The sequence below is a fragment of the Achromobacter sp. GD03932 genome (assembly GCF_029839485.1).
GTDB lineage: Bacteria > Pseudomonadota > Gammaproteobacteria > Burkholderiales > Burkholderiaceae_B > Achromobacter > Achromobacter bronchisepticus_A.
The window spans coordinates 1-57124 of sequence record NZ_JAOCAT010000008.1; the positions used below are offsets into that span (position 1 = coordinate 1).

A 57124-nucleotide genomic window follows, 5' to 3' on the forward strand; every position below is an offset into this window, starting at 1 on the left:
GGTGCATGGGTGGGCTCCGGCGGCGTCCGAAGACGTGTAATCGAGCTCCTATGCTGCTGCGGCAACGCCCATTTGTCGCTAGTACCGACGCCCTAGTCCTGGCCGAACGGTCGCCGTCCCAGGAGCAAACAGGGGCAGAACTAGGGCATGCGGTGGAATTTTCCCTGCCTACTTTCCAGTAGCCCATGGCGCTTACGCTAGAATATGACTTAATATTTCCTATAATTACTAAATAATTTCACCTGACAGAAACACCAGGCTGGAGAGGCAAGATGGACGCAGAAAACACGCTCCAGCTGACGCTGGACGCCACGACCAACGTCCTGACGGCGGTCTACACGCCGCCCGCACGTCCCGATGCAGCGGATTCCGCGCTGGCGTCCCCCTCGCCAGCAGAGACGGACGGGGCGGCCGCCCTCGAGGCCGAGGCCAGCGTCGCGGTCGCGGACGACGACGAACCAGGCCCCCAAGCCAATGCCGACCTGCCCAGCTGGGACACGCTGGCGACGGTGGCCGTCGCTCAGGGCTGGGGCGCCGAAGCGCTGGACAGCCAGGCCGTCCTGACCTTCATCGACCTGTGCCGCCACGCCAACGAACCCGTGCGGGCCCCGGTTGGCCAGGTCGTCGACGGTTCGCTGGAACTGGAACTGGACGCCGAGCGCATGTCCGCCCTGCTGACCCTGCTCCCGCCCAAGGGGGGCAAGCCCGTCACGCTGGAAGCCGTGCGCCAGGTGCTGGCCGAGCGCGGCATCGTCCACGGCATCCTCGAACAGGAGCTGATCGACACCGTCACGCAAGGCCGCCGCGAAACCACGCAGATCGCCCGCGGCACGCCGCCCACCCGCGGCACCCCGACGCGCTTCGAAAGCCTGCTGGACCGTCTCAAGCCCCGCGGCCAGGACATCGACGAACTGGCCCAGGTGGACTACCGCGACCTGGGCAGCCTGTTGCTGGTCACGCCCGGCATGCCGCTGATGCGGCGCACGCCGCCCCTGCCCGGCGTCGATGGCAGCACCGTGCTGGGCGAACCGATCCTGCCCGACGAGCTGCCTGACACGCCGTTCGCCAGCGACCTGTCCGGCGCCGTCGTCGACCCGGAAGATCCGCTGCTGCTGCGGGCCACCATCGCCGGCACGCCCACCCTGGTCAGCCACGGCGTGCAGGTCAATCCCCTGGTCGAGGTCGACGCCGTCAACCTGAGTACCGGCAATATCCATTTCGAAGGCTCGCTGCTGGTGCGCGGCGACATCGCCGCCACCATGGAAGTCCACGTGACGGGCGACGTGATGGTCAACGGCACCATGGAAGCCGCGCTGGTCGAGGCCGGCGGCAACGTGACGGTCAAGGGCGGCGTCATCGGCCTGGCCGAAGCCCTGCAAGACGCCACCGCCGCCGCACGCACCGCGCGCGTCGTCTGTGGCGGCGCGCTGCGCGCCAAGTTCATCGAGAACGCGGTCATCAGTGCAGGCAAGGACGTAGACGTGGAGCGCGAAGTCCGCCAGAGCAGCATCGCGGCCGGCGGCAGCGTCAACGTCGGCCCGCCCAACACCCAGCAAAGCGCCATCACCGGCGGCCAGACCCGCGCCATGCAGGCGGTGCGCGCCGGCACCATCGGCTCGCCCTCGGGTATCCCGACGCTGGTGCAGGCCGGCCTGGATCCGCACGCCGACATCAAGCGCTCGGCATTGGCGCGCAAGCGCCAGAAGATGCACGAGGAAAAATCCAAGCTGGAACAACTGCTGATGTTCCTGAAGGCCAATCCTCAGCGCGCCCCGGGCGACGTCGCCGACCGCGCCCGCAACACCCACGTCAAGCTCAGCCAGGACCTGCTGGCGCTGGACGCGGAGGAGGCCCAGCTGGTGCTGGACCTGCAGCCCCTGGCCAGCGCCACCATCCAGGCCGCGCGCCGCTTCTGCGGCGGCGCGACGATTCAGGTGGGCAACAAGGTGCAGGAATTCCTGGAAGATCAGATCGGCGGCAAGGCCGCCGTCGAAGAAGGGCAGATCGTCATCCGCTGACGCCGCCCGCTGGCGCCTTCAGGGCGCCAGCTCCTTGAACCAGGCGCGCGGCGAAATGCCGCGGTCCGGCCCCAGGATGGAAAAGCCGCCGTCCACGGGTATGTCCACCCCCGTCATCCACGAAGCCGCGTCGGAGCAAGCGAAGCACACGGCCGCGGCGATCTCCTCGCCCGAGCCGACCCGCCCCAGCGGATGGAAATGCGCTCCCACCGCGTCCGCCGCCGGACGCGAACCGCCCGACAACTGTTCCACCGACGGCGACCAGGTCCAGGCGGGCGACACCGCCAGCACGCGTACGCCAGCCGGCGCCAGTTCCACCGCGAAGTTCTTGGTGATCTGCAGCAGCGCCGCCTTGGACGCCGGATAAAGCGCGCGCCCTGCCGCGCCGAACTTGCCGCCCGTGCTGCCCATGTTCACCACCACGCCGCCGCGCGGCAGCAGCGGCGCAGCCATTTGCGTGAAGATGGCCGCCGACACCAGATTGGTGTCCAGCGTGCTGTGCCATTCCGCGCGCGACGAGACCAGGCCCCGGTCCGCGTACTGGCAGGCGTTGTTGACCAGGATATCCAACCGCCCGAAGCGCGCCACGGCGGCGTCGATGCAGCGCTGTATCTGGTCGTCCTGCCCGATGTCGGTTTCGCAGTACAGCGCGCGGCCGTCCAGCTCATTTTCGAGCTTGCGGCCGGCCTCGGCATTGCGCCCGACCAGCACCACGTTGACGCCGGCCGCGGCCAGGCCGCGCGCGATGTCCGCGCCCAATCCCTGGGTGCTGCCGGTGACGATGGCGGTCTTGCCGGCCAGCCCGGGAAAGCCTGTGAAGTCCATGATGAATCCTTGATCAATGAGGCGCGGCGGCCCAGCGCACAGCTTCCGCCACCGGCCCGGTTTGCGCAATCAGGCGCATGCTGGCCAGCGACGCGTCATGGACCGCCGGGTCGGCGGACGCGCAGGCGTCCTGCGCCACCATGACTTCGAAACCGATGTCGGCCGCATGGCGCACCGTGCCCTCCACCACCGAATGCGTGGCGACGCCCGCCACCACCAGCCGGCGCGCGCCCAAGAGCCGCAGCGTCTCTTCCAGCGGCGTGCCGTAGAAGGCGCTGATGCGGGTGTGCTTGACCACGAACTCGCGCGCGCTGCCCGCCAGCGGCTGCAGCCCCTCGTAAAAGGCGCTGCCCCACTGCCCCTCCGGCACCGCGCCGATGGCGGCCACGTTGCGGAAGATGGGGCAATTGGCCATCAGGTCGGCGTAGTCCGGCCGGAACGCGATGCGCACGTGCACGATGGGCAGGTCATGCGCCCGCGCGCCCGCCAGCAGGGCCGCCGCATTGTCCAGCAGGCGCTGGCGCGCCCCGCTGTCCGCATCCAGGCCGACACGGATCTTGCCCTCGGGGTGCAGCACGTCGTTCTGGAAGTGCAGCGCCAGCACCGCGGCATCGGTCGTGGTCACACGAACACCTCGAACACGTCGTGCACGTCGTCGCAATTGACCAGATCCACCCGCTTCATGCGGATGCGCCAGCTATCGCCCTCGGCGGCCAGCTTGTGGGTATAGCGGCCCGCCAGCTGACGCGGCTGGCGCTTGCGCCATTCGGTCATCTGGAAGGTGGAATGCACCACCAGGTTGCCGCCCGCGTCCACGCCCTCGATCTCCACCGCGCCCACCAGCCGCGCGCTGCGCGTGGGCGGCTGCTGCGACCAGTTGCGCGGATGCTCCAGCCGGCGGATGCGCACGTCGCGCAGCATGCGGTCTTCCCAGAACAGCGAGATGTGGTCATACGGACTTTGCTGGCCCGGCACGCGCGGCATCCAGTACATGCCGTCGGCGGTCCACAGCGCCTGCCAGTCGTCGTAGCGGCGCTCGTCCAGCAGACGAGCCTCGCGATACAGGAACTGCGCGATGCGGTGGTAGGCGTCGGCCGGCACCTCGGCCGGCGACAGGCCTTCCGTGCTCACGTCGAAATCAAGGTCTAGCAGCATGAGCGGTCTCCGGTGGCGGCGGCTTCCGTGGCAGCGGGGCCGGCTTCCATATAGGTCTTCCAGGCGTCGAACTGGTTGCGCATGGGCAGTTCGCTGGTGCCGTTGACCGACACCAGGCCTTCGCTATCGCTGCGGTCGCTGCCGTGGTAGCGGTGCATGCTGACCCATTCGCCGCCGCGTGTGGCATTGCCTTCCTGGCAGCGGTTGTAGAGTTCGATGTCGTCCGGCATGACGTTGGACGAAGGCGAGTTGATGACGTTGGCGTACAGCATGGCGCGCTTGAACACCCCGTCCGGCGCGCCCTTGCAGCGGAAGGTCTGGATCTCGATCATGGTGCGGTCCACGGCGATGGGGCGGATCACGCGGAACTGCTGGAACACCGTGTGGGGCGAGCCGCTGCCGTAGATCACCGTGTTGTGGCGGTTCATGCCCAGGATCTCGCGCGCGCGCGTCTCGCCGTAGGCGGCGGTCAGGGTTTCGAAATGCGCGCGCGACACCGGGTCGCGTTCGGCCGCGCCCGGATTGAAGATGCCTTCCATGTAGCCGTGGCCGTTGGGATAGGCGCGCAGCTCCAGCTTTTCCCAGAATTCGTAGGGTTCGCCGTTGCCGTCCATGATGTGCAGCTCCAGCGGCATCTCGCCCATTTCCTTGGCCTCGTCGCGGGCCGCGGCATATGACGATTCATGCGTGACGCGGGCATGCATGGTGTCGTGCAGATTCTCGTAGAACACCTTCCAGTTCGAACGCTGCATGACGCGGAAGATGCCGCCGGCCACTTCCACCTCGCCCACCGGCGAACGGTCGCAGAGGTTGTCGATCGACGAGCGCACGCCGCCCAGGAAGTCTTCCAGCGCCGGGCCGTCCTTGGCCTGGCTGGCGAACACGAAGCCGCGATAGCTTTCCACGCGCGCCACCCGGCGCATCGAGAAGGACGGATCGGCGGGATCGTAGGCCGTACCCTCCAGCCCCTGCTTCAACGGCACGCCCAGATGGCTGCCGTCCAGCTTGAAGGTCCAGGCGTGGTAAGGGCAGCGGAAGAACTTGCCGACACAGCCCTCGCCGTCGGCCACCACCTTGGCGCCCTTGTGCGGGCAGCGGTTGTACAGCACGTGCACGCGGCCGTCGGTGGCGCGCACCATCAACACGTCCTGGTCGCCCAGGCGCGTGGTGTGGTAATCGCCCGTCTTGGGCACCTGGCTTTCATGCCCCACGTAGATCCAGGCGCGGCCATAGATCCGCTGCATCTCCAGGTCGAAGATGGCGGGGTCGGTGTAGACGCCGCGGTGCACGCTGTCGCCGCGCACCATCGCGGCCAATTGCTCTTCGGTGTATGACATGTCCGGCTCCTACTTGTTCTCGCTTTCTTTCCAGCGCGCCATCAACGTGTTCGACGGCAGGGTCTCGTCCAGCAGCTTGGCGGCGGTCTCGCGGCCGGCCACGGGCAGGCCCTTGGGGTCCAGCAGGCCCACCTGCACCAGCACGCTGGCCTGGTCCCAATAGATGTGCTCGTGATAAAGCTTGTCGCCGCGGAACTTGACGATGGCGATCAGCGGAATCTCCACATACTTGCCAGTGGGCTTCACGCCCGGCAACAGCCAGTCGATCTCGGTGGTGTGCGTGAAGCAGAACAGCAGCTCGTCCACGATCTGCGTGGCGCCCACCGTGCGCGACAGCGGCACCAGGCGCGTGTCCGGCGGATTGCTGTTGACGAAGTGGTGCTGGTAGAAGCGGCTCAGTTCCTTGTGGCCCACGCCGCCGGTCATGGTGGGGATGTGGTTCACGTAGGGTTCGGCCACCATGGTGGCCATCGTGGCCGCCACGTCGCGCGTGCCGAATTCGTACTCGCAATGCTTGTCCCAAAGGTAGGAATAGTCGAATTCGGGCCCGATGGCGCGCTGCAAGGCCGCCATGCTGCGCTGGTGTGCCATCAGCGCCGACGGCTTGTCGTAATGGTCGCCGCCCGTGCGTGCGAACGCATGGTCCATGCCCGGATAGACGTAGATCTGCACCCCGGGCTTGTTGCCCAGCGCCTCCAGGATGCGCTGGCGCGCCTCGGGCGGACAGAAGCCGTCCTGCTCGGCGATGTGCAGCACCAGGCGGCCGCGCAGTTGCGACGCTTCGTCCAGGCTGTTCTCGATACCCACGCCGTAGTAGCCGATGGCCACATCCACGTCGGTGCGGCAGGCGGCCAGGTAGGCCAATTTTCCGCCCAGGCAATAGCCCAGCACGCCAACTCCGCCCTGCTGCTCGGACAGCCCGCGCAGCGCGGCGATGGTGGAAGCGATGTCCTTCAGGCCCAGCTCCACGTCGAATTTCTGGTAGAGCTCGAAGGCGCGCGGCATGTCGGCCGGGCCGTCGGTCAGCTGGATGCCCGGCTGCTGACGCCAGAACAGGTCCGGCACCAGCACCACATAACCTTCCTCGGCCAGCAGCTGCGCCGCGCGGCGCATGAAGTCGTTCACGCCGAAGATCTCCTGGCACAGCACCAGGCCCGGGCCGTGCCCGGACGCCGGCACGGCCAGATAGGCGCCGAAGGACTTGCCGTCATGCGAGGCCACCGTCACTTCGCGCGTCGTGATGTTCTGGGTCATACGTATCTCCTTGTTGCGGATGTCCGCCCTACTTCATCTGGCAGGCTGCGGCGAAAGGGTCCTGGTACTGGGTCAGCACCGTGCCCGACAGCTTATTGGACAACTTGCCCCCCGCCCCCGCCTCGACGATGCGCAGGTAATAGTTCTGCACCGGATACTGGTTGCGGTTGAATTTGAAATCGCCGCGCACCGACTTGAAATCCGCGCGCCTCAGCGCCGGACGCAGCGCATCCGCCTCCAGCTTGCCGCCGGTCTGGCGCACCGCGCTATCCAGCAGCATGGCCGCGTCATAGCCCTGCGAGGCATACAGCGTGGGGCTGCGGTTGTAGGTCTTCCGGAAATCCTCGACGAACTTGCGGTTGGCCGGGTTGTCCAGGTCCGATGCCCACTGCGAGGTATTGCGCATGCCCTCGATGGGCGCGCCCACCGCCGCGATGGTGTCCTCGTCGCCCGAAAAGCCCGGCGCCAGCAGCGCGATCTCCTTGGACAGGCCGGCGCCGTTGAACTGCTTGATGAAGTTCACGCCCATGCCGCCGGGCAGGAAGAAGAACACCGCGTCCGGCTTGCTGGCGCGCAGGCGCGTGATCTCCACGCCATAGTCCAGCTGCCCGAGCTGGGTGTAGATCTCTTCGGACAGGCCGCCCTTGTACAGGCGCTTGAAGCCGTTGAGCGATTCGCGCCCGCCCGGATAGTCCGGCGCGATCAGCGCCACGCTCTTGTAGCCCTGGTCGGTGGCGTATTTGCCCATCGCGGCCGGGATGTCCTCGTTCTGCCAAGCCACCGCGAAGAAATTCGGATTACAGCCCGCGCCCGCATAGTTCTCGGGGCCCGTATTGGTGCTGAGGTAGATGGTCCCCGATTGCAGGATGGCCGGCATCACCGGCAGCAGCACGTTCGAGAACACAATGCCCGTCATGACGTTCACGCGGTCGCGCTTCAACAGCCGCTCCACCGCCTGGCGGCCGGTGTCCGCCTTCTGCTGGTCGTCCGCCACCACCACTTCGGCCGGCAGTCCGCCCAGCTTGCCGCCGGTATGCTGCAGCGCCAGATTGAAGCCATCGCGGATCTCGTTGCCCAGCGCCGCGCCCGGCCCCGACAACGTGGTCAGCAAGCCGACCTTGACCTTGTCCGCCGCCACGGCGCTCGCCGCCGCCGTCATGCACACCAGCGCAGCCAGCGCGCGCCGGCTCCATAGCTTTTGATTCATGAGCCACCCCGTTTTTCCCGCCCGGCCTGGCCGGCGGAAAGTTGACAGAACCCGTCTGCCGTCGGTTAACGCATGCTGCCGAACAACGCCGCCAGCTTACGCGCCGCGGCGGCGCCCTCCAACCAACACGCGAAGGGCCTGCCGGCTAGATTAGGCTGCCCCAGAGAGCCGCTCTATCCGGATTCCGTCAGCCTTATCCGGGAATCACTTAATTCCAAGTCCTTGACGTTTAAAGTACCCTCGCCAATGACACGGGAGCGTTCCCGTCCCGGAGGCATCCATGCACGGCTGGTCCCGACTCACGCTTGCGCCCCTGTTCAAGCGGCGCGTCTTCAGCTCTACCCAGCAGGACGAGACGCGCACCCTCGTCTCCGAAGCCCTGAAAGAGCACCGTCTCACCTGGAAAGGCGGCCGCGTCGATGCCGAGCTGAACCGGGGCCGCTTCGGTTCGCTGACGGTCTGTACGTTGCGCTACGGCGCCGAAGTCCACATCGAACCCGACCGCCTGCAGGACTTCATGCTGGTCCAGGTCCCCCTGAGCGGCCGCGCCTGTATCGAATGCGGCAACGACCGCGTCGACGCCGACCCCGATTGCGCCGCCGTCATCGCCCCCAACCGCCCGCTGAAACTGCATTGGGAAGCCGGCTGCGAACAGCTGCTGCTCAAGATCCCTCGCGGCAAGCTCGAAGCCATCGGGCTGCGCGCCTTCGGCGAGGCCGCCACCCGGCCGCTGGACTTCAGCCCCGCCCTGCGCCTGGACAACCCGGTCGGCGCCGTCTGGCGCAGCATGGTCGAAAGCCTGATCCACCTGCTGCCCACCCTGGATGACGGCGCTCCCCGCCCGCCCGCGGCCTGGCTGGAGCACCTGGAAGACACGCTGGTGCTGCACCTGCTCTACAACCAGCCCAACAGCTGGCAGGCGCATGCCGGCATCGCCCCCGCCGTCCCGCGCCGCCTGAGCGCGGCGGAATCCTATATGCGCGACCACCTCGCCGTCCCGCTGACCCTGGCTGACATTGCCCGCCATGCCGGCGCCAGCGCCAGCGCGCTGACGCGCCTGTTCCAGGAACACCGCAACACCACGCCCATGAACGCGCTGCGGGCGCTGCGGCTGGACGAAGCCAGAAACCGGTTGCGCACGCAGGCAGGCGCCAGCGTCACGGAAGTGGCGCTGGGCGTGGGGTTCGGACATCTGGGGCGGTTCTCGGAGTATTACCGGGAACGTTTCGGGGAACTGCCGCGCGAGACGCGGCGGGTGATGGAGTGACGGGGATGGAATGACTCAGGCCACCCGCGCTCCTCCAATGGAAACCACCGTCGCACTGAAGTCCTTCAGCAACGCCTCCCTGCGCGCAGCCACGCTCTCCATCGCGGCCTCCTTCACGTGGCCATACCCCCGGATGTCCTCGGGCAAACTCGCCAGCGCCACTGCACGGTCCAGGTTCCCGCGATTCAGCTTCGACAGGATCGCCGTGATCGTCTCCCGGTACTCGCGGATCAGTTCGCGTTCGGCGCGGCGCTCGGCCGTGTAGCCAAACGGGTCCAGTCTCGTGCCGCGCAATCTGCGCATCCGCGCCAGCACCCGGAACACGCGCAACATCCCCGGGCCATAGCTGCGCTTGATCAGGTGGCCGTCCTTGTCGCGCCGCGCGAACAGCGGCGGCGCCAGGTGGAAACGCAGCTTCCAGTCGCCTTCGAACTGCGCTTGCACCCGCTTGAGGAACTCGCCGTCCGAATACAGCCGCGCGACTTCGTATTCGTCCTTGTAGGCCATCAGCTTGAAGTAGTAGCGCGCCACCGCCAGCGCCAGCCGGTTGGTGCCCGTGGCCTCGCGCTCGGCGCGCGCCACCTTGTCCACCAGTTCGGTGTATTGCAGGGCGTAAGCCTGGTTCTGGTAGTCGGTCAGGAACGCCTTGCGCACCGCCACCACCCGTTCCAGCTCGCCCGTCGGCTTCTTCAGTTCCAACACAGGCTTGTCGGCGCGCGGACGCTTGAGCTCGATGATGCCCTCCGGCCGCGACGGCGCGCCGCCGTTGGCGATCAGGCGCTTCACGTCCGCCAGGTCATGCGCGGCGCGGCGGCCCCAGGCGAAGGCGGCGAGGTTGTTCGGCACCTGCTGGCCGTTCAGTTCGATGGCGCGCAAGAGCGCCTGCTGCGACAGCGGGATCCAGCCCTTCTGGTAGGCGTAGCCCATCATCAGCGGATTGGAGTAGATCGCATCGCCCAGCAGGCCCAGGGCCAATGCGGCGGCATCGACAGTGGCCAGGTGCTCCTTGCCGCAGGCGGACGCCAGGTCGGCGGTCAGGTTGGCGCCCGGCAGCGTCCAGTCCGGATTGCTGACGAAGGACGCGGTCGGCGCGGTGTCGCTGTTGAGCAGCACGCGGGTGCGGTCGGGATTCACCCGCGCCATGGATTCGGCGCTGGTGGCCACCACCAGGTCGCCTGCCAGCAGCAGGTCGGCCTCGCCCATGGCGACCCGCGTATTCAGCAGGCGGTCCGGCGTCTGCGCCAGCACCACGTGCGAGTACACCGCGCCGCCCTTCTGCGCCAGGCCCGCCATGTCCAGCACCGAACAGCCCTTGCCTTCCAGGTGCGCGGCCATGCCCAGCAGCTGGCCTATGGTGACCACGCCGGTGCCGCCCACGCCGGCGATGAAGACGCCGTAGGGCTGATGCAGTTCGCGCGCTGCCGGCTGCGGCACGTCGTCATCGATGGCGCCGTCCTGCGCCAGCGCGCCCGGCTTCTTGAGCTTGCCGCCTTCCACCGTCACGAAGCTGGGGCAAAAGCCCTTCAGACAGGAGAAATCCTTGTTGCAGCTGGACTGGTTGATCGTGCGCTTGCGGCCGAACTCGGTGTCCAGGGGTTCCACCGACAGGCAGTGCGATTTCTGTGAACAATCGCCGCAACCTTCGCACACGCGTTCGTTGATGAGCACGCGGCGGGCCGGGTCCGGGTAGGCATTGCGCTTGCGGCGGCGCCGCTTCTCGGTGGCGCAGGTCTGGTCATAGATCAGCACCGATACCGCGGGATGCTCGCGCAATTCGCGCATGACCGCGTCGAGCTCGTCGCGGTGCCGTACCGGCACGCCGGGCGCCAACCCCTCGACATGCTTGTACTTGTCGGGATCGTCGGTGACGACGATGATTTTCTCGATGCCCTCGGCCGCCACCTGGCTGCTGATCATGGGCACGCTCAAGGGTCCGTCCACCGGTTGCCCGCCCGTCATCGCCACCGCGTCGTTGAACAGGATCTTGTAGGTGATGGGCACCTTGGCCGCCACCGCCGCGCGTATGGCCAGCAAGCCCGAATGGAAGTAGGTGCCGTCGCCCAGGTTGGCGAACACGTGTTTTTCCTCGGTGAACGGGGCCTGGCCCACCCAGGGCACGCCCTCGCCGCCCATCTGCGTAAAGACATCGGTGCTGCGGTCCATCCAGCGGACCATGTAGTGGCAGCCTATGCCTGCCATCCCGCGCGAGCCTTCCGGCAGGCGGGTCGAGGTGTTGTGCGGACAGCCCGAACAGAACCAGGGCTTGCGCTCTTCGACCACGCGCGGGCGCGCCAGCGCCTGTTCGCGGCCGCTGATGAAAGCCAGGCGCGCCTCGATGCCGGCGCGCACGTCCTCGGGCAGTTCGAAACGCAACAAGCGCGCGGCGATGGCGCGCGCAACCATGGCGGGCGAGAACTCATAATGCGCCGGCAGCAGCCAGTTGCCTTGCGGCACCGACCATTCGCCGCCGTCCTTGTCGTCGAACTTGCCGACCACGCGCGGAATCTTCTTGCCGCTGCCGATCCAGCTGAACAGTTCTTCCTTCAGCTGGTACTCCAGCACCTGGCGCTTTTCCTCGACCACCAGGATCTCGTCCAGGCCTTCGGCGAAATGCTGCATGCCGGTGGACTCCAGCGGCCAGACCATGCCGACCTTGAACAGCCGCAGGCCGATGCGCTGGCATACGGTCTCGGACAGCCCCAGGTCGGACAGCGCCTGGCGCGTGTCCAGATATGCCTTGCCCGAGGTCATGATGCCGAAGCGCGCATCGCGCTGCGGCACATGCCAGAGTTCGCGGTTGAGCTTGTTGGCGCGGGCATAGGCCAGCGCGGCATAGAGCTTGTAGTCCAGCAGGCGGGCCTCCTGCTGCAGCGGCGTGTCGGGCAGCCTGATGTTCAGGCCGTCGGCCGGCAGCAGGAAGTCCTGCGGCAGCAGTATCTCCACGCGATGGGGATCCACGTCCACGGAAGCCGAGACTTCGACGATATCGGTGATGCACTTCATGCCCACCCAGACGCCCGCGTAGCGGCTCATCGCCCAGCCATGCAGGCCGTAGTCCAGCACTTCCTGCACGCTGGACGGAAACAGCGCAGGGATCATGCAGGCCTTGAGGATGTGGTCGCTCTGGTGCGGCAGGGTCGAGGACTTGGCGGGGTGGTCGTCGCCCGCCACCACCAGCACGCCGCCATGGCGCGAGGTGCCGGCGGCGTTGGCGTGCTTGAAGACGTCGCCGCAGCGGTCCACGCCGGGCCCCTTGCCGTACCACATGCCGAACACGCCGTCGTACTTGGCGCCCGGGAACAGGTTGACCTGCTGCGAGCCCCACACCGCGGTGGCGGCCAGGTCTTCGTTGATGCCGGGCTGGAACTCGACGTGATGGGCCTTCAGGTACTTGGCCGCCTTCCACATGTTCTGGTCCACGCCGCCCAGCGGAGAACCGCGATAACCAGACACGAAGCCCGCCGTATTCAGGCCGGCGCGCGCATCACGCACGCGTTGCATCATGGGCAGGCGGACCAGGGCATGGATGCCGCTCATCCAGGCGCGCCCGGATTCCAGGGTGTACTTGTCGTCCAGCTGGACGGATTCAAGCGCGGCACGCAAGGCAGGCGAAGCAGGAGCGTTCATGTCGACTCCAAGGGATCCAGGAACCCCGGCCGGCGACGCGCGACACCCTCTTGAAGCGCACGCGGGCGAGCAAGGGACGTGAATTGCGGGCGCTGGCGCGCTTCTGTTTCCATTGTTTGTAACCGCTAGCCCCACCCCGGGCAATAGGGCGATGCGATAATTGCCTCCATGGACTTCGCCCCTCGTATCGTCGACTGGCAGCGCCGTCACGGCCGCCACGATCTCCCCTGGCAAAACACCCGGGATCCCTACCGCATCTGGCTTTCCGAGATCATGCTGCAGCAGACGCAGGTGGCGACGGTCATCCCCTATTACGAACGCTTCCTGCAGCGCTTTCCGGACGTGGCCGCGCTGGCGGCGGCCGCGCAGGAAGACGTAATGCCCTACTGGGCCGGACTGGGCTACTACGCCCGCGCCCGTAACCTGCACCGCTGTGCGCAAGAAATCGCGCGCGACTGGGGCGGACGTTTCCCGCCCACGGCGCAAGCCATCGCCACGCTGCCGGGTATCGGCCGCTCCACCGCCGCCGCCATCGCCGCGTTCGCCTACGGCGAGCGCTCGCCCATCCTGGACGGCAACGTCAAGCGCGTGTTCACGCGGCACTTCGGCATCGCCGGGGACCCGACCAAGCGTGAAATCGAACAGAAGCTGTGGGCGCTGGCAGATGCGCAGGTCGAAGCCGCGCCCGGCCTGGACATGGCCGCCTACACGCAGGGACTGATGGACCTGGGCGCCACGCTATGCACCCGCGGCAAGCCTGCCTGCGAGGCCTGCCCCGTGGCGGACAGCTGCGTGGCCAAACGCGAAGGCCGCCAGGCCGAACTGCCCACGCCCAAGGCGCGCAAGGCGATCCCCGAACGCGAGACCTGTATGCTGGTCCTGCGGCATCAAGGCGCCTTCCTGCTGCAGCAGCGGCCCGAGCCCGGCATCTGGGGCGGACTGTGGAGCCTGCCCGAATTCGACGTGTCGCAAGACCCCGACAGCGCTTCCCGCGCGCTGGGCCTGGAGCCCGAACAGCGCTTCGAGCTGGCGGCCTTCGCCCACACCTTCACGCACTACCGCCTGCACATCCGGCCCTGGCTGGTGCCGGTGCGCGCGACAGGGCTGCGCGAGTCCGCAAGGCCGGAACGCTGGGTGCCGGCGGACGAACTGCCGTCGATGGCGCTGCCGGCGCCGGTGAAGAAACTGCTGCAGGGGCTGGTCGACGCCGGGATGCAGGACAGCCTGTTCAAGGGCTGATCTTTCAGGGCTGCGCGCCCCCGCCCAACAACATCACCAGCTTCAGGTCCGGATGCGTCGCCAGCCGGAACGTGATCTGCTGGTAGGCCAGCTTGCCGCGGCCCGGATGCTGGAATTCGCGCAGGCCGCCTTCACGCTCGACCACCGCATGGCGCGTCCACCAGTGGGCGAACACCGGGCTTTGCCGGTTCAGGTTGTCCAGGAGCGCCAGCACGGCCGGCTCGTCCAGGTGCGCGCCGGCGTCGGCGCGGAATTCCGCCACCACGCGGCGGGCGCGCTGGTCCCAATCCACCACCAGTTCGCGCGCGGCGGGGTCCAGGAAGATGTAGCGCAGCAGATTCGGTTCGGCATCGCGCGCCGGCCAGTTGTCGAACAGGTCGCGCAGGGGCTCGTTGTAGGCCAGCACGTTCCAGGCCCGGTCCAGCACGTAGGCCGGGGCGTTGATCGCGTTCACGCATTCCTGCAAGGGACCTGGCGCGCCGGCGTCGTCGCGGCCGTGCTGCGGATCGGCGCAGTCGGCCAGGTCGAACAGATAGGCGCGTTCGGCGCGGGCCAGTTGCAGCACGCCCGCGATGCGCGACCAGACCGAAGGCGATACCGACACTTCCCGCCCCTGCTCGATCCAGGTGTACCAGGTGACGCTGATGCCGCAAAGCTGGGCCACTTCCTCGCGCCGCAATCCGGGGGTGCGGCGACGCATGCCTTCGGGCAGGCCGGCCATCTGGGGCGTGATGCGGGAGCGGGCGCTGCGCACGAATTCGCCCAGCGCCTGGCGGCGCAGGGGGGAGCCTTCGTGGCCGGCGGCGCCGGCCTGGGGGGAAGTAGTCATACCAGGATGAGCAATGGACTTGTACGTGTATGGACAGCCGCCTATCTTAGCGCCTGGGCCGCCGCTTCCACCTGCTTTCCACCCCCGTACCGGCCCCAGCCACCCAAGGATTCCCATGACCGCCAGTACCCATGACGCCGCCGTCGACCGCCAATTCAGCCCGCGCGCGACCGCCTATCTGACCAGCGCCGTACACGCCCAGGGCGAAGACCTGCTGCAGATGGCCGACATCGCCGCGCAGCATCCCGAAGCCCGGCTGCTGGACCTGGGCTGTGGCGGCGGCCACGTGAGCTTTCACGTGGCGCCGCAAGTCAAACACGTCACCGCCTACGACCTGTCGCAGCAGATGCTGGACGTGGTCGCCGGCGAGGCCGCCAAGCGCGGGCTGGCCAATCTGGCCACCCGCCAGGGCAAGGCGGAGTACCTGCCCTTCGGCGACGGCGAGTTCGACCTGGTGATGTCGCGCTATTCCACCCACCACTGGCAGGACGCCGGGCGCGGCCTGCGCGAAGCCTTCCGGGTGCTGAAGCCGGGCGGCATCGCCGTGTTCGCCGATGTGGTGTCGCCGGGCGAACCGCTGCTGGATACCTGGCTGCAGACCATCGAAGTGCTGCGAGACACCTCGCACGTGCGCGACTACTCGGTCGCCGAGTGGACCCGCATGCTGACCGAGGCCGGCTTCACCCTGCAGGGCCTGACGCCGCGCCGCCTGCCGCTGGAGTTCCAGTCCTGGGTCGTGCGCATGCGCACGCCGGACACGCTGGTGGCGGCCCTGCGCCATATGTTCGGCATCGCGCCGGACGTGGTGCGCGCGCACTTCGACGTGCAGGACGACGCTTCCTTCACCAGCGACACGGCGACCATCGTGGTGAGGAAGCCGGGCTGATTCCTGGCGCGGCGGCGGGACCTGCTCGACAGCGCCCGCTTCCCCCTGTATAGGTACGGGTTCGACAGAATCCCGCACAGGTAAGGAAGCGTCATGTCCGATACGTCCAAACAGCCATTGCCCGCCGCGTCCCCTGCGGACCTGACCGTCACCGAGGCCGCGGCCCTTATCCGGCAGGGCCGCCTCACCAGCGTTGCGCTGACCCAGGCCTGCCTGGACCGCATCGAGGCGCGCGCCGATCTCAACGCCTTCATCACCGTGGACCGCGCAGGCGCGCTGGCCCAGGCCCGCGCCCGGGATGCCGCCCGCGGCCAGGCGGACCAGGCCGCGCAGCCGCTGGCCGGCGTGCCCATCGCCATCAAGGACAACATCCACGTTGCCGGCCTGCCCAACACGGCCGGCACGCCGGCCTTGAAGCATTTCCGTCCGACCGAGGACGCGCCGGTGGTGCGCCGCCTGCGCGAGGCGGGCGCCGTCATCGTGGGCAAGACCAATATGCACGAACTGGCCTTTGGCGTGTCGGGCTACAACACCGCCTTTCCCGGCGCGCACGGCGAGGGCACCCGCAACGCCTATGACGCGCGCCTGATCGCCGGCGGCTCCTCCTCGGGCAGCGGCGCGGCGGTGGGTGCACGCCTGACGCCGGCCGCGCTGGGCACGGACACGGGCGCCTCGGTGCGCCTGCCTGCGGCGGTGAACGGCGCGGTGGGCTTTCGCCCGTCGGTGGGCCGCTACGACGGCGCCGGCATCACGCCGATCTCGCACACCCGCGACACGCCTGGACCCATCGCCAACAGCATGGACGACATCGTGCTGCTGGACGCGGTGCTGACGGACGACCGCCAGCCCTTGTCCGCCCTGCCGCCTGCCGGCATCCGCCTGGGCCTGTGCGACTACTTCTGGAAGGACCTGGACCCGCAGGTGCAGGCCGTCATGGATGCCGCGCTGGCCAAGCTGCGCGCGGCCGGCGTGCAACTGGTCGAACTGGACATGCCGGGCCTGGAAGCCAGCAACGCCGCAGTCGGCATGCCGGTCTGCCTGTACGAGCAGAAGGGCGACCTGACGGACTATCTCAGCCGCTACGGCACCGGCCTCAGCTTCGAACAGGTGGTGGCGCAGATCTCCAGCCCGGACGTCAAAGGAATTTTCGACGGCCTGATCGTGCCTGGCGTGCTGCCCCTGCCCACGGGCGAGGCGCTGCCGCTGCAGCCGCTTTATGAACGTGCCATGGCGACGCACCGCGACGAGCTCATCGGCGTGTACCGCCGCGCATTCCAGGACCATGCGCTGGACGGCCTGCTGTTTCCCACGGTGCCGATCCCGCCGCTTGCCGCCACGCCCGAAGCCAGCAGCTTCGAGAGCTTCGGCCGCCTGGCGCGCAATGTCGATCCGGGCAGCAACGCCGGCCTGCCGGGACTGAGCGTGCCCGCCGGCCTGTCAGCGGACGGACTGCCGGTGGGATTGGAAGTCGACGGGCTGCCAGGCGAGGACCGCAAGGTGCTGGCGGTCGGGCTGGCGCTGGAAAGCGTGCTGGGGCGCTTGCAGGGGCCGGGACGTTCCGGCGGCTGAGAGGCGCCTCATGCCAAAAAAAATCGCCAGCCCGTTTCAGGGGCTGGCGATTTTTCTTCGCGACTTGCCGTGTTGCGTCGGCGCTAGCCTTTCAGGCAGGTGCTCATGAAGGTCTTGCGCTTGTCGCCGGTCAGTTGCTGCGAGGTGGCCTTGGCGTTGCAGTCCTTCATCTTCTGCTGCTGCGGCGTGAGTTCCTTGGCGGGCGCGGCGGTTTCGCCCTTCAGGCAGCTGCTCATGTAGGCTTTGCGGTCATCGCCCTTCTTGCCTTCGGCGGACTTGTTGCAGTCGGCCATGCGCTGCTGCTGCGGCGTAGGCGTCTTGGCGGTGGCGGGAGCTGCGGGCGTCTGGGCAAGGGCTGCGCCGGCGAAACAAGCGGTCAACAGAAAGGCCGAGGCCAACTGGCTGGTACGGGAAAGCATGGATTCCTCCCTTGGCGCCCGCGCGCCTGGACTCAGTCGCAAAGGCGGGCCGCACGATCCGCCGGCCCAATCGCCGGCCCGGTCATGATCGAACAAACCCGAACCCTGCGCAAGAGTGCGGAAAGTCAAGAATCGCCAAGGCCTTACACGCCCCTGAAACCGCTGCAGGCTTCCCCCGTGGACATGCCCCCCACGCAGGCGAATTTGCGACCAATCCAAGCACCCTGTTACCCATTCATCCCTTTGCCCCGTTGTGTACATGGCGGGAAAGGTGTGAGATAAGCATGCCCCCAAGGTAGAGGAGGCATTGACCGCCCTGCGGACCCGAACGGCATCCGACTCCGCGGCTGCACAGGAGACCATGATGAAACTTGCCCTTGCCTGGTTCGCGCTGCTTGCCGGCCTGTCCGGCGCCGCCGGCGCGCAGAGCCTGGTCTACGGCGTCACGCTGGGCAACGTCCAGGCCGTGCGCGACGTCAACCAGAACGTGTCGGCCATCACCGGGCTGCTGTCCAACCAGTCGACGCGGCACATCAACAGCGCCATGCTGACCTTCGTGCTGTACGACGCGCAGGACCGCGAGATCGGCCGCGTGCGCGACGACGTCATCGGCCCGCTGGCGCCCGGCCAGATCAAGCAGATCCGGGCCGTCACGCCGCTGCAATTCACCCGCGTCACCGCGCTGGACGTCGACGCCCGCTAGGCGCCGGCTAGGCGCCCGTTACGGCCCGCCAGCCAAAAAAAACCCTGATTACTTCAGGGTCTAGACAGCGTGGCGCAAGGTCAAATATGGGAAAATTCGGTTTGTCGACTCAATAAAAGGGGCTTCCACACGAAGCCCCTTGTTGCGTGCGCCGACACGCCAGCACGCCTGGCTCCAGCTACGAGGAAGAAAAGATCATGTTTCCAAAAAGACTTACCGAAGGCTATCAATCTTTCCTGGGGGGCCGTTTCCCTTCGGAAAGCAGCCGATACCAGAAGCTGGCCGAATCGGGACAAAACCCGGAAATCCTGATCATCGGGTGCTGCGACTCCCGCGTGTCGCCCGAAGTCATCTTCGATGCCGGCCCCGGCGAGATGTTCGTCGTGCGCAACGTGGCGAACCTGGTCCCGCCCTGTGACCCTGACTCGGAATCCTCGTACCACGGCACCAGCGCCGCGATCGAATTCGCGGTCAACGGCCTGAACGTCAAGCACATCGTGGTGCTGGGCCATGCCTCCTGCGGCGGCATCCGCTCCTTCTTCGACGACGCCAAGCCGCTGACCAAGGGCGATTTCATCGGCAAGTGGATGTCGCAGATCGAGCCCGTAGCCGAACGCCTGGGCCCCGGCACCGGCGACCGCCAGGCCAACCTGAAGCGTCTGGAACTGGCCGTGGTCGAGCACAGCCTGAACAACCTGATGACCTTCCCGTCGATCCGCCGCCGCGTGGAAAAGGGCGAACTGGAGCTGCACGGCACCTACTTCGGCGTGGCCACCGGCCTGCTGTACCTGCGCGACCCCGCCACCGGCGAATTCAATCCCTGCCTCGAGGCGCCTGCGGCCGCGGCCTGAGGTTGGAGCGCGGGCGTGCCTTACACCCGGTACGCCTGCGCCAGCCTTTCGTAGTTGTTCTTCAGGATGATGCCCGCGTAGTACACGTGTTCGCGCATCAGATCCTCGGCCCGCGCACCGTCGCGGGCGATGATCGCATTGACGATGCGGTGATGGTCGTCATGCGACCGCAGGATGATGCCGTGGTCTTCCCACAGGATGATCCGGTCCGAGGCGTAGGGAATCGCCTGCGCCTGCGTCGCGAAGCGCCGCACCCAGGGGTTGCCCGCCGCTTCCAGGATGCCGTTGTGCAAGGTGATGTTCACCTGCTGGTACGGCAGATGGTCCTCGGCCAGCAACACGCCCTTGCCCAGTATCCGGTCGCCTTCGTCCAGGCAATTCTTCAGCACCGCCACGGCATCGTTCGATAGCCCGCGCAAGGCCGCCTGGCGGCAGGCCAGCCCTTCCAGCGCCGCCCGCACCTCATAGGCCGCCACGATTTCGCCGATGTCATAAGCGCGCACCGTGTAGCCGCGCTTGGGCAGATGCTCCAGCAAACCTTCATTGCCCAGCGTCGCCAGCGCCGCGCGCACCGGCGTGCGCGACACCCCCAGTTTTTCCGCCAGCGGGATTTCTTCCAGGCGGGCGCCGGGGCTGAACTTGCCGTGCAGCACCCAGTCCCGCAGCGTGTCGGTAACGTGTTGAGATAGCGTGTCCATAGCCGCATTGTATACATGAAGAATACATAGGGGCGCCAGGCACCGCATGGGTTTTCGGAGAATCTCCGTAAAACACGATGTATATCAAGCAACACCTCGGGTAATCACCTATACCTGACACCCACCCATGTATACATAATCGCAAAAAATTCAAACCAGCGGCTCGGTCGCGCCCCAGGCGGACAGCACGCCACCAGGAGACAAAATGTCCAATGTATCCACGCCGGCCGGCACGGGCCCGGCTCCCCGTCTTGCGCTCGTCACGGGCGGCGGCGGCGGCATAGGCGCCCGCATCTGCCAGGAACTGGCCAGCGCCGGCTTGCGCGTCGTGGTCTCGGACGTGGACGCCGGGCGCGCCCGCCGCGTGGCCGACGAACTGGGCGCGCCGCACGCGTCGCACGCCTTCGACGTCAGCGACGAGTCCTCGGTCGAGAACGCGTTCGAACAGATCGAAGCGCAGCATGGCCCCATCGCCGTGCTCGTCAGCGCCGCCGGCCTGCTGCTGTTCCAGGAAAACGGCGAACGTCCGCTCATCAAGGACACCTCGCTGGACATCTGGGAACGCAGCTTCGCCGTGAACGCCCGCGGCGTGTTCCTGTGCGGCCGCGCCTACCTGCGCCGGCGCGAGGCCGCGCCGCTGGCGCATGGCCGCATCGTCACGTTCACCTCGGTTGCGGCGCAATTGGGCGGCTACCGCTCCAGCGCCTCATACATCGCGGCCAAGTCCGCGGTGCTGGGCCTGACCAAGGCCATGGCGCGCGAATCCGCTCATCTGGGCGTCACGGTCAACGGCATCGCGCCGGGCCTCATCGACACCGACATGCTGCGCAGCACCGTCACCAGCAGCGGCGCGCTCGCTGCCGCCGCACAAGCCATTCCGCTGGGCCGCATCGGCACCGTGGACGACGTGGCCGCCGCCGTGCGCTTCCTGGCGTCGGAGGAAGCCGGCTACATCACCGGCAGCGTCATCGACGTCAACGGCGGCTACCGCATGCAGTAAGGCATTCCGGCGGCCAGGCCGGCAACGCAGCAAAGCGCCCCACCCAAACAAAGGCGCGCATCAAAAAAGAACGGGAGACAAAGATGAAGAAAAGCAGTCGCTACGCAGCCGCCGCCGCGCTATGCGCATGGGCGCTGAGCACGGGCGCGCAGGCCCAGCAGGAGCCGGGCATCACCGACAAGACCATCAAGATCGGTCTGTTCGCGCCCCTGTCCGGCAGCGGCATGGCCTACGGCTTTGACGTGCTGAACGCCGCCAAGATGTGGTACGCCAAGGTCAACAAGGAAGGCGGCGTGCACGGCCGCCAGATCGAACTGGTGATCGAGGACGACCGCTGCAACGCCAACGACCTGGTCGCCGCGGTGAAGAAGCTGAACGAGCAGGACAAGGTGTTCCTGCTGAACGGCGGTTCCTGCTCGGCCGCGGTGGTGGCCTCGCGCGAATACGTGGAGCGCGAGAAGGTGCCGCTGGTCATGCTCAACGCCTCGGGCGACGGCGCGCTGTATCCGCCGTCCAAGTACATCTATGGCGCCTTCTCCATTTCCCAGCATGCCGTGGGCGGCTCGATGGTGCAGTTCGCGGCCGAGCACCTGAAGGCCAAGAAGATCGGCTACATCAACCATGACGACGCCTACGGCGGCTGGAACCTGGAAGCCGCGCAGGCCCAGGTCAAGCAGCTGGGCGACCCATCGCTGCAAGTCCAGTCGGTGAACCCGAACATCACCGACGTGACCGCGCCCATGCTGAAGATCCGCGCCGCCAACGCCGACGTGCTGCTGCTGACGACCTACGCCCGCCCCGCCGCGCTCATCATCAAGAAGGCGCAGGAACTGGGCTGGAACAAGCCCATCGTCCTGGCGGTGAACGGCACCGCCGACCTGAAGCAGCTGGTCGAGAACGTGGGCAACAAGGACGCCTTCAAGAACGTCTACATCCAGGAAGTGCTGTCCGACGTGCCGGGCGGCGCCAAGCTGACCTGGGTGTATGACATGTACAAGCAGGCCTACCCCGACCTGGCCGCCAAGCCGGGCCACCCGCAGACCTACATGCCTTACGGCCTGCCGCCCGCGATGGCGGTGGTCAACGCGCTCAAGGCCGCCGGCCCCCAGCCCACCCGCGAGAAGGTGCTGCAGGCGCTGGAAACCATGAAGTTCGACTCCGGCGTCATGGCCGGTCCGATCGAATTCGGCCCGAACGACCGCGCGGCGCAGGAATCCGCCATCTACATCAAGTTCGACGGCACCAACATGTCGCTCGTGCCTGGCGCCTTCAAGAGCGTCTGGCAGTACCAGAAGTAAACCAGCGGCCCGCCATGGGCCTGGCCCGCGCGTTGGCGCAGCAGCGCGCGGGCTGCCGGAGAACATCATGAGCTTTGCCGATATCTGGCTGTTCCTGCAGCAGGGGGTGCTGTCGGGACTGGTGACGGGCAGCGTGTACGCGCTGCTGGCGGTCGCCGTAGTCATCATTTTCAAGACCACCGACGTGCCCAATTTCGCCCAGGGCGAGATCTTCATGGTCGGCGGCTACATCGCCCTGTTCCTCACCCTGGTGATGGGCTGGCCCTATCTCGTCGTCATTCCCATCACGCTCGCCGCCGTGGCCGTCCTGTCCGGCCTGTTCCAGCGCGTCGTGATGGAACGCGTCATCGCCTCCAAGGGCGTGGGCGTGCAGATGGTGATCGCCACGCTGGGCCTGGCCTATGCGCTCAAGGGGCTGGTGCGCCAGACCGGCCTGGGCGACACGCCGCGCTCGCTGCCGCCGCTGGCCTCGACCGACGCCATCATCATCGGCGACGCGGTGCTGACCCAGCTGGACCTGGTGATCTTCGCGGTCGCAGTGGCGGTGATGCTGCTGCTGTTCGGCATGTTCACCTATACCCGGGTCGGCCGCGCCATGCGCGCCGTGGGCATGAATCCCAAGGCCGCCCGCCTGGTGGGCGTGAACCTGACCCGCATCCGCATGCTGGTGTGGGCCCTGGCCGGCTTGATATCGGCGGTCGCGGCGCTGCTCATCACGCCCAAGATCCTGATCACGCCCGACATCGGCCACATCGCCATCCTGGCCTACGCCGCGGCCATCGTGGGCGGCATCACCAGCCTGCCTGGAGCGGTGGTGGGCGGCTTCGTGATCGGCGTGGCCGAGAACCTGGTCGGGCTGTTCATTTCTACCAATGCCATCGTGGTCGCGCCCTTCGTGGCCATCATGGTCGTGCTGCTGCTGCGTCCGCAAGGGCTCCTGGGCGGCAAACTGCAGGTGAAGAAAGTATGAGCAAGAAAATCGACCATGCGCTGCTGGCGCTGATGGCCATCGTGCTGGCGATCCTGCCTTTCGCGGCCAGCGGCTATGTCATCTATGTGGTGAACCTGCTGATGGTGTTCGTGGTGCTGGCGCTGGGCCTGCACCTGGTCATCGGCGAAACCGGGCAGTTCGCGCTCTCGCACGCGGCCTTCTACGGCGTGGGCATCTATACCGCCGGCCTCATCAACAACCTGTGGCATCCGCCCTTCTTCATTTCCATCATCGCGGGCGGGCTGCTGGCAGCCGCGCTGGGCTATGTGATCGGCGCGCTGGCGCTGCGCATGCGCGACATCTACCTGGCGCTGTCCACCTTCGCCTTCGGCGAGGCGATGCAGTGGGTGTTCCTGAACTGGCAATCGGTCACCAATGGCTCGAACGGCTTCCGGATCTCGCCGGCCACGCTGTTCGGCTATGAACTGGTGTCGGACGCGAAGGCCTATCCCTTCGTGGTGCTGATCGCCGCGCTGCTGCTGTGGGCCACCGTCGCCCTGTCCCGTTCGCAGCTGGGTTCGGCGTTTCGCGCCGTGCGCGAGAGCGACGTGGCGGCCCAGGCCATGGGCGTGAACGTCAACGCCATCAAGCGCACGGCCTTCACGCTTTCCGCGGCCTACGCCGGCATCGCGGGCGGCATGTACACGACCTTCGCTTCCTTCATCCACCCTGAGAGCCTGGGCTTCCAGACCACCATCCTGATCCTGACGATGGTGGTGGTCGGCGGCATCGGTTCGGTGCGCGGCGCCATCGCGGGCGCGCTGGCCTTCGGCCTGATCTCCGAGCTGCTGCGCCAGGCGTTGTCGTTCCAGGAAATCATCTACGGCGTCATCCTGATGGGCTTCATGATGTTTGCGCCCAAGGGCCTGTTCGCAGGCCGCGGCGCGCGCGGACGGGCTCCGGCGCCGGCCGCGCCCTTGCCTTCCGCCACGCGCCCGGCCGCGGCCAAACCGACCCAAAGGAGCGCCGCATGAGCAGCCATCCCTATCTGGACGTGCAAGGCCTGACCGTCAAGTTCGGCGGCCTCACCGCCATCAACGGCCTGTCCATGCAAGTGGAGCGCGGCCGCATCCATGCGCTGATCGGACCCAACGGCGCCGGCAAGTCCACCACCTTCAATTGCATCTCGCGCTACTACCGTCCCAGCAGCGGCAGCATCTTGTTCGACGGCGCCGACATCACCCGCAAGAAGCCGCACGAAATGGCGGCGCTGGGCGTGGCGCGCACCTTCCAGAACCTGGAGCTGTTCGGCGCGCTGAGCGTGCGCGAAAACGCGCTGCTGGGCACCTATGCGCATGGCGCCGACAACGCGGCCAAGCTGCTGCGCCCCGCGGCCGCGCAGACACGCGAGCGCGTCGAACACCTGCTGGAGCGCGTCGGGCTGGCCGACTTCCTGGACACGCCGGCGTGCAGCCTGGACTTCGGCCGCCAGAAGATGCTGGAGCTGGCGCGCGCCCTGGCCATATCGCCCAAGCTGCTGTTGCTGGACGAGCCCGCGGCCGGCCTGCGCAATCGCGAAATCGAAACGCTGGACCGCCTGCTGACGGAGCTGTGCGAACGCGACGGCATCACGGTGCTGCTGGTGGAACACGTCATGCAGCTGGTGATGTCGATCTCGCATCGCATCACCGTCATGTCCTTTGGCGAGAAGATCGCCGAAGGCACGCCCGCTCAGGTGCGCAGCAACCCGCGGGTCATTGAAGCCTATCTGGGCAAGGGAGCCGCCGGTGGCTGATCATCTGCTTGAAGTCGACGCGGTATCGGCCGCCTACGGCAATATCCGCGCCCTGCAGGACGTATCGCTGAAAGTGCCGCAGGGCGCCATCGTGGCGCTGCTGGGCGCCAACGGCGCGGGCAAGTCCACCACGCTGAACGTGATCTCGCGCCTGGTGGCGCCCACCGCGGGCAGCGTGCGCTTTGCGGGCGAACCCATACACCGCCTGGCAGCGGACGCCATCGTCGGGCGCGGCATCGTGCAGGTGCCGGAGGGCCGCGAGATCTTCCGCGACATGAGCGTGCGCGAGAACCTGGAGATGGGCGCCTACCTGCGCACCGACCGGGGCGCGGTGCGGCAGGACCTGGACATGGTGTGCGACACCTTCCCGCGCCTGCGCGAACGCTACGAACAAAAGGCCGCGACGCTGTCCGGCGGCGAACAGCAGATGCTGGCCACGGGCCGCGCCATGATGGCGCGCCCGCGCATGATCCTGCTGGACGAACCGTCCATGGGCCTGTCGCCACTGGTGGTCGAACAGATCTTCGACATCGTACTGCGGCTGAACCGCGAGCAAGGCATCACCATCCTGCTGGTGGAGCAGAACGTGAAGCTTGCGCTGTCGGTGTCCAGCTACGCGTACATCCTCGAAAACGGCGAGATCGCGCTGGAAGGCGAGTCCGCCGCGCTCGCCAGCGACGAAGGCGTGCAGCGCGCCTATCTGGGCGCCTGAGGCGCCGAAAGGACCGACCATGATATCGATGCAAGACAAGCGGGTGCTCGTCACGGGCGCGGGCCGCGGCCTGGGCGCGGCCATCGCGCAGGGCTTCGCCAGGCAAGGCGCGGCCGTGATCGTCGCCGACGTGGATGCCGCACTGGCCGCCGCCACCGTGCAGGCCATCCGCGCCGCGGGCGGCAAGGCCGCGGACGCGGTGCTGGACGTGACGGATGCCGCCGCCGTGCGCGACTTTGCGCAACGGTCCGCCACCGAACACGGCAATCTGGACATCCTGATCAACAACGCCGGGATATCGGCGCGCGCCCCGTTCGACGATCCCAAGACGCCCGAGATCTGGGAACGCCTGATGAGCGTGAACCTGCAGGGTACGTTCAACGTCACGCACGCCTTCGTCGAACAGTTGAAGGCCACGCGCGGCGCCATCGTCAACCTGTGCTCCATCGTGGCCTACGGCTGCAGCATCTCGACCGCGGGCTACGTGGTGTCCAAGGGCGGCGTGCGCTCGTTCACCGAGGTGCTGGCGCGCGACCTGGCGCCGCACGGCGTGCGCGTGAACGCCGTGGCGCCCGGCCTGATGGAAACCGAGATGACGGCGGGCCAGCGCGCGCAGGCGCAGGGCACGGATTGGTACATGCAGCGCGCCCCCATGGCGCGCGCGGGACGGGCCGACGAGATCGTGGGTCCGGTTCTTTTCCTGGCCTCGGACATGGCCAGCTACGTGAACGGCGTGGTGCTGCCCGTGGACGGCGGCTACCTGGCCGTGTGAGGAAACATCATGAATCAGGGCACGGCATTGGTCACGGGCGGCGCCAGCGGCATGGGTCTTGCCATCGTGGAACGGCTGGCGCGCGACGGTTTTCGCGTCGTGATGGCCGACCGCAACGCGGAACTGGCCGCGAAAGAGGCCGAATCGCTACGGGCGCAAGGGCTGGACGTGGAACACCGCGTGGTGGACCTGACGGACGAAGCCGCCACCCGCGCGTTGGCCCGGTCGCTCGCGCCGCTGGCCGCATTGGTCAATAACGCGGGGCTGTTCGACGAACGCAAGTTCTTTGAAGTGGGCAGCGCCGACTACCGCCGCGCCTTTGACGTCAACCTGCTGGCGGTGGCGACCTTGACGCAGGAGGCCGCGCGCGACATGGCGCCGGGCGCCAAGATCGTCAACATCGCCTCGCGCGCCTACCTGGGCGCAAAGAATCATCCGCACTACGTGGCCTCGAAAGCGGCCTTGGTCGGCTATACGCGGGCCTCGGCCATGGAACTGGCCCCGCGCGGCATCCTGGTCAATGCCATCGCCCCCGGGCTCATCGATACACCGCTCTTGCGCAACCTCACGCCCGAACGCCTTGCGGCCCAACTGGCCCTGCAGCCCACCGGCCGCGCCGGCCAGCCGCAAGACATCGCCTATGCCGTGTCCTTCCTGGCCGCGCCGCACATGGACTTCATCACCGGCCAGGTCATCTTCGTGGACGGCGGCAAATCGCTGGGCGGATCGGGAGCATAGGCAGCATGGAAGGCATTACTTGGGACAAGGAAGTCGACGCGCTGGTGGTCGGCTCGGGCGCGGGCGGCATGGCCGCGGCCCTGACGGCGCGCGAGGAAGGACTGGACGTGCTGCTGGTGGAAAAGACCGGCCGCATCGGCGGCTCAACCGCGATCTCCGGCGGCGCGCTGTGGATACCGCTGAACGCGCAGACGGACGCCGCCGGCCATCCGGACAGCTACGAGAAGGTCTGGACCTATCTGGAACAAACCGTGGGTACGGCGGCGCCCGACGACATGAAGCGCGCCTACCTCGAAGCCGGACCGCGCATGATGGATTACCTGGTGTCGCGCGGCATCCTGGACCTGGCCGCGCGCACCGCCTCGCCCGATTACTACCCCGACCTGCCCGGCGCCGCGATGGGCGGGCGCTCGCTCGACCCGCTGGAGTTCGACGGCCGCAAGCTCGGCCGCGACTTCCGCATGCTGCGCGATCCCCTGAAGGAATTCACGGTGCTGGGCGGCATGATGGTCAACATCACCGATGTGCGTCATCTGCTGCGCGCCACGCGTTCATTTGCGGCCTGGCGTCACAGCATGAAGCTGGTGCTGCGCTATGCCGCCGACCGTGCGCGCGGCTATCACCGCGGCACCCGGCTGCTGCTGGGCAATGCGCTGGCCGCGCAGCTGTTCCACGGCATGCTGGCGCGCAGGATCGAGTACTGGCTGGACACACCCGCGCTGGCGTTGCACCGCGACGCGGCGGGCCGCGTGCAGGGCGTCGCGGTCCGGCGTAACGGCAAGACGCTGAACATCCGCGCGCGCCGCGGCGTGGTGATGGCCACGGGCGGCTTTCCCTGGGATCCGGCGCGCCGCGCGCAGAGCTATCCCCAGCCCACCGGTCTGTGGTCCATGTCGCCGCGGGACAACGCGGGCGACGGCATCCGCCTGTCCGAAGCCGCCGGCGCCGCGCTCGGCTCGGGCCACGCCAGCCCCGCGTTCTGGGCGCCGGTCTCGCTGCTGGAATCCGCGGACGGCAAGCCCCTGCATTACCCGCACCTGGTGTGGGACCGGGCCAAGCCGGGCCTCATCGCGGTCAATGGCGCGGGCCAGCGCTTCGTGAACGAATCGGCCTCGTACCACGAGTTCGTGCAGGCCATGTATCGCAGCCATGGCACGACGCCCAGCATTCCCGCCTTCCTGATCTGCGACCAGCGCTTCATCGACACCTGGGGCCTGGGCCTGGCGCTGCCGGGGGGCCGGCCGCGCCAACATCTGATCGACGCCGGCTATCTGCTGCAAGCCGGCACGCTGGCGGCGCTGGCGGCCCGGCTGGGCGTGCCCGCCGATGCGCTGCAGGCCACGGTGGAACGCTACAACGCCCACGCGGCCCAAGGCCAGGATCCGGATTTCGGCAAGGGATCGACCGCCTACAACCGTTACCTGGGCGATCCGGAACACGCTCCCAATCCCTGCCTCGCGCCGCTGGCCGCGGGTCCCTACTACGCGGTCAAGGTCTATCCCGGCGACATCGGCACCGCTTGCGGCATCGCCGCCAATCCGCATGCCCAGGCCCTGGACGGCGCGGGCGCGCCCATTGCTGGCCTCTACGTGGCCGGCAACGACATGCAGTCGGTGATGGGCGGCGCCTATCCCGGCCCCGGCATCACACTCGGTCCCGCCCTGACCTTCGGCTGGATCGCTGGACAACATCTGGCCCATGCACAACACTGACGCCTCTCCACCGACAAGGATCCTCATGAAAATCTTCTACTCGCCCGCCTCGCCCTTCGTGCGCAAATGCATGGTCATCGCCCATGAGCTCGGCCTGGCCGACCGCATCGAGAAGCTGCCGAGCGCGGCTGGCCCCGTCGCCCGCGACCAGACCATCATCCCCAGCAACCCGCTGGGCCAGGTGCCCACCTTCATCACCGATGACGGCCAGACGCTGTACGACAGCCGCGTGGTCTGCGAATACCTGAACGAGCTGGGCGGCGGTTCGCTGTTCCCGGCCGGCAAGACGCGCTGGCAGGTGCTGACGGAACAATCCATGGCCGACGGCATGCTGGGCGCGGCGCTGCTGGCCCGCTACGAAACCGTGCTGCGTCCGGAAGCGCTGCGCTGGGACGGCTGGGTCGAGGGCCAACTGGGCAAGGTCCGCGACGGCCTCGCGCTGGTGGAAAAGAACGCCGCTGCGCTGGCTGGCCGCCTGGACATCGGCACCATCACCATCGGTTGCGCGCTGGGCTATCTGGACTTCCGCTTCCCCGACCTGGACTGGCGCGCCGGCCACCCCGCCACCGCCGCCTGGTACGAAACCTTCAGCCAGCGTCCGTCCATGCAGGCCACCAAGCCCTGACCCGGTTTGGGCAGGCGCAGGGCCGGGAGAACCCGCCGGGCTCCCTGGCCATCACCTGCCTTGGTACGGCGCGGCCCCGAGCAGCGTCGCTAGGCCCCTGACGCGTGCAGGGGCCTTTTTTTTCGCCCGCATCGCCCCCAGCTGTTACAGTGAAGTCGGCAGGCGGGCCGATCCGCCGGCCATCACCAGAAGAGGCCCAGCATGAACGTCGCTGCGATCTCCGCCATCCACCGGGCTGACGCGCCCTATCCCGCGCGCTCCGCCGCGTTGGACGCCGCCCGCGCATTTCCCGAAACCCAACGCGTGGCCCATGTCCACGCGGCCCGGGCTGCGGCCGCCGGCCACGCGGCGCAAGCCGGCCGCGAACGCGCCAGCCTGCCATTGCCGCTGACCTCCTTCGACGCCTCGAACGCGGACGCGCTGCGCGACCTGCACGCGGCATCGCGCATGCGCCGCGCCGTTGAGGACTTCACCGCGCAGCCCGACCCCGTGGCCCAGCGCGCCGGCTCCGCCAACGACCTGGGCACGATCGAAGGCCTGATGCCATTGCAGGCCTATCGCCTCGCCATGGGTAATCCGCAAGTCCAGGAACTGCAGACCGCCGTGGCCATGAAGGCGGCGGGCCTGGGCGTTCCCAAGGTCGCCAACATCGGCGCGACCGAGAACGTCACGGACAACGCGCGCTACCGGCCGGGTTTCGCGCCCTGACCAAAAAAAACCGCCTGACAAAAAGCATCAGGCGGTTCTTGATTCGGGAACGGGCCGCGATCAGTGGAAGAATTCCGCGATCATGGTCGCACCCAGGAAGGTGCCGGCGTTGGCGGCCAGGGACACCACCACGATCTTCCAGCCCAGCTTGCGGAACGCCGGCAGGTCCTTCAGGATCGACAGGCCGGCCATGGCCAGGATCACGGTCGTGAACGGCAGGAAATTCACCTTGCCGACCATCGCGATGATCTGGTCCGAGTACGGCAGCACGCCGGGGCAGCCCGCGGTCATGGCGATCAGCGACAGCACGAACACGGCCGGCAGCTTGGGCACCACGCGCAGCACCAGGTCGGTAATGACGACCAGCAGGATGATGATGCCCATGCCCGGCAAGGCGTCGGCGAACGGCACGTTGTAGCCCAGGCGGTTGCCCACCAGCGCGAACAGGCCGCAGATGACATAGGCGGTCAGGCGGTCGCCGAAGCCCATCTTGACGCCGTGCGCCGGCGCATCCTGCGTGACCTCGTCATCAGCGGCGGCGGTCTCGGCCTTGCCGCGCGAGAAGCGGCCCAGCACGGGCTCCAGCTTGCCATACAGGAAGATGGTGGTCGGCAGCGAGATGAAGAGCGTGAAGTACACGCCCACCACAGTGGTCAGCAGGTTGGCGGCGGCGGCCAGCGCGGCCACCTGGTGCGCGACTTCGGGCGTCTGCTGGGATGCGATCGCGCCCACGCCTGCGGCCATCATGCTGCCCGAGCCCACGCCGGCGCCCATGGCGAGCGAGCGCGGATCGAAGATGTTCAGGCTGGTGATGAAGCCGGCCATCAGGGCCACGAACAGCGCGCCGATCACGGTGCCGGTGATGTATTCGGCCATCACGCCGCGGCCTTCGGGCGAGTTCATGCCGTAGCGTTCGCCGATGATGGCCAGGCTGGGCTCGCGGCCCACCGAGAAAGTGGCGCCGATGGCCTCGCGCTTGATGCCCAGCAGCAGGGCCAGCGGCAAGCCGACGGCCATGGTGCCGAAGAAGTGGCCGAACTCCTGGAACACCAGGGCCCAGCCGGCTTCGCGCACCTGCGGCAAGGCGCCACCCACCATCAGGCCCAGCTTGGCCAGGAAGGGCAGCAGCGCGTATTGCAGATAGCCGCTGATGCGGGTCTGCATGGCGGTGTCAATGTTCAGGCCGGCCGGCATGCGCTGGCCGAAGGCGGCCACGATGGCGCCGATGAAAATCGCCCACAGCATCGGCTGCAGGATGATCTTGCCCGGCCCCACGTTGAAGGTGGCGCTGCCGATCGCTTCAGAAATGACGACCACCAGCAAAATGGCGGCGAGCATGCGGATGCGCCCGGATAGCGGCATGGAAGGCGCGGCCAGGCTTGCGCTGGCGTGAGACATCGGATTCCCCTGATGAACGTGAATAGTCGTCGTGGCTGCCCGCCGCAATCCCGGCCGGCCGGCGCCCGCAATGGGCGTCGCAGCGCGGCGGCGGCGACGGCGCGCGCAGCAGGGCCGATTTTCGCCGGCGGCCTTACGCGCAACCATGACAGGGCTGGCGCAGAAACGTTGCGTAAAATGCAACGGATAGGCTTTTCCAGGGAAAATTTTGCATGATCTCGCACCATGCAAGGGTAAACCCTAGATTGTATCTGTGGATCTGCCGCCGCACTCCCGCCACGGAGCCCTCGCCATGGACGAAAAACTCGACGCCCGCCGCACCCACTATTTCATGCAGGTCATGAGCCGCGGCTCGGTGCGCGGCGCCGCCGAAGTGCTGGACATGGACCCGTCCGCCGTCAGCCGCGCCATCGCCGCGCTGGAGCGCGATTGCGGCATCGCCCTGTTCGAGCGCCGCGGGCGCGGCGTGGTGCCGACCGACGCCGGCCATATCCTGGCGCGCTACATCAAGCGCCAGCAAGACATCCAGGAGAGCTTCTTCTCCGAGATCGACAGCCTGCGCAAGGCCGAACGGGGACACATAGACCTGGTGCTGGGCGAAGGCTTCGTGGAGCTGATGTTCGAGCGCGTGCTGCCCGGCTACTGGCGCAGCCACCCGGAGGTCACCCTGGACATCGACGTGGCGCGCACCTCCGAGATCGTGCAGCGCATCGTGGATGACCGCGCCTATATCGGACTGGTGTTCCAGCCCCCCAACGACGCCCGCCTGCGCACCCATTACTCACGGCCCGAGCCCATCCGCGCCATTGTCCGCGAGGACCACCCGCTGACCCTGCTGCGCCGTCCCCTGCTGCTGACCGATCTGGCCGACTATCCCGGCGCGTCCATGCAGGAGGGTTTCGGTGTGCGCCAGCACATCCAGGCCGCCGAAATCAGCGAACAGGTCAGGCTGCGCAACGTGCTGACCACCTCGTCCTTCAAGGCGCTGTGGCAGTTCGCCGCCGCCGGCATCGGCTACGCGCTTACGCCGCCCATCGCGGTCACGGCCGACCTGCGCGCCCAGCGCCTGGCCAGCTTGCCGCTGGCCAACCCCATCCTCAACCAGGGCAGCCTGCACGTGCTAAGCCGCGCCGGCCGCCATGTGTCCCCCGCCGCGCGCGAACTGCTGGACCACATCGTGCGCGGCATCGGCGCCCCCGCCGGTCCGGCGTCTGATACGGTCGGGTAAGGCGGATCTGCATCTGTCTCCGCGGACGGCGCCGGCCTACATTTGCAGCATCGCCACGACGCCAGGAGGTCTACATGCTCAGTTTCTTGCGCACGGTCAAATCCGTGCTGTGGGGATTCTTCGGCGTGCGCCGCGGGCGGGGCTACGATGCCGACATCGCCAACAACAAGCCGGCGCCATTGATATTGACCGGGCTGCTGATGGCGGCCTGTCTGGTGGTCATTCTGGTCGTGGTAGCGAAGTGGGCGGTGAACGCGGCGTTGTAGACGCGGCCCGTAGGATGGGTGAAGCGCGGCAAAATCGGAACAAGAACCCCGACAACAAACGCGCGCAACCCATCATGCAGCAATCAAATCACGCCTGCGGATCATGGAACGCAGGCGGCATGATCTTATTACCAGAATGACTTAGACGGTCGCCATAGCTGCCTGTTACGGTTATGAACCCCTTTCCCCTGCCGCATTGCGCCAGGCGAGCGCAAGGGCTCAGACCGAGAAGACTTCAAGGGCAGTAGAAATGTACGTGTATGACCCCGTCGACCAGCAGCTCGTCGAGCAACGCGTGGCGCAATTCTCCGACCAGACGCGCCGCTTCCTCGATGGCCAACTAACGGAAGATGAATTCCGCGTTTTGCGCCTGCAGAACGGCCTGTACATCCAGCGCCACGCGCCCATGCTGCGCGTCGCCATTCCCTACGGCATCCTGGCGTCGCGCCAATTGCGCACGCTGGCGCACATTGCCCGCAAATGGGACCGCGGCTACGGCCATTTCAGCACCCGCCAGAACATCCAGTTCAACTGGCCCAAGCTGGAAGACGTGCCGGCCATCCTGGCCGAACTCGCCACGGTGCAGATGCACGCCATCCAGACCAGCGGCAACTGCATCCGCAACACCACCACCGACCACTTCGCCGGCGTCGCGCCGGACGAGCTGGTGGATCCGCTGGTGTGGTGCGAGATCATCCGCCAGTGGTCCACGCTGCATCCCGAATTCGCCTTCCTGCCGCGCAAGTTCAAGATCGCGGTCAGCGGCGCGGTGCAGGACCGCGCGGCCGTGGGCGTGCACGACATCGGCCTGCAAGCCGTCGAACGCGACGGCAAGCTGGGCTTCCGGGTCTGGGTCGGCGGCGGTCTGGGCCGCACGCCCATCGTCGGCAAGCTGATCAACCCCTTCGTCGAATGGCAGGACCTGCTGACCTATCTGCAGGCCGCGCTGCGGGTCTACAACCTGCACGGCCGCCGCGACAACAAGTACAAGGCGCGCATCAAGATCCTCGTCAAGGACCTGACGCCGGAAGTCTACGCGCAACAGGTGGACGAACAGTGGCAGCTCATCAAGGGCGGCCCCGACACCATCACCCAGGAATTCGTCGACAGCATCAAGGCCCGCTTCGTCTGGCCGCAATACGACGCCACTGCCGCGCAGGACGTGGACAACACCGCCGCGCTGGCCGCCGCCGATCCGCGCTTTGCGCGCTGGCTGCGCACCAACGTGCATCCGCACAAGGTAGCCGGCTATGCCGCGGTCACCGTGTCGCTCAAGCCCACCGGCGTGCCGCCGGGCGATATCACCGCCGACCAGATGGACGCGGTGGCCGACCTGGCCGACGACTACGGCTTCGGCGAGCTGCGCGTCTCGCACGAGCAGAACCTGATCCTGGCCGACGTGCGCCGCGCGCGCCTGCATGAACTCTGGACCACGTTGCAGGCGCTGAACCTGGCCACGCCCAACATCGGGCTGCTGACCAACATCATCGCCTGTCCGGGCGGGGATTTCTGCGCGCTGGCCAATGCCGTCTCCATCCCCGTGGCCGAAGCCATCCAGCGCCAGTTCGACAACCTCGACTATCTCTTCGAGATCGGCGAGCTGGACCTGAACATCTCGGGCTGCATCAACTCCTGCGGCCACCATCACGTGGGCCATATCGGCATTCTTGGCGTCGATAAGGCCGGCGAGGAGTGGTATCAGGTCACCATAGGCGGCCGCCAGAACGGCGCCGCCAAGCCGCTGCCCGACATCGAATCCACGCGCGGCGGCGGCGCCGCCATCGGCCGCATCATCGGCCCCTCATTCGCGCGCGAGCAGGTCGCGGGCGTGGTGGACCGCCTGATCCGCACTTACCTGGGCCTGCGCGACAGCGAAGAGGAACGCTTCATCGACGTGGTAGACCGGGTCGGCATCGATCCCTTCAAGCAGGACGTCTACTCCGATCCCGCCTTCGCCAAACCCGCGCAGCAAGCCGAGGCCGCCCATGTCTGAAATCTATCCGCACGACGCCCCCGGCCCGCACCTGATTCGCAACGGCCGCCTGGAAGCGGACGCCTCGCGCGCCTTCACGCCTGAACCCGAGGTTCCCGCCGAGGGCCAGGTGCCTGGCGACGCGCCGGGCTGGATCGTGCCGCTTTCCGTCTGGAAGACCTCGCGCGCCACCTTGCGCCGCCACCAGCATCCCGTCGCGGTCCTGCTCGACCCCGACGCCGATCTGCGCGACCTGGCCGAAGCCGACGGCACCCTGGACCCCGCCGGCATTGCCTTCATCGCCGTGGATTTTCCGGTCTACACCGATGGCCGCGGCTATTCGCTGGCGCAGCTGCTGCGCACGCGCTACCAGTGGCAAGGCGAACTACGCGCGGTCGGCGACGTGATGATCGACACCATCCACTACCAGGCGCGCGTTGGCTTCGACAGCTTCCTGGTCAAGCCCGGCCACGATCCGCACAAGGCCCTGGAAGCCTTCAAGACTTTCACGGTGCATTACCAGAAGACGTACCGGGTGCCGACGCCGGCAGCCGCCTAGGCCGCCGGAAACCCCGGCAACGCCCAGCGCTGCGTCCTGACCTCGTCCTGCGCCAGCTGGGCGCGGATCAGGTCGGCGATATTGCGCTGGCGCGCCGCCTGCATGCGGCTGATCAGGCTGGACACGCTGACGGCCAGGCGCGGATATCCGCCTGCATCGCACAAGGCCACGCCCACGCCCAGCACGCCGGGCACCGCCGCGTTGCCCACCACCGACCAGCCGCGTCCGCGCGTGTTCTCCACCAGGCGCCGCATCTGCGCCACCGTCATGCCGCCGTAGGCGCGCAACGCCTGCTCGTTCTGCGCAATCACCTCTTCCGACTCGTCAGGCGGCAGCGCGGCCAATAGCGCCAGCCCGGCCGCCCCCACGCCCAGCGGCTGGCGGTGCCCCACCGTAACCGCCAGCACCTGCACGGGGTAGTTGCCCACTTCACGGTGCAGGCAGAGCGAATCGTTGCCGGCGCGGCAGATGAGAAAAGCGGAATCGCCGCTGACGTCGCTGATCTGCCGCAGCACCGGCCGCAGGCTGCGCACGGCCTGCGCATGCGGATCGCCCGCCATCATCACGCCCAGCTCGGCCACGCGCCAGCGCGGCGCTTCGGACTCGCGCAGGGCGTAGCCCTCCTGAACCAGCACGTCGAGATAGCGGTAGGCCGTGGTCCGCTGCATGCCCGCCGCGCGCGCGATGTCGACCACGTGCATGCCCGCCGCGCCCGCCTGCCGCAGCACGCCCAGCACGCGCAACCCGCGGCGCAATACGCGCGGCCCGGAGCCTTCGGATTCTGGCTTGTTCATTTTTTGGACAGCTTGCGTTGATGAGGCCCCTATCAAAGCCCAATATGAATCCGGGCAGACGCAGAGCTGTCCAAATATTAGACAAACAGGACGGAGACAACAATGAAGATGCAAAGCAAGCGGTGGGCCGCCGCGGCGGCCGCCCTGGGCGCGCTGCTCGCGGCCCCGGTCCTGGCGGCCAAGCCCTATCCCGAGCGTCCCGTGACGCTGGTCGTGGGCTACGCGGCTGGCGGCGCCACCGACATCGTGGCGCGCCTGATGGCGAAGTCCCTCGCGGAAGAGCTGGGCCAGACCATCGTGGTCGAGAACAAGACCGGCGCCAACAGCAACATCGGCGCGGAAATCGTCGCGCGCGCAGCGCCCGACGGCTACACGCTGTACGTGGGCTCCATCGCCAACACCATCAACCGCACGCTGTACAGCCAGCTCAACTATGACTTCGTGAAGGGCTTCGAGCCCGTGGGCCTGCTGGCGACCATTCCGAACATTCTGGTGGTCAATCCCAAGCTGCCGGTCAAGACCGTGCAGGAATACGTGGCTTACGCCAAGAAGAACCCGGGCAAGCTGACCTGCGCCTCGTCGGGCAGCGGCTCGTCCATCCATCTGTCGTGCGAACTGTTCAAGATGCAGACCGGCACCGACATCCTGCACGTGCCGTACCGCGGCAGCGGCCCGGCCGTGACCGATCTGCTGGGCGGCCAGGTGGATTCCATGTTCGACAACCTGCCCTCGTCGCTGCCGCACGTGCAGGCGGGCAAGCTGCGCGCCATCGGCGTCACCTCGCCGCAGCGTCTGCCGTCCGCCCCCGACACGCCCACCCTGGCCGAATCCGGCTTGGCCGGCTTCGACGTCGAATCCTGGTTCGGCGTGATGGCGCCTGCCGGCACCCCCAAACCCATCGTCGAGCGCCTGAACCAGGCCATCAACAAGGCGCTGGCCAGCCCGGCGCTGCAGGCGTCCTACCAGCAGTCCGGCTTCTACGCGCCGCAGCAGCCCAACACGCCCGACACCTACGCCAGGAAGATCGCCAGCGAGATCGACAAGTGGGGCAAGGTCGTCAAGAGCGCCAATCTCAAAGCCAACTAGGAACACCAGGATGTACCCGATAGATTTCTTCTTCCGCGCTGCCGAGCAGTATCCGGACCGCATCGCGCTGGACGGACCCGAAGACCAGGTCACGTACTCACGGCTGGCCGCCGACACGCGGGCGCTGGCCGCGGCCTTGCAGGAACTCGATCCTGCGCCGCAAACGCGGGTGGCGATCTGCGCCGGCAATTCCGCTCGGCACATCCTGGCGCTGCTGGCCGTGCTGGCCAGCGGCAAGGTGTGGGTACCGCTCAACTACCGCAGCACCGAGCGCGAGATCGGGCGCATCCTGGACGCGACCGAGCCGTCCATCGTGATCGTGGACGGCATGGGCGCGCCGCTGGCGCCCGAGGCCCAGGCGCCGCAAGGCCGCCGCCACATCCATCTGGAAGACGCGGCGGCGCCGCTGGCGCTGGACGCGCTGCTGGCCCGCTGCGCCGGACGCGAACCGCAACGCCATGCGCTGCCGCGCGACGCCACCCAGGCCATCAAGTTCACCGGCGGCACCACCGGCCTGCCCAAGGGCGTGATGCAGCCTTACCACGCGTGGAATGCGGGCATCATCAACCAGATCATGAGCTGGAGCCTGACCCACGAAGACCGCTACGTCGTGGCAGCCCCCATCACGCATGGCACCGGCACCTATCTCTTGCCGGTGCTGGCTTGCGGCGGCGCCCATCTGCTGCTGGATGGCGTCACGCCGGCCAGCATCACCGCCGCCTTCCGCGAACGCGGCGGCACGCTGAGCTTCATGCCGCCCACGCTGATCTACATGATCATGGCGCAACCCGGCGTCTCGCGCGCCGACTTCCCGCGCCTGCGCAACCTGATCTACGGCGGCGCGCCCATGCCCGTGGAAAAGATCGACCGGGCGCGCGACTTCTTCGGCCCGGTGCTGGGCACCACCTACGGCCAGACCGAGGCGCCGCAGATCATGACGGTGCTGCGGCCCGCCGATCTGGAAGCCCCGGAGAACCGCGCCTCGGTCGGACGCGTCACCTGGCTCAGCGACGTGGCCATCATGTCGCCCGACGGCGCGCTGCTGCCGCGCGGCGAGATCGGCGAGGTCGTGGTGCAGGGCGATCTGGTCATGTCCGGCTACTGGCGCCTGCCGGAGAAGACCGCCGAAACGGTCGTGGACGGCTGGCTGCATACCGGCGACACCGGCCTGATCGACACGCGCGGCTATCTGTTCCTGAAGGACCGGCTGCGCGATGTGATCATCACGGGCGGCTTCAACATCTACCCGGTGGACGTGGAGAACGCACTGTCCGCGCATCCCGCGGTGTATGAGTGCTCGGTGTTCGGCCTGCCCGACGACAAATGGGGCGAAGCCGTTCACGCCGCCGTGCAGTTCCATCCCGGTGCGCAGGCCAGCGCGGACGAGTTGAAGACCCACGTGCGCGCCCTGCTCGGCCCCGTGGCCACGCCCAAGCAATTCCACATCCATGACAGTCTGCCGCGCTCCAGCGTGGGCAAGGTGCTGAAAAACGCCGTGCGCGACGCGGCCCTGAAGGAGACCCCATGAAAACGCCCGAAACCCGCCTCTGCGCGCATCACCTCACCGGCATGTCCTACCGCGACGTGGATCTGGTCGAAGACCTGATCGGCAAGAAGACCTTCACCGAAGTCATGATCATGCAGATCCTGGGCCGCGAGGCGCGCCCGGTGGACCTGCGCATCGTCGACGCGGTGCTGGTCACGCTGATGGAGCATGGCCTGACGCCCAGCGCCATTGCCACGCGGCTGATCTACATGAGCGCGCCGGAAAACCTGCAGGGCGCGGTGGCGTCCGGGCTGATGGCGGTGGGCAGCCAGTTCGTCGGCACCATGGAAAACTGTTCGCGCCTGCTGGACCGCATCCACCAGGCCGACGATGGCCGCACGGAAGCCCTGGCGATCGCCCGCGAATTCCGCGAATCGCGCAGCGCGTTGCCCGGCTTCGGACACCATCTGCACAAGCCCGACGACCCGCGCTCGATCAAGCTGCTGGCGCTGGCCGAGGCCGAACCAGAGCTCAAGGGCGACTCGCTCAAGGCGCTGCGCCTGCTCGCGGCTGCGATCGACGAGACCTACGGCAAGCACATCACCATCAACGCCACCGGCGCGGTGGCGGCGCTGCTCAGCGAGATCGGCGTGCCGACCGAACTGATGCGCGGCTTCGCCGTCATCTCGCGCGCGGCCGGCCTGGTGTCGCACGTGGCCGAGGAACAGCAAAGCCCGTCCGGGCGCTACATCTGGGAAACCATCGACCACGCCATTCCCTATGTGGGCCGTGGCAAGACGCATCAGGACGCAGAGCAAGCGTAACGGCACAGCCGCATGGACGGGGGAATGGCCGGCGAGTACGCCTGGCCGCTCCCCCGGCAGCGCTCAACCCAGGTTCGGCGCCAGGGTGCGCTTCAGGTCTTCGATGCTGCGGCCGCTGCGGGCCGCATAGTCCTGCAGCTGGTCTTCGCCGATCACACCCACATTGAAGTACTGCGACTGCGGGTGGCTGAAGTAGAAGCCGGACACGCTGGAAGCCGGGTACATGGCGTAGCTGTCGGTCAGCATCATGCCGATGTCGGCGCCGTCCAGTACGCGGAACATGTCGGTCTTGATGACGTGTTCCGGGCAGGCCGGATAGCCGGGCGCGGGGCGGATGCCCACGTATTTCTCGGCGATCATGTCCTCGTTGGACAGGGCTTCGTCGGGCGCGTAGCCCCACAGGTCCTGGCGCACGCGGGCATGCAGGCATTCGGCGAAGCCTTCGGCCAGGCGGTCGGCCAGCGACTTGAGCATGATGCTGGAGTAATCGTCCAGCGCCTTTTCGAATTCCGCTTCCTTCTTTTCGATGCCCAGGCCCGCCGTGACGGCGAACATGCCGATGTAGTCCAGCTTGCCGCTGGACTTGGGCGCGATGAAGTCGGACAGCGACTTGTTGCTGACGCCTTCGCGCTTGGCGCCCTGCTGGCGCAGGTTGCGATAGGTGAACAGCACCTCGCTGCGGGTCTCGTCCTTGTAGACCTCGATGTCTTCGTCGTTGATGCTGTTGGCCGGATAGAAGCCCACCACGCCGTTGGCGGTGAGCCAGCGGCCTTCGATGATGCGCTTCATCATGGCCTGGCCGTCGGCGTAGACCTTGCGCGCCTGCTCGCCCACGACCTTGTCGTCCAGGATGGCCGGGAACGGGCCGAACAGGCTCCAGGTCTGGAAGAACGGGCCCCAGTCCACGTACTTGGCGATCTCGGCCAGGTCGTAGCTCTTGAACGTGCGGCGGCCGATGAACTTGGGGCGCGGCGGCGTGTAGTTGTCCCAGTCGATCGCGGGGCGCGAGGCGCGCGCTTCGGCCAGCGGCAGGATGGGCGTGGCCTTGCGGTTGGCGTGGCGGCGGCGCACCTCTTCGTATTCCTGGGCCAGATCGGCCAGGTAGGCTTCCGACTGATCCGACATCAGGCTGGTGGCCACGCCCACTGAACGGCTGGCGTCCGGCACGTAGATCACCGGGCCTTCGTAGTTGGGCGCGATCTTCACGGCGGTATGCACGCGGCTGGTGGTGGCCCCGCCTATCATCAGCGGCAGCTTGCGGCTGCGGAAGTATTCGTCGCGCTGCATTTCGCTGGCGACGTAGGCCATTTCTTCCAGGCTGGGCGTGATCAGGCCGGACAGGCCGACGATGTCGGCGTTCTCTTCCTTGGCCTTTTCCAGGATCTGGGCGCAGGGCACCATCACGCCCATGTTCACGACTTCGAAGTTATTGCACTGCAGGACCACCGACACGATGTTCTTGCCGATGTCGTGCACGTCGCCCTTGACCGTGGCGATGACGATCTTGCCCTTGGCGCGCACGTCGCCGCCGGCGGCCGCGATCTGGCGCTTTTCTTCCTCGATGAAGGGAACCAGGTGGGCCACGGCCTGCTTCATGACGCGGGCCGACTTCACCACCTGCGGCAGGAACATCTTGCCCTCGCCGAACAGGTCGCCCACCACGTTCATGCCGTCCATCAGCGGGCCTTCGATCACTTCGATCGGACGGCCACCGCGCGCGGCGATCTTCTGGCGCACTTCCTCGGTGTCCTCGACGATGAAGGCGGTGATGCCGTGCACCAGCGCGTGCGACAGGCGGGCCTCGACCTCAGCGTTGCGCCAGGTCAGGTCTTCTTCCTTCTTGGCGCCCGAGCCCTTCACGCTGTCGGCGAACTGCACCAGGCGTTCGGTCGGCGTGCGCTCGTCGTCGGCGTCCGTCTTGCCCACGGGCTCGGCGCGGTCCAGCACCACGTCCTCGACCAGGTCGCGCAGCTTGGGATCCAGGTCGGCGTACACGCCCAGCTGGCCGGCGTTGACGATGCCCATCGTCATGCCTTCCTTCACGGCGTAGTAGAGGAACACCGTGTGGATCGCCTCGCGCATCGGCTCATTGCCGCGGAACGAGAAGCTGACGTTGGACACGCCGCCCGAAATGCGGGCGTAGGGCAGGTTTTCGCGGATCCAGCGCGTGCCTTCGATGAAGTCCACGGCGTAGTGGTTGTGCTCGTCGATGCCGGTCGCGACCGCGAAGACGTTGGGGTCGAAGATGATGTCTTCCGGCGGGAAGCCTTCTTCCTCGACCAGGATCTTGTAGGCGCGGCCGCAGATTTCCTTGCGGCGCTCCAGCGTGTCGGCCTGGCCCAGTTCGTCGAACGCCATCACCACCACGGCCGCGCCGTAGCGGCGGCACAGGCGCGCATGGTGGCGGAAGGGCTCCAGCCCTTCCTTCATGGAGATCGAGTTCACCACGGGCTTGCCCTGCACGCACTTCAGGCCTTCCTCGATGACTTCCCACTTGGAGCTGTCGATCATGATCGGCACGCGCGCGATGTCGGGCTCGGACGCGATCAGGTTGAGAAAGCGCCGCATGCAGGCCACCGAATCCAGCATGGCCTCGTCCATGTTGATGTCGATGATCTGCGCGCCGTTCTCGACCTGCTGGCGGGCCACGGCCAGCGCCTCGTCGTATTTCTCTTCGCGGATCAGGCGGGCAAACATCTTGCTGCCCGTCACGTTGGTGCGTTCGCCCACGTTGACGTAGAGCGTGTCTTCGTCGATGTTCAGCGGTTCCAGGCCCGACAGGCGGGTCTTCACCGGAATGTCCGGCACGGCGCGCGGGGTCAGCGACATGACCTTGGCCGCGATCTCGCGGATGTGGTCCGGCGTGGTGCCGCAACAGCCGCCCGACATGTTCACCAGGCCGGCACGCGCGAACTCCTCCAGCAGCGCGGAGGTGTCGGCCGGGGTTTCGTCGAAGCCGGTTTCGGCCATCGGGTTGGGCAGGCCGGCGTTCGGATAGACGCAGACGTAGGTGTCGCAGATGCGGGCCAGCTCGGCCACGTAGGGGCGCATCAGCGCCGCGCCCAGCGCGCAGTTCAGGCCGATGGTGATGGGGCGCGCATGGCGCACCGAGTTCCAGAAGGCTTCCACGGTCTGGCCGGAAAGGATGCGGCCGGACGCGTCGGTCACCGTGCCCGAGATCATCACGGGCAGGCGCACGCCGCGCGCCTCGAACACTTCCTCGGTGGCGAAGATGGCCGCCTTGGCGTTGAGGGTGTCGAAGATGGTTTCGATCAGGACGATGTCGATGCCGCCGTCCAGCAGGCCGTTGAGCTGCTCCACATAGGCGACGCGCAGTTCCTCGAAGGTGACGTTGCGCGCGCCCGGATCGTTCACGTCCGGCGAGATCGAGGCCGTCTTGGGCTGCGGGCCCAGCGCGCCGGCCACGAAACGCGGCCGCTCGGGCGTGCTGTAGGCGTCACAGGCCTCGCGCGCCAGGCGGGCGGACACCAGGTTCAGTTCGTAGGCCAGTTCCGGCAGCTCGTAGTCGCCCTGCGCGATGGTCGTCGCGCCGAAGGTGTTGGTCTCGATGACGTCGGCGCCCGCTTCCAGGTATTGCCGGTGGATCTCGGAGATCACGTCCGGGCGCACCAGCGACAGCAGCTCGTTGTTGCCCTTGACGTCCTTGCCGTGGCCGGCGAAGCGCTCGCCGCGGAAGTCCGCCTCGCCCAGCTTGTAGCGCTGGATCATGGTGCCCATGGCGCCATCCAGAATCAGGATGCGCTTGCCCAGCAGGCGGGCGAATTCACCGCCATGGGTATAGGCTTCGGGCGGGTAAGGCAGGCGGGGATACGACACGGGCAGGTCCGGATGGAGTTGGCGATGGCGGCGCAATGTGGCGAAAAAGCGAAAAACGCCGCAAAAACAAGCCCTGATCGTAACAAAATGGGCCTATCCGCGCCTCCCGGTGATACAGTTTCGGCCCCGAACCGGTGCTTTCGGCGCACAGGGCAGGCAAGAACGCAACACTTGCCGCACCGCGCGCGAAAGGTAAACGGGAAACAGGAAGAACCTCCCAGGGCTGCCGCCCCACAAGGCGCCGGCAACCCCTGGCTCCAGCCTGTGCTGCCCCCGCAACGGTCCCCATGCGCGCAATGCGCCCATGGCAGCCCGATACCGGCCTGTTCGATCGTCAGGAAGTCCATGCATTGCCGCCAGGCCTACACCGGCCCGCCGCGGCTTGGGCATCCTCCCCATCGTGAATGGCCTGCGGGGTCGCGGGTCGCATCGAGGTTACGTAGATGAAAACCCGCTCCATCCGGCGCTATGCCGGCGCCCTGCTCTGCTCCGCCCCGGCCATCGCCGCCGCCCAGCAAGCCGCCTCCTCCACTCCCCAGCTCGACGCCATCACGGTCACCGCCCAGCGCGTGCCGACCGACGGCCGCACGCTGCCGGTGTCGATCTCGGTCATCACCGCCGAAGACATCGCCGCGTCCAGCGCCCGCACCATGCAGGACGTGCTGTCGACCCAGGCCGGCATCCACCTGATCAACACCAGCAGCTCGAGCGACAACTCCATCGTCGACCTGCGCGGCTTCGGCATCACCGGCGCCAGCAACACGCTGATCCTGATCGATGGCGTCAAGCAGAACACCAACGACCTGTCGGCGCCCAGCCTCGGCGTAGTGCCGCTGGACCAGGTCGAGCGCATTGAAATCGTGCGCGGCAGCGGTTCCGTGCAATACGGCGGCGGCACCACCGGCGGCGTGATCAACATCATCACGCGTTCCGATTTCACCAAGGAGCCGGTCGCCGCCCGCGCCACCGCCACCTTCGGCAGCTATGGCCTGCGCCAGTACGACGCGGCCGTGTCCATGAACAATGAAAAGGTCGGCGTCGACGCCTACATGCAATCGCTGCACAGCGACGGCTACCGCGACCACAGCGGCGAGCGCCGCGAGGGCGGCGGCGGCGGCATCACGTTCCGCCACGACGACGGCTCGATCCGCCTGTACGGCCGCACCACCACGCAGAAGCTGGAGTTGCCCGGTCCGCGCACGATCAACCCCAAGACCGGCCTGAACGAGTACCAGGACGATCCGCGCGGCTCGAAGAACGACGTCGATTACGTCAAGACCACCACCACTACCTTCGGCCTGCAGCTCGAGCAGGCGATCGGCGCCGGCACCCTGTACGCCGACCTGTCGACCCGCGAGAAAAAGCTCGACGGCCTGACCTACGACGGCTTCGGCGACATCCTGCGCGACCAGAAGCTGGAAGAGAACATCGCCAGCGTGCGCTACCGCCTGCCGATCAACGGCGGCCACAGCATCGTCTTCGGCGCCGACGGCCAGGAAGCCAAGACCACCGCCAACCAGAACGCCTACTACGACTTCCAGCCCTCGAAGTGGCAGTCGCGCCAGCACCAGTACGGCCTGTTCGCCGAAGGCCAGGTGCGCGCCACCGACAGCACCTACGTGACGGCCGGCGTGCGCCGCCAGTACGCCTCCGACGACCTGGACGTGATCTCTGGCTCGGGCACGGCGTCGGACCGCAGCAACCACCTGACCGCCTGGCAGCTGGGCGTGCGCCAGGACCTGCCCGCCGGTTTCGGCGTGTACGGCAAGGTCGGCCGCAGCTTCCGCCTGCCCAACGCCGACGAACTGCTGTCGGTGCAGACCTCGCTGGCGCCGCAGACCTCCACCGACAAGGAAATCGGCGTGACCTGGCAGTCGGCCAGCAGCAGCGCCCGCCTGTCGTACTTCCGCTATGACCTGACCAACGAAATCCAGTACAACCCGCTGGCTGATGGCATCTGGGGTCCGGGCACGGGCGCCAACACCAACCTGGACCCGACCCGCCGCCAAGGCATCGAACTGGAAGGCCACACCGCGATCTCCAGCAGCGTGTCGCTGGACGCCAACCTGACCTGGATGGAAGCGCAATTCCGCTCCGGCACCTACGCCGGCGTGGACCTGGCGGGCAAGACCGTGCCGCTGGCGCCCAAGTGGCTGGCCAACGCCGGCGTGACCTGGCGTCCCACCGATGCGTTCCTGTGGAACGTGACGGCGCAATACGTGGGCAAGTCGCGCATGGACAACGACCAGGCCAACCAGTTCGCCAAGGAACTGGACGCCTACGTGCTGTTCAACACCAAGGTGGCCTACAAGTTCACGCGCAACATCGAAGGCGCCATCGGCGTGAACAACATCTTCGACCGCCAGTACGCCACCTACGGCATCCGCGGCGGCAATGCTTCGTTCGAGATGCTGGGTCCGGTCGCCAATTACAGCCTGTACCCCGCCCCGGGCCGCAATTTCTACGCGTCGCTCACGCTGCGCTACTGATCGCGGCATTCCGATATAGTCGGCGTTCCCCGCTGGCTATATCGGCTTCCTGCATGCCCCTCGCACGTACCCACCCTCGCATCGCTCCGGGGCTGTTCCTGGCCCTGGGCGCGCTGCTGTCCGCGGGACTCGCCGCAGCAGGTCCGGCGACGGATACCGGGGCGGGTTCCGCCGCCGGCGCGGTCATCCAGATCCGCGACGACCAGGGACGCCAGGTCTCGCTGGCCGCTCCCGCCCGGCGCGCCGTCACCCTGGCCCCGCACGCCACCGAGCTGGTCTTTGCCGCCGGCGCGGGCGACCGGCTCATCGCCACCATCCGTGGCAGCGACTATCCGCCCGCCGCCCGCCAGTTGCCCATCATCGGCGACGGCACCCAGCCCGATCCCGAACGCGTGGCTGCCGTACGTCCGGACCTGCTGATCGCCTGGCAGCCCGCCGCCGCCGCGCCGCTGGCGCGGGTGATGGACAAGCTGGGCGTGCCGGTGTTCTACAGCGACCCGCAGACCCTGGCCGCCATCCCCGACGCGGTCGAACGCATGGGCGCGCTGTTCGGCACCGAAGCGCAGGCGCAGCCTGCCGCCCAGGCCCTGCGCGCTCGCCTGGACACCCTGGCCGCCCGCTATGCCGGCCGCCGCCCCGTGCGCGTGTTCGTGCAGGCGGGGCTGGACCCCATCTACACCTTGAACGACAGCAGCATCGTCAGCGACGCCCTGCGCGTCTGCGGCGGCGTCAATGTCTTCGGCCAGGCGCCCGTGGTGGCGCCCCAGGTCACGCTGGAAAGCGTGCTGGCGGCGCGCCCCGAGGCGGTGCTGGCCGGCATCTCCCGCCCCGAGGACGGCGCCCGCAACCTGGCCGCCTGGCAGGCGCTGGGACTGCCCGCCGCGCGGCTGGGGCATGTGTACGGCGTGGATGCCGACGCGCTGTACCGCCCGGGTCCGCGTTTGATCGACGCCGCCGAGGCGATCTGCGCCGACCTGGACCGCCTGCGCTGAACGTGTCCGCACCACGATCTGCAAATAGTGGAACGCCGCATTTCACCGAGCACGTCTGCCGCGCGGCGCCGTGCTTTATCATTCGTCCAACGTATCGCCAGTCCCCGCGGGTCTCGCATCGTGCGCACCCGCCCTTTGAACCTCCGCCATGACCACTCAAGACACTCTCACCATCGCCGGCCGCGCCTACTCGTCGCGCCTGCTCGTCGGCACCGGCAAGTACAAGGACTTCGAACAGACCCGCGCGGCGTTGGACGCCAGCGGCACCGAGATCGTCACCGTCGCCATCCGCCGCACCAATATCGGCCAGAACGCCGGTGAACCGAACCTGCTGGACTACGTCCCGCCGTCCAAATTCACGCTGCTGCCCAACACCGCCGGCTGCTACAGCGCCGACGAGGCCGTGCGCACGCTGCGCCTGGCGCGCGAACTGCTGGACGGCCACGACCTGGTGAAGCTGGAAGTGCTGGGCGACCCGCAGACCCTCTTCCCCAACATGCCGGAGACCCTGAAGGCCACCAAGACCCTGGTGGACGAAGGCTTCAAGGTCATGGTGTATTGCACCGACGATCCCATCCAGTGCCGCATGCTGGAAGACCTGGGCGCGGTCGCCGTGATGCCGCTGGCCTCGCTGATCGGCTCGGGCATGGGCATCCTGAATCCCTGGAACCTGCGCCTGATCATCGAGCAGGCCCGCGTGCCCATCGTGGTGGACGCCGGCGTGGGTACCGCGTCGGACGCCGCTATCGCCATGGAGCTGGGCTGCGACGCCGTCCTGATGAACACCGCCATCGCCGGCGCGCGCGATCCCATCCTGATGGCCAGCGCCATGAAGAAGGGCGTGGAAGCCGGCCGCGAGGCCTTCCTGGCCGGCCGCATGCCCAAGAAGCTGTACAGCGGCGCCCCCAGCTCGCCCAACGAAGGCCTGATCACGGCGGGCGCCCCCAAATGAACGGCCGCCAGCAGGCCGCCAGCGGCCGCCCCATCCCCAACGCGCTGACCATCGCTGGCGTCGACCCCTCCGGCGGCGCCGGCATCCTGGCCGACGTCAAGGCCATGAGCGCGCTGGGCGCCTACGGCTGCGCGGTGATCGCCGCGCTGACGGCGCAGAACACCCAGGGCGTCACCGGCATCTCGGCGGTCCCGCCCGCTTTCGTCGGCCAGCAGATCGACACGCTGTTCGCGGACGTGCGCATCGACGCGGTCAAGATCGGCATGCTGGGCCAGCAGCCGGTGATCCAGGTGGTGGCCGAGAAGCTCGCCAAGTGGGCACCGGCCCACGTGGTGCTGGACCCGGTGATGGTGGCCAAAAGCGGCGACCTGCTGCTGGAACGCGACGCCCTGGGCGCCATGCGCGAGGCCCTGCTGCCGCAGTCCACCCTGCTGACGCCCAACCTGCCCGAAGCCGGCGTGCTGCTGGAAGAGCGTCCGGTCGAGACCGTCAAGGAAATGCGGCGCGTGGCCGAACGCCTGCGCAACAAGCTGGCGCATTCAGGTGAGCGCTGGGTGCTGGTCAAGGGCGGCCACCTGCCCGGCAGCGAGACCATCGACCTGCTGCATGACGGCGACCGCATGATCGAGCTGCCCGGCCACCGCATCGAGACCGTCAACACCCACGGCACCGGCTGCACGCTGTCGGCGGCGCTGGCCGCGCTGCTGCCGCAAACCGGGGACGTGCCCGAGGCGGCGCGCCGCGCCAAGGCCTACCTCACGGAGGCCATCCGCCACGCCGAGCGCCTGTCGGTGGGTTCGGGCCACGGCCCGGTGCACCACTTCCACGCCTGGTGGTAGATCCGGGCGGCGTCTGAAACATCTGTCGGCGGGGTCGGGCGTCACAGTACGCTACGAATCGGTACAATGGTCTGTTGATTCCTCTGTTTTTTCTGACCGTCATGAACGCTTCGACCCTGCCCGACGTAGAACAAGCCCGCTTCAACATGGTGGAACAGCAGATCCGCCCGTGGGACGTTCTGGACGCCAACGTGCTGCAAGCGCTGTTCGATGTGCGCCGCGAACAATTCGTTCCGCCGGCCCTGCGCGCGCTGGCGTTTTCCGACCTGGAACTGCCGCTTGAGATCAACGCGGTCAACACCCGCCAGAACATGCTGGCGCCCAAGGTGGAAGCCCGCCTGGCGCAAGAGCTGCTGCTGACCAAGTCCGACTGCGTGCTGGAAATCGGCACTGGCTCCGGCTACCAGGCCGCGCTGCTGGGCTACCTGGCGCAGCAGGTCACCTCGGTCGAAATCGACAGCCGCCTGGTGACGTTCGCGCAGCAGAACCTGCAGATGAACAATGTCACCAACGTCAAGGTCGAAACCGGCGACGCCCGCAACGGCTGGGGCTCCACCGAATACGACGCCATCCTCGTCACGGGTTCCGTGCCGACCGTCCCCGACGCGCTGAAGTACCAGTTGCGCGTGGGCGGCCGCCTGGTCGTGATCGTGGGCCAGGCGCCCGTCATGACGGCCTGTCGCATCACCCGCACCACCGCGGCCAGCTTCGAAACGGTGAACCTGTTCGAAACCGTCATCAAGCCGCTGCGCGGCGTCACGGTATCCCAGTTCAAGTTCTGATCCCCAACCCTGCCGCCCGGCGCCTGCCCCTCTGACAGGGCCGCCGCGCCCCGGGCGGCCCGGCGTATCGTTGACCACCATGCGTTTCCGATTGCTAACGGCTTTACTGGTTTTTACCTGCGCCGCAAGCGTCGGCCCGACGCTTGTCCGCGCGCAGAACCTGATCCAGATCTGGCAATCGGCGCTGGGCAATGACCCGATCTACGCCGCCGCGCGCGCCAACTACCGCGCCGGCCTGGAAAAAGAACCCCAGGCCCGTTCCCTGCTCCTGCCCCTGATCTCCGCCGAAGCCGGCGGCGCCTACCAGGAAACCCGCAGCACCCGCGGCATGGGCATCGCCTACAGCGGCGGCCGCGGCGTCTGGGACCTGTCCCTGACCCAGCCGCTGTTCGACTGGGGCCGCTGGCAAAATTTCGAGCAATCCAAGCTGGTCGTCGCCGACGTCGAGGTGCAGCTGCAACAGGCCTATCAGGACCTGCTGCTGCGCGTGGCCGACGCCTATTTCAACGTGCTCTACGCCCAGGACACGCTGACCGCCACCGAGGCCGAAAAGGCCGCCGTGGCCGGGCAGCTGGAGTCCGCCAAGCGCAACTTCGAACTCGGCAACGCCACCATCACCGACACCTACGAGGCACAGGCGCGCTACGACCTGGTGGTGGCGCAGGAACTGCGCCTGCAGAACGACCTGGAAGTCCGCCGCGACGAACTGGCCAAGATCATCGGCACGGCTCCCGGCGCCTTGTCCGAACTGCCCTATGGCGTGCAGCTGCCCGCGCCGCAGCCCGCCCGCGTGGCCGACTGGAGCAACCAGGCGGAGTCCTCCAGCCTGGACGTGTTGCGCGCGCAGCTCCTGACGCGCATCGCCGGCCGCGAGATCCAGATCGCCAAGAGCGGCCATTACCCGACCCTGAACCTGCGCGCCAGCAGCGGCAGCGCCAGCGACGCCGTGATGCGCAATGCCGCGCCGGGCAAGCCCATCGACAGCACCATCGGCGTGGTGCTGTCGATCCCGCTGTACTCGGGCGGCGGGGTCTCGTCGCAAGTGACTGAAAAGGTCCAGCTGGAACAGAAGGCACGCCACGATTACGAGGCGGCGCGCCGCCAGGCCGTGCAAGCCGCACGCCAGTACTACACCGGCGTCACCAGCGGCCTGGCGCGCATCCAGGCGCTGGAGGCAGGCGAAAAATCCAGCCGCGCCGCGGTCGAAGCCAACCGCACCGGCTACGAGGTCGGCGTGCGCATCAACCTGGACGTACTCAATGCCCAGCAGCAGCTCTACGCCACCCAGCGCGACCTGGCGCTGGCGCGCTACAGCACGGTGCTCGCCAGCCTGCGCCTGAAGGCCACCAGCGGCATCCTGGCCGAGGCAGACCTGGAAGCGATCAACCGCCTGCTGCGGGAACCGCGCTGAGTCCGCGAAGGGGCTCGGTTTACTTGTTCTGGATTTTCTTCACGAGCGCCGTGGTCGAGCGCTCGAACTCGAACGGAATCGCCACTGCGCGGCCGCCCCAGGTCTTGACCAGGGCGGTCTCGGGCAGCTTTTCCATGTCGTAGTCGCCGCCCTTGACGATCAGGTCGGGCTTGAGCTGGCCGATCAAGGCCTCGGGCGTGTCCTCATGGAAGGACGTGACCACGGTCACGAAGCCCAGCGCGGCCAGCAAGGCGGCGCGGTCTTCCATGCGGTTCAGCGGGCGTTCGGCGCCCTTGCCCAGGCGGCGCACCGACTCGTCGGTGTTCACCGCCACCACCAGGGTCGCGCCCAGCTGGGCGGCCTGGTCGAGGTAGGTCGCGTGGCCCCGATGCAGGATGTCGAAGACGCCGTTGGTGAACACCAGCGGCCGCGGATAGCGGCCGGCGGCGACGGCGGCGACGCATTCGTCGCGGGACAGGACCTTGGATTCGAAACGGGCGGCAGGCATGCGGCGATTGTATCGCCCCGGCTCAGGCGCCGCCCAGGATGATCTGCTTTTCCTTCGGCACGATCAGCGCCGTCATTTCCTTGCGGTAGCGGTTCAGGTCCTTCACCGTTTCGAAGCTGCGGTCCATCAGCTTGGACAGGATGTGCAGGATGCGCGTGGCGACCTTCTGCTCCCAGACGCCGTCAAAGCGGATCTGCGTGTCCAGCCAATGCTCCAGCCAGCCAGGTTCCGGCAGGCGCGACTGCACCGTGTCGTTGGGGAACAGGTCCTTGTTCACGTGCAGGTTGGTCGGGTGCAGGGCCTGCTGCGTGCGGCCGGCCGACGCCATCAGCACGCCGATCTTGGAGAACGCCAGGCGGGCCTGCTCGCTCGTGTCCTGGCCGCGGTCGTGCAGCGCGCGGCGCATGTACTGCAGGTAGGCGCCGGCGTGGCGGGCCTCGTCCTGGGCCACCGTCTTATAGATGGCCTTGATGACCGGCTCCGTGTGCCATTCGGCGGCGCGGCGGTACCAGTGGTTCAAACGGACTTCGCCGCAGAAATGCAGCATCAGGGTTTCGAGTTCGGGCGCGGCGTCGAACTCGAAGCGCACGTTGTGCAGTTCTTCCTCGGTGGGCACCAGGTCCGGACGGAAGCGGCGCAGGTATTCGATCAGCACCAGCGAATGCTTCTGTTCTTCAAAGAACCACACCGACATGAACGCGCAGAAATCGCTGTCGCCGCGATTGTCGCGCAGGAACATTTCGGTGGCCGGCAAGGCGGCCCATTCCGTGATGGCGTTCATCTTGATCGTGTGGGCCTGCTCGTCCGAGAGCTTGCTGCGATCGAAGTCGCCCCACGGGATGTCATGCGCCATGTTCCAGCGCACGGCTTCCATGGTCTTGAAGAGTTCAGGATAAAGCATGGTCTGCCCTTGTATTCGTCCCGCTAGTGGGGCTATAGATATAGAAATTAAGAATGGCGCGCGCGCTGCCGGCGAGGGCGCTGCATTCATCCACCGCAGCGCTATTTTTCGCCGTGTACCGCGAAGCTATGATGACCGTTTCATGAATGAAACATGACAGATACCGTCTAGATCATCGCGCCGCCTATCGGGTCAAGGCCCATATCGCGACCCCGATGGCAACCGCGGCCACCCCAACCAGCGCTGCAACCAGCCGGTTGTTCTGTTCCTGGGCCCGCCGCAACTGGATCATCTCGGCCAGCAAGGCGGGCGAGACGTTGGGACGACTCAGGTGGTCATGGACCAGCCTGGGCAAAGCAGGCAGCATTTGCGACCACTGCGCGGCTTCTTTTTCCAGGCTCTGCCGCAGCCCCTTGAATCCGACGCGCTGACGCATCCAGCGTTCCAGATAGGGCTTGGCGGTCTTCCAGAGATCCAGGTTGGGATCGAGCTGGCGGCCCAATCCTTCAACGTTCAGCAGGGTCTTCTGCAACAGGACCAGCTGCGGCTGGATCTCCACATTGAACCGGCGCGAGGTCTGGAACAGCCGCAAGAGCACCTGCCCCAGCGAGATCTCCGACAACGGCCGGTCAAAGTACGGTTCGCAGACGGCGCGCACGGCGCCCTCCAGCTCTTCTTCGCGCGTATCGGGCGGCACCCAGCCCGATTCAATGTGCAGTTGCGCCACGCGGCGGTAATCGCGGTGGAAGAAGGCCAGGAAATTCTGCGCCAGGTAATTCTTGTCGAACTCGGACAGCGAACCCACGATGCCGAAGTCCAGGGCGATGTAGCTGCCCAGCGTTTCCGGACGGTCCGACACGTAGATGTTGCCCGGGTGCATGTCGGCATGGAAGAAGCCGTCGGTGAAGACCTGCGTGAAGAAGATCTCCACGCCGGTGCGCGCCAGCGTCGGGATGTCGATGCCGGCCTGGCGCATGCGCTCCACCTGGCCTACCGGCATGCCGTACATGCGCTGCATGGTGAAGACCGTGGACGCCGTGTATTCCCAGATCACCTCGGGCACGATCAGCATGTCGCCACGGCCGGACTCGGGGCCGAAGTTGCGGCGCAGCTGGCTGCAGTTGGACGCTTCGCGCACCAGGTCCAGCTCGTCGTGCAGATACTTGTCGAACTCGGCCACCACTTCGCGCGGCTTCAGGCGGCGGCCGTCGGCGCCCAGGCGCTCGATGATGCGCGCCACCACTTTCAGCAGCGACAGGTCTTTCTCGATGATGCTGAGCATGCCCGGACGCAGCACCTTGACCGCGACCTCGCGGCCGTCGTGCAGCACGGCGAAGTGCACCTGCGCGATCGAGGCCGAGGCCACCGGATCCACTTCGAACTGCGCGAACAGCTTCTCGGGCGGCGCACCCAGCGCCGCCTCGATGCAGGCAGCGGCCTGCGCCGAGGGGAACGGCGGCACGCGGTCCTGCAAGAGCGCCAGTTCGTCGGCGATATCGGCGGGGATCAGATCGCGGCGGGTGGACAGCACCTGTCCGAACTTCACGAAGATGGGCCCCAGCGATTCCAGCGCCAGGCGCAGCCTCAAGCCGCGCGGCTTGCGCGGACGCGTGCCCAGACGGATCACGCGCAACAGGCAGGTGGCCAGCGGATGGTTCAGGCTGGAGAGCACCAGCTCATCCAGGCCATAGCGCAGCGAAACCAGAATGATGCGGAAAAGGCGCAGCAGGGGGAACATGTATCAGGCGCCCCGCTTTGCGCTGGCGGATGCCAGGCGGGTTTGCAGCGCGGTGGCCGAACGGGCCAGCGCATCGGCGCGGGCGTTCAACTCGGCCAGGTCCAGGCGCCACTGTTCCAGCGCCGGTCGGCTGGCCAGCATGCCGCTTTCCTCGGACAGGTATTCGGACACGTTCTCGGCCAGGCGCAGGCTGGCCGTGCGCGCGCCGCCGGCGGCCGCGCGCGCCCCGCCCACCAGGCGCAGCGCGGCGATGTCGCCCACCACCCGGGCCAGCGCGTCCTCCGGATCCCAGCGCAACTGCTTGGAGAGGTCCGACACCACCTGCGCCAACGCCGCGTCGCCCGAAATATGGGTCGCCTCGGCGAAATCGGGGCGTTCGCGGTCCGCGCCCAGGCGCGGCAGCGGCAGTTTTTCAGGCGCGACCGTCAGGGTCACGTCGGGCACCACGGCCGCATCGGCCTGGGCCGCCAGCCCTTCGCTGTCGATGGTGAGGCCCAGGCTGAAGCCGCCCAGCGCGAAACGCACCGTCTTGCCCGCATGCCGCACCAGGCGCGCGCGCGCCCAGTCCTCGCGCCGCAACAGGGCGTTGAGCGCGCTTACAGCCAGTCGCGAGGGGGTGGGCAGGAACGGAAGAGGCAGCATGGCGGTCTGCAACGGCCCCGATTGCGGGGGTTGCGGAAGTTAATGGGTAAATCGGGAGTGTAACGGGTTAGATGGATGGGTGTTTTGCGCAAGCACATGGAAAAACCGGCCCTGTGAGGGCCGGTTCAAACAGATGCCTTGCGGCATCCGCAACGGAGGTGGGGATCGGCCCCGGCCGGCCAGGCTTAGCTGGCGAGATCCACCGGGATCTGCTGGATGCCTGCGAGCAGCCAGCCGCCATTGGCAGGCTTGAACAGGTTCCAGACTTCCTCGAAGCGGAAGGCCTCGGCGCCCGGCGCTTCGCGCAGCATGCCGGAGAAGCGCACGCTGGCCAGGTGGCCGTCGGACACGGTTTCGATGCCCAGCATTTCAGCGTTCAGCAGGACCACTTCGGTCTTGTTGGGCGCCGCGCCGCGCTCGGCCAGCTGCGGCTTGAGCTCGGTGATCAGGTCGTCGGTCAGGAACTCGCGCAGGCCATCGGTGCTGCCGCTGTCCCAGACGGCCTGGATGCGCACGAACTGCTCCTTGGCCTGCTTCAGGAAGTTGGGCGTGTCGAAGTCACCCGGCACGAACCAGTTGTTGTCGTCGCCCATCTTGGGCATCGCGGCCGGCGCCGCGGCGGCGGCAACCGGAGCCGCTGCTGCTGCAGCGGGAGCCGCCGGCTTCAGCGTTTCGCGCCACATCGGCTGCTGTTGCTGCTGGCCCGGCGCGTTGTTGGCGCCGCCGAACGCGCCCTGCGTGGCAGTGCGCGGACCGGCGCCGCGCAGGCGGCGGATGATGAACATGACGGCGAACACGACCGCGGCGATCAGCAGCGCGGAGCCGAGGAACTCGGCGAAAGCGCCCGACAGGCCCATGCTGGAGAGCAGCGCGGCGATACCCAGGCCGGCGGCGATGCCGGCGATGGGGCCGAGCCAGCGCGAAGCGCCGCTCTTGGCGGCGGCGCCCGCGGTTGCTGCGCCGGCCGTGGCCGCGCCGGCGGCTGCCGGAGCAGCGGTGGCGCCCGCCGTGTTGTTGGCGGCGGCCGGCGGCGTGGTCGCCTGGCGCTGCTGGGTCACGTTGGAGGATTGTCGGCCGACGCTGCTGCCGCCACCGGCACGGCGGGCTTCGGCGTCAAACGACGCCGTCACCAGTGCCGCGCCGGAAACGGCGATCAGCGCCGCGGCGACAAACCGCGAAAGACAGAATTTGGACATAGGTTTGCTCCCTCGTACTCGCGCCCCTGCCGCCCCGAGCAGCAGGAAGTCCCACGGACCGCGGGACCTTCGTCGCGACTTTTCTTACATTAATCTGAATACCGTAAGAATAACGGACAAGACGCCGCCCCACAAGTTCCCGCAGGGCGGCGAAAAATCCGGATGGCCGGCGCGGATCAGCCCAGCTTGACGCCTTCGTGCAGAGCGGCGATGCCGGCGGTCAGGTTGAAGTACTGCACCCGTTCCAGTCCGGCCGTGCGCAGCATGTCCGCCAGGGTTTCCTGGTCGGGGTGCATGCGGATGGATTCGGCCAGGTAGCGGTAGCTGGCTTCGTCCTTGGCGACCTTCTTGCCCAGCCAGGGCAGCACATTGAAGGAATACCAGTCGTAGGCGGGGGCCAGCGGCTTGGCCACGCGCGAGAATTCCAGCACCAGCAGCTTGCCGCCCGGCTTCAGCACCCGGGTCATTTCAGCCAGGGCGCGGTCCTTGTGGGTCATATTGCGCAGGCCGAAAGCCACGCTGACGCGGTCGAAATAGCCGGTGGGGAACGGCAGGCGCTCGGCGTCGCACACGGCGGTGGGCACCAGCAGGCCGGCATCGGTCAGGCGGTCGCGGCCCACGCGCAGCATGGAATCGTTGATGTCCGTGAGCCAGACCTCGCCGGTAGGACCGGCGCGCTTGGCGAACGCTTTGGCCAGGTCGCCCGTGCCGCCGGCGATGTCCAGCACCTTCATGCCGGGACGGATGGCGGCGCGGCCGATGGTGAACGCCTTCCAGACGCGGTGCAGCCCGGCCGACATGAAATCGTTCATGACGTCGTAGCGCTGGGCGACCGAGTGGAAGACTTCGGCGACTTTGCGGGCCTTTTCGCCTTCCGGCACCGTCTGGAAGCCGAAATGGGTCGATTGCGAGGCGGAATCCGCGGAATGTTGCGATTCGGAGGGGTTTTGCATGGTGAATTCCCGATATATCGTTCAATGGTAGCCTATCGGGCTCCCGCGGGCGGCCGGCGAACGCAGACGATGACGCCCGGCGGTCACATACCTGAA

Annotated in this window: 50 protein-coding genes; 31 read left to right on the plus strand and 19 right to left on the minus strand. The window is 67.4% G+C overall.

Features of this window, described 5'->3' with window-relative positions:
• Positions 1-272 precede the first annotated feature (272 nt).
• Positions 273-2018 (plus strand): FapA family protein, encoded by a 1746-nt coding sequence (locus N5C88_RS09335; RefSeq protein WP_280015224.1) that lies wholly within the window; start codon positions 273-275, stop codon positions 2016-2018.
• Between the two features lie 18 nt (positions 2019-2036).
• Here the strand turns inward: N5C88_RS09335 and N5C88_RS09340 are convergent, their stop codons facing one another.
• From N5C88_RS09340 to N5C88_RS09365, 6 genes are read right to left on the minus strand one after another with little or no spacing between them, the layout of a single operon-like run.
• Positions 2037-2843, minus strand: coding sequence for an SDR family oxidoreductase (locus tag N5C88_RS09340; protein WP_280015225.1), 807 nt, complete (start codon positions 2841-2843; stop codon positions 2037-2039).
• Positions 2844-2856: 13 nt separating this feature from the next.
• Entirely contained in the window at positions 2857-3468 is a 612-nt protein-coding gene (locus N5C88_RS09345) for a cysteine hydrolase (RefSeq protein ID WP_059377573.1), read from the minus strand.
• On the minus strand, positions 3465-3998 hold the full coding sequence (locus N5C88_RS09350) for an aromatic-ring-hydroxylating dioxygenase subunit beta (RefSeq protein WP_059377571.1): 534 nt from the start codon (positions 3996-3998) through the stop codon (positions 3465-3467). Before N5C88_RS09350 ends, N5C88_RS09345 begins: the two co-directional genes overlap by 4 nt.
• Positions 3989-5335, minus strand: a complete 1347-nt coding sequence (locus N5C88_RS09355) for an aromatic ring-hydroxylating dioxygenase subunit alpha (protein ID WP_059377569.1) — start codon at positions 5333-5335, stop codon at positions 3989-3991. The genes N5C88_RS09350 and N5C88_RS09355 overlap by 10 nt, the downstream gene beginning before the upstream one ends.
• A gap of 9 nt (positions 5336-5344) precedes the next feature.
• Complete coding sequence (locus N5C88_RS09360; RefSeq protein WP_059377568.1) at positions 5345-6589, minus strand: dienelactone hydrolase family protein; 1245 nt, start codon at positions 6587-6589, stop codon at positions 5345-5347.
• Between the two features lie 28 nt (positions 6590-6617).
• Complete coding sequence (locus tag N5C88_RS09365) at positions 6618-7796, minus strand: ABC transporter substrate-binding protein (protein ID WP_059377565.1); 1179 nt, start codon at positions 7794-7796, stop codon at positions 6618-6620.
• 280 nt (positions 7797-8076) lie between these two features.
• On the opposite strand from N5C88_RS09365, the gene N5C88_RS09370 reads away from it, so the two are divergent.
• Positions 8077-9063: an AraC family transcriptional regulator gene (locus tag N5C88_RS09370; RefSeq protein ID WP_059377562.1), complete on the plus strand. Its 987-nt coding sequence runs from the start codon at positions 8077-8079 to the stop codon at positions 9061-9063.
• Between the two features lie 15 nt (positions 9064-9078).
• Here the strand turns inward: N5C88_RS09370 and N5C88_RS09375 are convergent, their stop codons facing one another.
• The gene (locus tag N5C88_RS09375) at positions 9079-12690 is read right to left on the minus strand and encodes an indolepyruvate ferredoxin oxidoreductase family protein (RefSeq protein WP_280015226.1); all 3612 of its coding nucleotides are present in this window, start codon (positions 12688-12690) and stop codon (positions 9079-9081) included.
• 168 nt (positions 12691-12858) lie between these two features.
• On the opposite strand from N5C88_RS09375, the gene mutY reads away from it, so the two are divergent.
• Complete coding sequence (gene mutY, locus N5C88_RS09380) at positions 12859-13929, plus strand: A/G-specific adenine glycosylase (RefSeq protein WP_280015227.1); 1071 nt, start codon at positions 12859-12861, stop codon at positions 13927-13929.
• A gap of 4 nt (positions 13930-13933) precedes the next feature.
• Here the strand turns inward: mutY and N5C88_RS09385 are convergent, their stop codons facing one another.
• Positions 13934-14758 carry a helix-turn-helix transcriptional regulator gene (locus N5C88_RS09385; protein ID WP_118933633.1) on the minus strand — a complete coding sequence of 275 codons (825 nt, stop codon included), beginning with the start codon at positions 14756-14758 and terminating at the stop codon, positions 13934-13936.
• Positions 14759-14873: 115 nt separating this feature from the next.
• Between N5C88_RS09385 and N5C88_RS09390 the strand changes: the two genes are divergently transcribed.
• The gene (locus tag N5C88_RS09390) at positions 14874-15644 is read left to right on the plus strand and encodes a class I SAM-dependent methyltransferase (RefSeq protein WP_251878782.1); all 771 of its coding nucleotides are present in this window, start codon (positions 14874-14876) and stop codon (positions 15642-15644) included.
• Positions 15645-15737: 93 nt separating this feature from the next.
• The gene (gene iaaH / locus N5C88_RS09395) at positions 15738-17213 is read left to right on the plus strand and encodes an indoleacetamide hydrolase (protein WP_280015228.1); all 1476 of its coding nucleotides are present in this window, start codon (positions 15738-15740) and stop codon (positions 17211-17213) included.
• 83 nt (positions 17214-17296) lie between these two features.
• Here iaaH and N5C88_RS09400 read toward each other — a convergent pair whose 3' ends face one another.
• Positions 17297-17632 carry a PsiF family protein gene (locus tag N5C88_RS09400; protein ID WP_059377545.1) on the minus strand — a complete coding sequence of 112 codons (336 nt, stop codon included), beginning with the start codon at positions 17630-17632 and terminating at the stop codon, positions 17297-17299.
• 364 nt (positions 17633-17996) lie between these two features.
• On the opposite strand from N5C88_RS09400, the gene N5C88_RS09405 reads away from it, so the two are divergent.
• Together N5C88_RS09405 and N5C88_RS09410 are read left to right on the plus strand one after the other, a co-directional pair.
• Positions 17997-18335 (plus strand): FxLYD domain-containing protein, encoded by a 339-nt coding sequence (locus N5C88_RS09405; RefSeq protein WP_251879596.1) that lies wholly within the window; start codon positions 17997-17999, stop codon positions 18333-18335.
• 197 nt (positions 18336-18532) lie between these two features.
• Entirely contained in the window at positions 18533-19186 is a 654-nt protein-coding gene (locus tag N5C88_RS09410) for a carbonic anhydrase (protein WP_054455866.1), read from the plus strand.
• Positions 19187-19206: 20 nt separating this feature from the next.
• On the opposite strand, the gene N5C88_RS09415 is transcribed toward N5C88_RS09410, so the two are convergent.
• Positions 19207-19884, minus strand: a complete 678-nt coding sequence (locus tag N5C88_RS09415) for a GntR family transcriptional regulator (protein WP_013391284.1) — start codon at positions 19882-19884, stop codon at positions 19207-19209.
• A gap of 205 nt (positions 19885-20089) precedes the next feature.
• Here N5C88_RS09415 and N5C88_RS09420 point away from each other — a divergent pair, with 205 nt between their 5' ends.
• From N5C88_RS09420 to N5C88_RS09470, 11 genes are all read left to right on the plus strand, one after another.
• A complete protein-coding gene (locus N5C88_RS09420) occupies positions 20090-20884 on the plus strand; it encodes an SDR family oxidoreductase (RefSeq protein WP_059377540.1) in 795 nt (264 codons plus the stop codon).
• Between the two features lie 83 nt (positions 20885-20967).
• Entirely contained in the window at positions 20968-22182 is a 1215-nt protein-coding gene (locus N5C88_RS09425) for an ABC transporter substrate-binding protein (RefSeq protein WP_059377537.1), read from the plus strand.
• Between the two features lie 67 nt (positions 22183-22249).
• On the plus strand, positions 22250-23152 hold the full coding sequence (locus N5C88_RS09430) for a branched-chain amino acid ABC transporter permease (RefSeq protein WP_059377535.1): 903 nt from the start codon (positions 22250-22252) through the stop codon (positions 23150-23152).
• The gene (locus N5C88_RS09435) at positions 23149-24147 is read left to right on the plus strand and encodes a branched-chain amino acid ABC transporter permease (protein ID WP_059377534.1); all 999 of its coding nucleotides are present in this window, start codon (positions 23149-23151) and stop codon (positions 24145-24147) included. The genes N5C88_RS09430 and N5C88_RS09435 overlap by 4 nt, the downstream gene beginning before the upstream one ends.
• Entirely contained in the window at positions 24144-24908 is a 765-nt protein-coding gene (locus N5C88_RS09440; protein ID WP_280015229.1) for an ABC transporter ATP-binding protein, read from the plus strand. Before N5C88_RS09435 ends, N5C88_RS09440 begins: the two co-directional genes overlap by 4 nt.
• A complete protein-coding gene (locus N5C88_RS09445) occupies positions 24901-25620 on the plus strand; it encodes an ABC transporter ATP-binding protein (protein ID WP_059377529.1) in 720 nt (239 codons plus the stop codon). Before N5C88_RS09440 ends, N5C88_RS09445 begins: the two co-directional genes overlap by 8 nt.
• A gap of 19 nt (positions 25621-25639) precedes the next feature.
• Entirely contained in the window at positions 25640-26392 is a 753-nt protein-coding gene (locus tag N5C88_RS09450) for an SDR family NAD(P)-dependent oxidoreductase (RefSeq protein WP_059377527.1), read from the plus strand.
• A 9-nt stretch (positions 26393-26401) separates the two neighbouring features.
• The gene (locus N5C88_RS09455) at positions 26402-27130 is read left to right on the plus strand and encodes an SDR family oxidoreductase (protein ID WP_059377524.1); all 729 of its coding nucleotides are present in this window, start codon (positions 26402-26404) and stop codon (positions 27128-27130) included.
• A 5-nt stretch (positions 27131-27135) separates the two neighbouring features.
• On the plus strand, positions 27136-28842 hold the full coding sequence (locus N5C88_RS09460; protein WP_280015230.1) for an FAD-dependent oxidoreductase: 1707 nt from the start codon (positions 27136-27138) through the stop codon (positions 28840-28842).
• A gap of 25 nt (positions 28843-28867) precedes the next feature.
• Positions 28868-29467 (plus strand): glutathione S-transferase, encoded by a 600-nt coding sequence (locus N5C88_RS09465; RefSeq protein WP_059377518.1) that lies wholly within the window; start codon positions 28868-28870, stop codon positions 29465-29467.
• Between the two features lie 201 nt (positions 29468-29668).
• On the plus strand, positions 29669-30175 hold the full coding sequence (locus N5C88_RS09470) for a hypothetical protein (protein ID WP_251878771.1): 507 nt from the start codon (positions 29669-29671) through the stop codon (positions 30173-30175).
• A 60-nt stretch (positions 30176-30235) separates the two neighbouring features.
• Here the strand turns inward: N5C88_RS09470 and N5C88_RS09475 are convergent, their stop codons facing one another.
• Entirely contained in the window at positions 30236-31573 is a 1338-nt protein-coding gene (locus tag N5C88_RS09475) for a DUF3100 domain-containing protein (RefSeq protein ID WP_059377512.1), read from the minus strand.
• Positions 31574-31865: 292 nt separating this feature from the next.
• Here N5C88_RS09475 and N5C88_RS09480 point away from each other — a divergent pair, with 292 nt between their 5' ends.
• The 4 genes from N5C88_RS09480 (at position 31866) to N5C88_RS09495 (ending at position 35598) form a co-directional block, all read left to right on the plus strand.
• Complete coding sequence (locus N5C88_RS09480; RefSeq protein ID WP_059377510.1) at positions 31866-32801, plus strand: LysR family transcriptional regulator; 936 nt, start codon at positions 31866-31868, stop codon at positions 32799-32801.
• Positions 32802-32875: 74 nt separating this feature from the next.
• The gene (locus N5C88_RS09485; RefSeq protein ID WP_059377509.1) at positions 32876-33067 is read left to right on the plus strand and encodes a DUF2970 domain-containing protein; all 192 of its coding nucleotides are present in this window, start codon (positions 32876-32878) and stop codon (positions 33065-33067) included.
• 250 nt (positions 33068-33317) lie between these two features.
• The gene (locus tag N5C88_RS09490; RefSeq protein ID WP_059377508.1) at positions 33318-35060 is read left to right on the plus strand and encodes a nitrite/sulfite reductase; all 1743 of its coding nucleotides are present in this window, start codon (positions 33318-33320) and stop codon (positions 35058-35060) included.
• Positions 35053-35598: a DUF934 domain-containing protein gene (locus N5C88_RS09495; RefSeq protein WP_280015231.1), complete on the plus strand. Its 546-nt coding sequence runs from the start codon at positions 35053-35055 to the stop codon at positions 35596-35598. Before N5C88_RS09490 ends, N5C88_RS09495 begins: the two co-directional genes overlap by 8 nt.
• Here the strand turns inward: N5C88_RS09495 and N5C88_RS09500 are convergent.
• Complete coding sequence (locus N5C88_RS09500) at positions 35595-36392, minus strand: IclR family transcriptional regulator C-terminal domain-containing protein (protein WP_059377503.1); 798 nt, start codon at positions 36390-36392, stop codon at positions 35595-35597. The genes N5C88_RS09495 and N5C88_RS09500 overlap by 4 nt on opposite strands.
• 102 nt (positions 36393-36494) lie before the next feature.
• On the opposite strand from N5C88_RS09500, the gene N5C88_RS09505 reads away from it, so the two are divergent.
• The 3 genes from N5C88_RS09505 to N5C88_RS09515 are packed head-to-tail and all read left to right on the plus strand — an operon-like array spanning position 36495 to position 39788.
• Positions 36495-37478, plus strand: a complete 984-nt coding sequence (locus N5C88_RS09505) for a tripartite tricarboxylate transporter substrate binding protein (RefSeq protein ID WP_280015232.1) — start codon at positions 36495-36497, stop codon at positions 37476-37478.
• Between the two features lie 10 nt (positions 37479-37488).
• Positions 37489-39006, plus strand: a complete 1518-nt coding sequence (locus N5C88_RS09510; protein WP_280015233.1) for an AMP-binding protein — start codon at positions 37489-37491, stop codon at positions 39004-39006.
• Positions 39003-39788 carry a citryl-CoA lyase gene (locus tag N5C88_RS09515; RefSeq protein WP_280015234.1) on the plus strand — a complete coding sequence of 262 codons (786 nt, stop codon included), beginning with the start codon at positions 39003-39005 and terminating at the stop codon, positions 39786-39788. The genes N5C88_RS09510 and N5C88_RS09515 overlap by 4 nt, the downstream gene beginning before the upstream one ends.
• A gap of 63 nt (positions 39789-39851) precedes the next feature.
• Here the strand turns inward: N5C88_RS09515 and metH are convergent, their stop codons facing one another.
• The gene (gene metH, locus N5C88_RS09520; RefSeq protein WP_118933646.1) at positions 39852-43625 is read right to left on the minus strand and encodes a methionine synthase; all 3774 of its coding nucleotides are present in this window, start codon (positions 43623-43625) and stop codon (positions 39852-39854) included.
• A gap of 443 nt (positions 43626-44068) precedes the next feature.
• On the opposite strand from metH, the gene N5C88_RS09525 reads away from it, so the two are divergent.
• The 6 genes from N5C88_RS09525 to N5C88_RS09550 all read left to right on the plus strand — a co-directional run bounded on the left by N5C88_RS09525 (position 44069) and on the right by N5C88_RS09550 (position 51090).
• A complete protein-coding gene (locus N5C88_RS09525; protein ID WP_280015235.1) occupies positions 44069-46114 on the plus strand; it encodes a TonB-dependent receptor in 2046 nt (681 codons plus the stop codon).
• Positions 46115-46167: 53 nt separating this feature from the next.
• Positions 46168-47106 (plus strand): cobalamin-binding protein, encoded by a 939-nt coding sequence (locus N5C88_RS09530; RefSeq protein WP_280015236.1) that lies wholly within the window; start codon positions 46168-46170, stop codon positions 47104-47106.
• A gap of 148 nt (positions 47107-47254) precedes the next feature.
• Positions 47255-48058: a thiazole synthase gene (locus N5C88_RS09535; RefSeq protein WP_054454980.1), complete on the plus strand. Its 804-nt coding sequence runs from the start codon at positions 47255-47257 to the stop codon at positions 48056-48058.
• Complete coding sequence (gene thiD, locus N5C88_RS09540) at positions 48055-48897, plus strand: bifunctional hydroxymethylpyrimidine kinase/phosphomethylpyrimidine kinase (RefSeq protein ID WP_280015237.1); 843 nt, start codon at positions 48055-48057, stop codon at positions 48895-48897. The genes N5C88_RS09535 and thiD overlap by 4 nt, the downstream gene beginning before the upstream one ends.
• A gap of 101 nt (positions 48898-48998) precedes the next feature.
• Positions 48999-49679 carry a protein-L-isoaspartate O-methyltransferase gene (locus tag N5C88_RS09545; protein ID WP_059377489.1) on the plus strand — a complete coding sequence of 227 codons (681 nt, stop codon included), beginning with the start codon at positions 48999-49001 and terminating at the stop codon, positions 49677-49679.
• A 79-nt stretch (positions 49680-49758) separates the two neighbouring features.
• Positions 49759-51090: a TolC family outer membrane protein gene (locus N5C88_RS09550; RefSeq protein ID WP_059377668.1), complete on the plus strand. Its 1332-nt coding sequence runs from the start codon at positions 49759-49761 to the stop codon at positions 51088-51090.
• Positions 51091-51109: 19 nt separating this feature from the next.
• Here the strand turns inward: N5C88_RS09550 and rfaE2 are convergent, their stop codons facing one another.
• The 6 genes from rfaE2 to ubiE all read right to left on the minus strand — a co-directional run bounded on the left by rfaE2 (position 51110) and on the right by ubiE (position 57028).
• Entirely contained in the window at positions 51110-51598 is a 489-nt protein-coding gene (gene rfaE2, locus N5C88_RS09555) for a D-glycero-beta-D-manno-heptose 1-phosphate adenylyltransferase (protein WP_059377488.1), read from the minus strand.
• Between the two features lie 22 nt (positions 51599-51620).
• A complete protein-coding gene (locus N5C88_RS09560) occupies positions 51621-52499 on the minus strand; it encodes a ferritin (protein ID WP_054454988.1) in 879 nt (292 codons plus the stop codon).
• Positions 52500-52683: 184 nt separating this feature from the next.
• On the minus strand, positions 52684-54237 hold the full coding sequence (gene ubiB / locus N5C88_RS09565; RefSeq protein WP_059377486.1) for a ubiquinone biosynthesis regulatory protein kinase UbiB: 1554 nt from the start codon (positions 54235-54237) through the stop codon (positions 52684-52686).
• A 3-nt stretch (positions 54238-54240) separates the two neighbouring features.
• On the minus strand, positions 54241-54879 hold the full coding sequence (locus N5C88_RS09570; protein WP_059377483.1) for an SCP2 sterol-binding domain-containing protein: 639 nt from the start codon (positions 54877-54879) through the stop codon (positions 54241-54243).
• 185 nt (positions 54880-55064) lie between these two features.
• Positions 55065-56075, minus strand: a complete 1011-nt coding sequence (locus N5C88_RS09575; protein WP_187774075.1) for a TIM44-like domain-containing protein — start codon at positions 56073-56075, stop codon at positions 55065-55067.
• Between the two features lie 176 nt (positions 56076-56251).
• On the minus strand, positions 56252-57028 hold the full coding sequence (gene ubiE / locus N5C88_RS09580) for a bifunctional demethylmenaquinone methyltransferase/2-methoxy-6-polyprenyl-1,4-benzoquinol methylase UbiE (RefSeq protein WP_059377478.1): 777 nt from the start codon (positions 57026-57028) through the stop codon (positions 56252-56254).
• Positions 57029-57124: the final 96 nt, after the last annotated feature.

Coding starts and splice junctions, on each gene's coding strand:
- N5C88_RS09335 (WP_280015224.1), top strand. CDS start 273: ATGGACGCAGAAAACACGCTCCAGCTGACGCTGGACGCCACGACCAAC.
- N5C88_RS09340 (WP_280015225.1), bottom strand. CDS start 2,843: ATGGACTTCACAGGCTTTCCCGGGCTGGCCGGCAAGACCGCCATCGTC.
- N5C88_RS09350 (WP_059377571.1), bottom strand. CDS start 3,998: ATGCTGCTAGACCTTGATTTCGACGTGAGCACGGAAGGCCTGTCGCCG.
- N5C88_RS09355 (WP_059377569.1), bottom strand. CDS start 5,335: ATGTCATACACCGAAGAGCAATTGGCCGCGATGGTGCGCGGCGACAGC.
- N5C88_RS09360 (WP_059377568.1), bottom strand. CDS start 6,589: ATGACCCAGAACATCACGACGCGCGAAGTGACGGTGGCCTCGCATGAC.
- N5C88_RS09365 (WP_059377565.1), bottom strand. CDS start 7,796: ATGAATCAAAAGCTATGGAGCCGGCGCGCGCTGGCTGCGCTGGTGTGC.
- N5C88_RS09370 (WP_059377562.1), top strand. CDS start 8,077: ATGCACGGCTGGTCCCGACTCACGCTTGCGCCCCTGTTCAAGCGGCGC.
- N5C88_RS09375 (WP_280015226.1), bottom strand. CDS start 12,690: ATGAACGCTCCTGCTTCGCCTGCCTTGCGTGCCGCGCTTGAATCCGTC.
- mutY (WP_280015227.1), top strand. CDS start 12,859: ATGGACTTCGCCCCTCGTATCGTCGACTGGCAGCGCCGTCACGGCCGC.
- N5C88_RS09385 (WP_118933633.1), bottom strand. CDS start 14,758: ATGACTACTTCCCCCCAGGCCGGCGCCGCCGGCCACGAAGGCTCCCCC.
- N5C88_RS09390 (WP_251878782.1), top strand. CDS start 14,874: ATGACCGCCAGTACCCATGACGCCGCCGTCGACCGCCAATTCAGCCCG.
- iaaH (WP_280015228.1), top strand. CDS start 15,738: ATGTCCGATACGTCCAAACAGCCATTGCCCGCCGCGTCCCCTGCGGAC.
- N5C88_RS09400 (WP_059377545.1), bottom strand. CDS start 17,632: ATGCTTTCCCGTACCAGCCAGTTGGCCTCGGCCTTTCTGTTGACCGCT.
- N5C88_RS09405 (WP_251879596.1), top strand. CDS start 17,997: ATGAAACTTGCCCTTGCCTGGTTCGCGCTGCTTGCCGGCCTGTCCGGC.
- N5C88_RS09410 (WP_054455866.1), top strand. CDS start 18,533: ATGTTTCCAAAAAGACTTACCGAAGGCTATCAATCTTTCCTGGGGGGC.
- N5C88_RS09415 (WP_013391284.1), bottom strand. CDS start 19,884: ATGGACACGCTATCTCAACACGTTACCGACACGCTGCGGGACTGGGTG.
- N5C88_RS09420 (WP_059377540.1), top strand. CDS start 20,090: ATGTCCAATGTATCCACGCCGGCCGGCACGGGCCCGGCTCCCCGTCTT.
- N5C88_RS09425 (WP_059377537.1), top strand. CDS start 20,968: ATGAAGAAAAGCAGTCGCTACGCAGCCGCCGCCGCGCTATGCGCATGG.
- N5C88_RS09430 (WP_059377535.1), top strand. CDS start 22,250: ATGAGCTTTGCCGATATCTGGCTGTTCCTGCAGCAGGGGGTGCTGTCG.
- N5C88_RS09435 (WP_059377534.1), top strand. CDS start 23,149: ATGAGCAAGAAAATCGACCATGCGCTGCTGGCGCTGATGGCCATCGTG.
- N5C88_RS09440 (WP_280015229.1), top strand. CDS start 24,144: ATGAGCAGCCATCCCTATCTGGACGTGCAAGGCCTGACCGTCAAGTTC.
- N5C88_RS09450 (WP_059377527.1), top strand. CDS start 25,640: ATGATATCGATGCAAGACAAGCGGGTGCTCGTCACGGGCGCGGGCCGC.
- N5C88_RS09455 (WP_059377524.1), top strand. CDS start 26,402: ATGAATCAGGGCACGGCATTGGTCACGGGCGGCGCCAGCGGCATGGGT.
- N5C88_RS09460 (WP_280015230.1), top strand. CDS start 27,136: ATGGAAGGCATTACTTGGGACAAGGAAGTCGACGCGCTGGTGGTCGGC.
- N5C88_RS09465 (WP_059377518.1), top strand. CDS start 28,868: ATGAAAATCTTCTACTCGCCCGCCTCGCCCTTCGTGCGCAAATGCATG.
- N5C88_RS09470 (WP_251878771.1), top strand. CDS start 29,669: ATGAACGTCGCTGCGATCTCCGCCATCCACCGGGCTGACGCGCCCTAT.
- N5C88_RS09475 (WP_059377512.1), bottom strand. CDS start 31,573: ATGTCTCACGCCAGCGCAAGCCTGGCCGCGCCTTCCATGCCGCTATCC.
- N5C88_RS09480 (WP_059377510.1), top strand. CDS start 31,866: ATGGACGAAAAACTCGACGCCCGCCGCACCCACTATTTCATGCAGGTC.
- N5C88_RS09485 (WP_059377509.1), top strand. CDS start 32,876: ATGCTCAGTTTCTTGCGCACGGTCAAATCCGTGCTGTGGGGATTCTTC.
- N5C88_RS09490 (WP_059377508.1), top strand. CDS start 33,318: ATGTACGTGTATGACCCCGTCGACCAGCAGCTCGTCGAGCAACGCGTG.
- N5C88_RS09495 (WP_280015231.1), top strand. CDS start 35,053: ATGTCTGAAATCTATCCGCACGACGCCCCCGGCCCGCACCTGATTCGC.
- N5C88_RS09500 (WP_059377503.1), bottom strand. CDS start 36,392: ATGAACAAGCCAGAATCCGAAGGCTCCGGGCCGCGCGTATTGCGCCGC.
- N5C88_RS09505 (WP_280015232.1), top strand. CDS start 36,495: ATGAAGATGCAAAGCAAGCGGTGGGCCGCCGCGGCGGCCGCCCTGGGC.
- N5C88_RS09510 (WP_280015233.1), top strand. CDS start 37,489: ATGTACCCGATAGATTTCTTCTTCCGCGCTGCCGAGCAGTATCCGGAC.
- N5C88_RS09515 (WP_280015234.1), top strand. CDS start 39,003: ATGAAAACGCCCGAAACCCGCCTCTGCGCGCATCACCTCACCGGCATG.
- N5C88_RS09525 (WP_280015235.1), top strand. CDS start 44,069: ATGAAAACCCGCTCCATCCGGCGCTATGCCGGCGCCCTGCTCTGCTCC.
- N5C88_RS09530 (WP_280015236.1), top strand. CDS start 46,168: ATGCCCCTCGCACGTACCCACCCTCGCATCGCTCCGGGGCTGTTCCTG.
- N5C88_RS09535 (WP_054454980.1), top strand. CDS start 47,255: ATGACCACTCAAGACACTCTCACCATCGCCGGCCGCGCCTACTCGTCG.
- thiD (WP_280015237.1), top strand. CDS start 48,055: ATGAACGGCCGCCAGCAGGCCGCCAGCGGCCGCCCCATCCCCAACGCG.
- N5C88_RS09545 (WP_059377489.1), top strand. CDS start 48,999: ATGAACGCTTCGACCCTGCCCGACGTAGAACAAGCCCGCTTCAACATG.
- N5C88_RS09550 (WP_059377668.1), top strand. CDS start 49,759: ATGCGTTTCCGATTGCTAACGGCTTTACTGGTTTTTACCTGCGCCGCA.
- rfaE2 (WP_059377488.1), bottom strand. CDS start 51,598: ATGCCTGCCGCCCGTTTCGAATCCAAGGTCCTGTCCCGCGACGAATGC.
- N5C88_RS09560 (WP_054454988.1), bottom strand. CDS start 52,499: ATGCTTTATCCTGAACTCTTCAAGACCATGGAAGCCGTGCGCTGGAAC.
- ubiB (WP_059377486.1), bottom strand. CDS start 54,237: ATGTTCCCCCTGCTGCGCCTTTTCCGCATCATTCTGGTTTCGCTGCGC.
- N5C88_RS09570 (WP_059377483.1), bottom strand. CDS start 54,879: ATGCTGCCTCTTCCGTTCCTGCCCACCCCCTCGCGACTGGCTGTAAGC.
- N5C88_RS09575 (WP_187774075.1), bottom strand. CDS start 56,075: ATGTCCAAATTCTGTCTTTCGCGGTTTGTCGCCGCGGCGCTGATCGCC.
- ubiE (WP_059377478.1), bottom strand. CDS start 57,028: ATGCAAAACCCCTCCGAATCGCAACATTCCGCGGATTCCGCCTCGCAA.